The 57,541-nt window shown below is 64.1% G+C and carries 53 protein-coding genes and 1 tRNA gene (2 of these 54 only partly in view); 32 read left to right on the forward strand and 22 right to left on the reverse strand.

The features are described from left to right. Window positions 1-767: the 5' portion of an AraC family transcriptional regulator gene (locus EN869_RS12065; protein WP_127229807.1), read on the reverse strand. The gene continues 118 nt to the left of window position 1, outside the view; only the first 767 of its 885 coding nucleotides appear in the window; the start codon lies at window positions 765-767; its stop codon lies off the left edge, out of view. Between the two features lie 44 nt (window positions 768-811). Between EN869_RS12065 and EN869_RS12070 the strand changes: the two genes are divergently transcribed. The 5 genes from EN869_RS12070 (at window position 812) to EN869_RS12090 (ending at window position 4,984) form a co-directional block, all read left to right on the forward strand. Continuing rightward, complete coding sequence (locus EN869_RS12070) at window positions 812-1,222, forward strand: DUF2000 family protein (RefSeq protein WP_127229716.1); 411 nt, start codon at window positions 812-814, stop codon at window positions 1,220-1,222. Window positions 1,223-1,415: 193 nt separating this feature from the next. Beyond that, entirely contained in the window at window positions 1,416-2,300 is an 885-nt protein-coding gene (locus tag EN869_RS12075) for a DMT family transporter (RefSeq protein ID WP_127229808.1), read from the forward strand. A 191-nt stretch (window positions 2,301-2,491) separates the two neighbouring features. Continuing rightward, window positions 2,492-3,514 carry a LacI family DNA-binding transcriptional regulator gene (locus tag EN869_RS12080; RefSeq protein ID WP_127229717.1) on the forward strand — a complete coding sequence of 341 codons (1,023 nt, stop codon included), beginning with the start codon at window positions 2,492-2,494 and terminating at the stop codon, window positions 3,512-3,514. Beyond that, a complete protein-coding gene (locus tag EN869_RS12085; protein ID WP_127229718.1) occupies window positions 3,511-4,494 on the forward strand; it encodes a 2-hydroxyacid dehydrogenase in 984 nt (327 codons plus the stop codon). The genes EN869_RS12080 and EN869_RS12085 overlap by 4 nt, the downstream gene beginning before the upstream one ends. 97 nt (window positions 4,495-4,591) lie before the next feature. Next, entirely contained in the window at window positions 4,592-4,984 is a 393-nt protein-coding gene (locus EN869_RS12090; RefSeq protein ID WP_127229719.1) for a hypothetical protein, read from the forward strand. A gap of 13 nt (window positions 4,985-4,997) precedes the next feature. Here the strand turns inward: EN869_RS12090 and EN869_RS12095 are convergent, their stop codons facing one another. Further along, entirely contained in the window at window positions 4,998-5,771 is a 774-nt protein-coding gene (locus EN869_RS12095) for a gamma-glutamyl-gamma-aminobutyrate hydrolase family protein (RefSeq protein WP_127229720.1), read from the reverse strand. Window positions 5,772-6,012: 241 nt separating this feature from the next. On the opposite strand from EN869_RS12095, the gene EN869_RS12100 reads away from it, so the two are divergent. Continuing rightward, on the forward strand, window positions 6,013-7,122 hold the full coding sequence (locus EN869_RS12100; protein ID WP_127229721.1) for a TRAP transporter substrate-binding protein: 1,110 nt from the start codon (window positions 6,013-6,015) through the stop codon (window positions 7,120-7,122). Window positions 7,123-7,374: 252 nt separating this feature from the next. Here EN869_RS12100 and EN869_RS12105 read toward each other — a convergent pair whose 3' ends face one another. The 4 genes from EN869_RS12105 to EN869_RS12120 all read right to left on the reverse strand — a co-directional run bounded on the left by EN869_RS12105 (window position 7,375) and on the right by EN869_RS12120 (window position 11,968). Next, window positions 7,375-8,403, reverse strand: a complete 1,029-nt coding sequence (locus EN869_RS12105) for a zinc-dependent alcohol dehydrogenase family protein (RefSeq protein WP_127229722.1) — start codon at window positions 8,401-8,403, stop codon at window positions 7,375-7,377. A 103-nt stretch (window positions 8,404-8,506) separates the two neighbouring features. Next, window positions 8,507-10,297, reverse strand: a complete 1,791-nt coding sequence (locus EN869_RS12110) for a TRAP transporter large permease subunit (protein ID WP_189341275.1) — start codon at window positions 10,295-10,297, stop codon at window positions 8,507-8,509. After that, a complete protein-coding gene (locus EN869_RS12115) occupies window positions 10,294-10,899 on the reverse strand; it encodes a TRAP transporter small permease subunit (RefSeq protein WP_127229723.1) in 606 nt (201 codons plus the stop codon). The genes EN869_RS12110 and EN869_RS12115 overlap by 4 nt, the downstream gene beginning before the upstream one ends. Before the next feature lie 163 nt (window positions 10,900-11,062). Next, complete coding sequence (locus EN869_RS12120) at window positions 11,063-11,968, reverse strand: branched-chain amino acid ABC transporter permease (protein WP_127229724.1); 906 nt, start codon at window positions 11,966-11,968, stop codon at window positions 11,063-11,065. Between the two features lie 193 nt (window positions 11,969-12,161). Here EN869_RS12120 and EN869_RS12125 point away from each other — a divergent pair, with 193 nt between their 5' ends. The 6 genes from EN869_RS12125 to EN869_RS12150 all read left to right on the forward strand — a co-directional run bounded on the left by EN869_RS12125 (window position 12,162) and on the right by EN869_RS12150 (window position 20,874). Next, entirely contained in the window at window positions 12,162-12,770 is a 609-nt protein-coding gene (locus tag EN869_RS12125; protein ID WP_127229725.1) for a CGNR zinc finger domain-containing protein, read from the forward strand. Further along, a complete protein-coding gene (locus EN869_RS12130; RefSeq protein WP_127229726.1) occupies window positions 12,763-13,293 on the forward strand; it encodes a hypothetical protein in 531 nt (176 codons plus the stop codon). Before EN869_RS12125 ends, EN869_RS12130 begins: the two co-directional genes overlap by 8 nt. A 166-nt stretch (window positions 13,294-13,459) precedes the next feature. After that, window positions 13,460-16,975 (forward strand): indolepyruvate ferredoxin oxidoreductase family protein, encoded by a 3,516-nt coding sequence (locus EN869_RS12135; protein ID WP_348630874.1) that lies wholly within the window; start codon window positions 13,460-13,462, stop codon window positions 16,973-16,975. A gap of 150 nt (window positions 16,976-17,125) precedes the next feature. After that, a complete protein-coding gene (locus EN869_RS12140; protein WP_127229728.1) occupies window positions 17,126-19,426 on the forward strand; it encodes an EAL domain-containing protein in 2,301 nt (766 codons plus the stop codon). A gap of 387 nt (window positions 19,427-19,813) precedes the next feature. Next, window positions 19,814-20,575 carry a hypothetical protein gene (locus EN869_RS12145; protein ID WP_127229729.1) on the forward strand — a complete coding sequence of 254 codons (762 nt, stop codon included), beginning with the start codon at window positions 19,814-19,816 and terminating at the stop codon, window positions 20,573-20,575. A 149-nt stretch (window positions 20,576-20,724) separates the two neighbouring features. Further along, a complete protein-coding gene (locus EN869_RS12150) occupies window positions 20,725-20,874 on the forward strand; it encodes a DUF3096 domain-containing protein (RefSeq protein ID WP_073989262.1) in 150 nt (49 codons plus the stop codon). Window positions 20,875-20,883: 9 nt separating this feature from the next. Here the strand turns inward: EN869_RS12150 and EN869_RS12155 are convergent, their stop codons facing one another. After that, complete coding sequence (locus EN869_RS12155) at window positions 20,884-21,699, reverse strand: alpha/beta hydrolase (RefSeq protein ID WP_127229730.1); 816 nt, start codon at window positions 21,697-21,699, stop codon at window positions 20,884-20,886. A 236-nt stretch (window positions 21,700-21,935) separates the two neighbouring features. Here EN869_RS12155 and EN869_RS12160 point away from each other — a divergent pair, with 236 nt between their 5' ends. The 4 genes from EN869_RS12160 (at window position 21,936) to EN869_RS12175 (ending at window position 25,345) form a co-directional block, all read left to right on the forward strand. After that, a complete protein-coding gene (locus EN869_RS12160) occupies window positions 21,936-22,160 on the forward strand; it encodes an aa3-type cytochrome c oxidase subunit IV (protein ID WP_127229731.1) in 225 nt (74 codons plus the stop codon). 86 nt (window positions 22,161-22,246) lie between these two features. Continuing rightward, window positions 22,247-23,527, forward strand: a complete 1,281-nt coding sequence (locus EN869_RS12165; RefSeq protein WP_127229732.1) for a Re/Si-specific NAD(P)(+) transhydrogenase subunit alpha — start codon at window positions 22,247-22,249, stop codon at window positions 23,525-23,527. Beyond that, complete coding sequence (locus EN869_RS12170; protein WP_127229733.1) at window positions 23,527-23,946, forward strand: NAD(P) transhydrogenase subunit alpha; 420 nt, start codon at window positions 23,527-23,529, stop codon at window positions 23,944-23,946. Before EN869_RS12165 ends, EN869_RS12170 begins: the two co-directional genes overlap by 1 nt. Window position 23,947: 1 nt before the next feature. Continuing rightward, on the forward strand, window positions 23,948-25,345 hold the full coding sequence (locus EN869_RS12175) for an NAD(P)(+) transhydrogenase (Re/Si-specific) subunit beta (RefSeq protein WP_127229734.1): 1,398 nt from the start codon (window positions 23,948-23,950) through the stop codon (window positions 25,343-25,345). A gap of 73 nt (window positions 25,346-25,418) precedes the next feature. Here EN869_RS12175 and gyrB read toward each other — a convergent pair whose 3' ends face one another. After that, window positions 25,419-27,890 (reverse strand): DNA topoisomerase (ATP-hydrolyzing) subunit B, encoded by a 2,472-nt coding sequence (gyrB, locus tag EN869_RS12180; RefSeq protein WP_127229735.1) that lies wholly within the window; start codon window positions 27,888-27,890, stop codon window positions 25,419-25,421. A 253-nt stretch (window positions 27,891-28,143) separates the two neighbouring features. Beyond that, a complete protein-coding gene (locus EN869_RS12185; protein ID WP_127229736.1) occupies window positions 28,144-28,716 on the reverse strand; it encodes an NADPH-dependent FMN reductase in 573 nt (190 codons plus the stop codon). Between the two features lie 183 nt (window positions 28,717-28,899). Here EN869_RS12185 and EN869_RS12190 point away from each other — a divergent pair, with 183 nt between their 5' ends. Beyond that, entirely contained in the window at window positions 28,900-30,270 is a 1,371-nt protein-coding gene (locus EN869_RS12190; protein WP_127229737.1) for a cytochrome P450, read from the forward strand. Between the two features lie 12 nt (window positions 30,271-30,282). On the opposite strand, the gene EN869_RS12195 is transcribed toward EN869_RS12190, so the two are convergent. The 6 genes from EN869_RS12195 to EN869_RS12220 all read right to left on the reverse strand — a co-directional run bounded on the left by EN869_RS12195 (window position 30,283) and on the right by EN869_RS12220 (window position 36,120). Next, complete coding sequence (locus EN869_RS12195) at window positions 30,283-31,266, reverse strand: complex I NDUFA9 subunit family protein (protein WP_127229738.1); 984 nt, start codon at window positions 31,264-31,266, stop codon at window positions 30,283-30,285. Window positions 31,267-31,647: 381 nt separating this feature from the next. Then, the gene (locus EN869_RS12200; RefSeq protein ID WP_127229739.1) at window positions 31,648-32,649 is read right to left on the reverse strand and encodes an Ldh family oxidoreductase; all 1,002 of its coding nucleotides are present in this window, start codon (window positions 32,647-32,649) and stop codon (window positions 31,648-31,650) included. Between the two features lie 132 nt (window positions 32,650-32,781). Next, window positions 32,782-33,588, reverse strand: a complete 807-nt coding sequence (locus EN869_RS12205; protein WP_245489630.1) for an ABC transporter permease — start codon at window positions 33,586-33,588, stop codon at window positions 32,782-32,784. After that, entirely contained in the window at window positions 33,588-34,253 is a 666-nt protein-coding gene (locus EN869_RS12210; RefSeq protein WP_167507025.1) for an ABC transporter permease, read from the reverse strand. The genes EN869_RS12205 and EN869_RS12210 overlap by 1 nt, the downstream gene beginning before the upstream one ends. A 195-nt stretch (window positions 34,254-34,448) precedes the next feature. After that, complete coding sequence (locus EN869_RS12215; protein WP_127229741.1) at window positions 34,449-35,246, reverse strand: transporter substrate-binding domain-containing protein; 798 nt, start codon at window positions 35,244-35,246, stop codon at window positions 34,449-34,451. A 58-nt stretch (window positions 35,247-35,304) separates the two neighbouring features. After that, entirely contained in the window at window positions 35,305-36,120 is an 816-nt protein-coding gene (locus tag EN869_RS12220) for an ABC transporter ATP-binding protein (RefSeq protein ID WP_127229742.1), read from the reverse strand. A gap of 210 nt (window positions 36,121-36,330) precedes the next feature. Between EN869_RS12220 and EN869_RS12225 the strand changes: the two genes are divergently transcribed. The 5 genes from EN869_RS12225 to EN869_RS12245 all read left to right on the forward strand — a co-directional run bounded on the left by EN869_RS12225 (window position 36,331) and on the right by EN869_RS12245 (window position 41,379). Then, window positions 36,331-37,203: a dimethylarginine dimethylaminohydrolase family protein gene (locus EN869_RS12225; protein WP_127229743.1), complete on the forward strand. Its 873-nt coding sequence runs from the start codon at window positions 36,331-36,333 to the stop codon at window positions 37,201-37,203. Beyond that, complete coding sequence (locus EN869_RS12230; RefSeq protein ID WP_127229744.1) at window positions 37,173-37,844, forward strand: TetR family transcriptional regulator C-terminal domain-containing protein; 672 nt, start codon at window positions 37,173-37,175, stop codon at window positions 37,842-37,844. The genes EN869_RS12225 and EN869_RS12230 overlap by 31 nt, the downstream gene beginning before the upstream one ends. A 119-nt stretch (window positions 37,845-37,963) precedes the next feature. Continuing rightward, a complete protein-coding gene (locus EN869_RS12235) occupies window positions 37,964-39,544 on the forward strand; it encodes a 5-guanidino-2-oxopentanoate decarboxylase (protein WP_127229745.1) in 1,581 nt (526 codons plus the stop codon). 5 nt (window positions 39,545-39,549) lie between these two features. Then, on the forward strand, window positions 39,550-40,503 hold the full coding sequence (locus tag EN869_RS12240) for a capsular polysaccharide synthesis protein (RefSeq protein WP_127229746.1): 954 nt from the start codon (window positions 39,550-39,552) through the stop codon (window positions 40,501-40,503). A 168-nt stretch (window positions 40,504-40,671) separates the two neighbouring features. Continuing rightward, a complete protein-coding gene (locus EN869_RS12245; protein ID WP_127229747.1) occupies window positions 40,672-41,379 on the forward strand; it encodes an SDR family NAD(P)-dependent oxidoreductase in 708 nt (235 codons plus the stop codon). 84 nt (window positions 41,380-41,463) lie between these two features. Here EN869_RS12245 and rpsA read toward each other — a convergent pair whose 3' ends face one another. The 3 genes from rpsA to aroA all read right to left on the reverse strand — a co-directional run bounded on the left by rpsA (window position 41,464) and on the right by aroA (window position 45,514). Continuing rightward, window positions 41,464-43,161 carry a 30S ribosomal protein S1 gene (gene rpsA / locus EN869_RS12250; RefSeq protein WP_095817620.1) on the reverse strand — a complete coding sequence of 566 codons (1,698 nt, stop codon included), beginning with the start codon at window positions 43,159-43,161 and terminating at the stop codon, window positions 41,464-41,466. A 198-nt stretch (window positions 43,162-43,359) separates the two neighbouring features. Next, the gene (gene cmk / locus EN869_RS12255; protein WP_127229748.1) at window positions 43,360-44,010 is read right to left on the reverse strand and encodes a (d)CMP kinase; all 651 of its coding nucleotides are present in this window, start codon (window positions 44,008-44,010) and stop codon (window positions 43,360-43,362) included. Between the two features lie 145 nt (window positions 44,011-44,155). Continuing rightward, on the reverse strand, window positions 44,156-45,514 hold the full coding sequence (gene aroA, locus EN869_RS12260) for a 3-phosphoshikimate 1-carboxyvinyltransferase (protein WP_127229749.1): 1,359 nt from the start codon (window positions 45,512-45,514) through the stop codon (window positions 44,156-44,158). A 194-nt stretch (window positions 45,515-45,708) separates the two neighbouring features. Here aroA and EN869_RS12265 point away from each other — a divergent pair, with 194 nt between their 5' ends. Both EN869_RS12265 and EN869_RS12270 read left to right on the forward strand, forming a co-directional pair. Then, window positions 45,709-46,107 carry a TIGR02300 family protein gene (locus EN869_RS12265; protein WP_127229750.1) on the forward strand — a complete coding sequence of 133 codons (399 nt, stop codon included), beginning with the start codon at window positions 45,709-45,711 and terminating at the stop codon, window positions 46,105-46,107. 163 nt (window positions 46,108-46,270) lie between these two features. Continuing rightward, window positions 46,271-46,346: transfer RNA gene (locus tag EN869_RS12270), tRNA-Ala, on the forward strand. Window positions 46,347-46,520: 174 nt separating this feature from the next. Here the strand turns inward: EN869_RS12270 and EN869_RS12275 are convergent. Beyond that, on the reverse strand, window positions 46,521-47,021 hold the full coding sequence (locus EN869_RS12275; RefSeq protein ID WP_127229751.1) for a DUF6496 domain-containing protein: 501 nt from the start codon (window positions 47,019-47,021) through the stop codon (window positions 46,521-46,523). A 62-nt stretch (window positions 47,022-47,083) separates the two neighbouring features. After that, on the reverse strand, window positions 47,084-47,542 hold the full coding sequence (locus tag EN869_RS12280; RefSeq protein WP_127229752.1) for a YbhB/YbcL family Raf kinase inhibitor-like protein: 459 nt from the start codon (window positions 47,540-47,542) through the stop codon (window positions 47,084-47,086). Window positions 47,543-48,083: 541 nt separating this feature from the next. Between EN869_RS12280 and EN869_RS12285 the strand changes: the two genes are divergently transcribed. The 4 genes from EN869_RS12285 to EN869_RS12300 all read left to right on the forward strand — a co-directional run bounded on the left by EN869_RS12285 (window position 48,084) and on the right by EN869_RS12300 (window position 51,675). After that, complete coding sequence (locus tag EN869_RS12285; protein ID WP_245489631.1) at window positions 48,084-48,440, forward strand: hypothetical protein; 357 nt, start codon at window positions 48,084-48,086, stop codon at window positions 48,438-48,440. Window positions 48,441-48,820: 380 nt separating this feature from the next. Continuing rightward, entirely contained in the window at window positions 48,821-49,372 is a 552-nt protein-coding gene (locus EN869_RS12290; protein WP_127229753.1) for a MaoC family dehydratase, read from the forward strand. 3 nt (window positions 49,373-49,375) lie between these two features. Further along, the gene (locus EN869_RS12295; protein ID WP_127229754.1) at window positions 49,376-50,536 is read left to right on the forward strand and encodes a CaiB/BaiF CoA-transferase family protein; all 1,161 of its coding nucleotides are present in this window, start codon (window positions 49,376-49,378) and stop codon (window positions 50,534-50,536) included. Between the two features lie 14 nt (window positions 50,537-50,550). After that, on the forward strand, window positions 50,551-51,675 hold the full coding sequence (locus EN869_RS12300) for an extracellular solute-binding protein (protein ID WP_127229812.1): 1,125 nt from the start codon (window positions 50,551-50,553) through the stop codon (window positions 51,673-51,675). Window positions 51,676-51,692: 17 nt separating this feature from the next. Here EN869_RS12300 and EN869_RS12305 read toward each other — a convergent pair whose 3' ends face one another. Both EN869_RS12305 and EN869_RS12310 read right to left on the reverse strand, forming a co-directional pair. Beyond that, window positions 51,693-52,532 (reverse strand): amidohydrolase, encoded by an 840-nt coding sequence (locus tag EN869_RS12305; protein WP_127229755.1) that lies wholly within the window; start codon window positions 52,530-52,532, stop codon window positions 51,693-51,695. 65 nt (window positions 52,533-52,597) lie between these two features. Continuing rightward, complete coding sequence (locus EN869_RS12310; protein WP_127229756.1) at window positions 52,598-53,386, reverse strand: IclR family transcriptional regulator; 789 nt, start codon at window positions 53,384-53,386, stop codon at window positions 52,598-52,600. A 165-nt stretch (window positions 53,387-53,551) separates the two neighbouring features. Between EN869_RS12310 and EN869_RS12315 the strand changes: the two genes are divergently transcribed. The 4 genes from EN869_RS12315 to ugpC all read left to right on the forward strand — a co-directional run. Beyond that, the gene (locus EN869_RS12315; protein WP_127229757.1) at window positions 53,552-54,868 is read left to right on the forward strand and encodes a sugar ABC transporter substrate-binding protein; all 1,317 of its coding nucleotides are present in this window, start codon (window positions 53,552-53,554) and stop codon (window positions 54,866-54,868) included. Between the two features lie 120 nt (window positions 54,869-54,988). Next, window positions 54,989-55,885 (forward strand): sugar ABC transporter permease, encoded by an 897-nt coding sequence (locus EN869_RS12320; RefSeq protein ID WP_127229758.1) that lies wholly within the window; start codon window positions 54,989-54,991, stop codon window positions 55,883-55,885. 2 nt (window positions 55,886-55,887) lie between these two features. Further along, window positions 55,888-56,754, forward strand: coding sequence for a carbohydrate ABC transporter permease (locus tag EN869_RS12325; protein WP_127229759.1), 867 nt, complete (start codon window positions 55,888-55,890; stop codon window positions 56,752-56,754). Between the two features lie 5 nt (window positions 56,755-56,759). Further along, window positions 56,760-57,541, forward strand: the 5' portion of a protein-coding gene (gene ugpC / locus EN869_RS12330) for a sn-glycerol-3-phosphate ABC transporter ATP-binding protein UgpC (protein WP_127229760.1). It continues 316 nt past the right edge of the window; only the first 782 of its 1,098 coding nucleotides appear in the window; the start codon lies at window positions 56,760-56,762; the stop codon falls past the right edge of the window.

Raw genomic sequence — 57,541 nt, forward strand, 5'->3', positions numbered from 1 at the left:
CCGGCGCCGGCGGCGATCTCCGCCAATGACTGCCCTTCGGCGATCATGCGCCGTGCCCTTTGCAGCCGGCGCATCAACAGGAAGCGGTGCGGACTGGTCGAGTAGGTCGCGCGGAAATGCCGCGACAGCGCATAACGATCGAGGCCGGTGACAGCTTCCAACTCATCCGAGCGCACCGGCCGCTCGGCATTCTCTTCCAGATAGTCGCGGGCGAGCGCTGCGGCGCGCCATGCGGTCTTGCCCGCTGATTTTGCCGGATGTCCGGCGTGGCGCCTCAATTGTTGCGCCAGCTGCGCAACGAAATCCGCCACGAACAGATCGCCGAGCTCTTCGTTCAGCGGCGTCAGCGCCGAGAGCAGCGTGTCGCGCAAGCCAGCGTCGCTGACCACGGCGTCGCGGACGAAAGGCAGCGGCTCGCCGCCGAGGCAATCGAGCAGCAGGGACGGCTCCAGGTAAAGGATCCTGTAGCGCAGCCCATCCTCGGTGCCGGCGCCGCCATCGTGCAATTCGTCTGGATGCAGCACGATCACCTGGCCGGGCAGGCTGTGTTGCAGCGCGCCGCGATAATGGAAGCGCTGCACGCCGTTGAGCGTCACGCCGATGGCGTAGGTGTCGTGCCGGTGCAGGTCGAAGGCGTTGCCATGGAAATGCGCTTCGATGCGCTCCAGGCCAAGGCCGCCCGGCGCCGCAACGATGCGGTCCCCGCCCCCATCCGCGCACGAACGTTCAAGACCTTCCAGCGTTTCGCCGCTTAGACCCAGCGCCATCGCCTCATCCATGCCCGTCACGGGCCATCCCTGGAGTCTCCATCTTGGTATTCGATTCGAAAATTGCAATTGTTCTGCGCGACGATCTGCCTGTGTGGCAGAAGCTCAACGTCACGGCGTTCCTGACCAGCGGTATCGTGGCACAGTTCCCCGAGATCATCGGCGAGGCCTATCGCGACCGCGCCGGAAACACCTACAACCCCATGTCGATCCAGCCGGTCATCGTCCTGTCGGCCGATGGGGCGACGCTGGGCGCGATCCATCGCCGGTCATTGGAGCGGGGCGCCACGACATCCGCTTATATCGAGGAGATGTTCGCGACCGGCCACGACATCGCCAACCGCGCCGTCTTCGCCGAATTCGCTCCGGACGACGCCAAGATCGTCGGCATCGCGCTGCGCGCCGAAAAGAAGCTGGTCGACAAGATCACCAAGGGCGCCCGCATGCATGGCTGAACCAGGTCGAGCCTGTCGGCCCCCGACGGCAGCGGACTAAGCCTGCAGCGGTCGCTTATTGGGCCAGTCGCTTTTGGCTTGCCGGCCAGCGACGATTGCCGCAGAAGGGTGACGGTATCTTCCCTCCGGCCCGACCTTGACCATTTCCAAAACCAGCGATGACAGCGCAACGCCGCCCGCGGCGATGCTTTTGATGCTTTGCGTCTATGTCTGCTTCACCTTTCTCGATACCTCGAGTAAATATCTGGTGCTGGCCGGCGTCTCGGCGCTGATCGTCGCCTGGGCTCGTTTCACCGTCCACGTCTTGCTCGTCGGCGTCTTCCTGCGCGGCTGGCGCGAGCCGGTGCGCTTTCGCGCCAAGAACCTGCCGGCGCATATCTTGCGCGGCTGCCTGCTCTTCGGCTCGACCATGTTCAACATCCTGGCGCTGAAGACGCTGCAGCTGGCCGAGACCACCTCAATCTATTTCTTCGGCCCGATGGTGATCACCGCGCTTGCCGGTCCGCTGCTCGGCGAATGGGCCGGCTGGCGGCGCTGGCTGGCGATCCTCACCGGCTTTATCGGCGTGCTCGTCATCACCCGGCCCGGCGTGGGCGTGTTCGGCATCGGCCATCTCTTCGCGCTGGGCTCGATGCTGTCGAACAGTTTTTATGTCATCATGACCCGGCGCATGTCGTCGACCGAGACGTCCGAGAGCCTGATTCTGTTCTCGGCCTTGGCGCCGGCGGTGCTGCTCTTGCCCACACTGCCCTTCTCGCATGCGCTGCCGCAGGACCGCTGGCACTGGATCATTCTTTTGATGCTGGGCGTTTTCGGCGCCGGTGGCCACTATCTGCTGGTGCAGGCGTATCGCCTCGCCACCACGACGGCACTTGCGCCTTACCCCTATTCGCAAATGGTGTGGATGATCATTTCCGGCTGGGTGATCTTCCACCAGTTCCCGGATCGCTGGACGCTGCTGGGCGCGGCCATCATCGTTGCCAGCGGTCTTTACATCATCCACCGCGAGCACCGGCTGCGCCTGCGCAACCTCGCGACTGTGGATACAGAAGCCGAGACTCTGGCGAAAAAACTTTGAATTGCTCCTGATCGATGGCATAAGGCCGCATTTAAAAAATTTAAAGACGTGGTTGCGAAGACCCTAGAGTCGGATGATTTCAGGTCTAACCTGAAATCTGAATCCGACTCTAGAATCAAAAAGATAGAGCATGATGTCGTCCGAAAACCGCTGAACACTTTTCGGCATCATGCTCTGGGGAGCGAAGGGCACTGGCACAGAAGATCAAGCTTTCGACGATCGCGGATGCGCTCGGCGTTTCCACGGCAACGGTGTCCCTGGCGCTGCGCGACAGCCCGCTGGTGGCGGGCGCAACGCGCGAGCGCATCAAGGAACACGCCCGCGCCATCGGCTATATCTACAACCGCCGCGCCGCCTCGCTGCGCACCTCGCGCTCCGGCATCGTCGGCGTCGTCGTGCACGACATCATGAACCCGTTCTTCGCCGAGATCCTGCGCTCGATCGAAAGCGAGCTCGACCGCAGCCGCCAGACCTTCATTCTCTCCAACCACTACGATCAGCTCGAAAAGCAGCGCACCTTCATCGACACGCTGCTGCAGCTCGGCGCAGACGGCGTGATCATGTCGCCGGCCATCGGCACGCCGGCCGAGGACATCATCATGGCCGAGGAAAACGGCCTGCCGGCGGTGCTGATCGCGCGCACCGTCGCCGGCGCCGACGTGCCGGTGTTCCGCGGCGACGACGCCTATGGCACCGCGCTTGCCACCAATCACCTGATCTCGCTCGGCCACAAGCGCATCGCCATGATCGGCGGCACCGACCAGACCTCGACCGGCCGCGACCGTTACCAGGGCTATGTCAACGCCATGGAAGCGGCCGGGCTGGAAGTCAGGCCGTCCTGGCGCATTCCCGGGCCACGCACCAAGCAGGCGGGCTTCGAGGCCGCGGGACAGTTTCTGGCGCTGAAGGACAAGCCGACCGCGGCCTGCTGCTGGAATGATCTGGTCGCGATCGGGCTGATGAACGGCATCGCGCGCGCCGGCCTCGTGCCGGGCGTCGATATTTCGGTCACCGGCTATGACGATCTCGAGGAAGCGGCGATCGCGACGCCGGCGCTGACCACAGTATGGAACGGCCAGCGCGAGGTCGGCCGCCGCGCTGCCAGCGCCCTGCTCGACAAATTGAACGGGCAGGCGGTGCGGCCCTCGCAGGAATTGATCAAGCCGGAACTGCATGTGCGGCAGTCGACCGGCAAGCCGGTGGAGCGTGCATGACCAAGGCTGGGGAAGCGTTGCCGGTCGCCATTCTGGTGCCGGGCAATTTCAACGACCATGCCATCGGCAGGATCGACAAGGCATTCAGGCGTGTACGGATCGAGCGCGCCGATCCTGCGCTGGTAACGGACGAGATGCGCAAGACCGTGCGCGGCATCGCTTCCTTCGGGGGCATCGACGCCGCGATGATCGACGCCCTGCCCAATCTCGAAATCATCGCCAATTTCGGCGTCGGCTATGATTCGGTCGATGCCCGCCACGCAGCGACGCGCGGCGTCATGGTCACCAACACGCCCGACGTGCTGACCGAAGAGGTCGCCGACACCACGATCGGCCTGCTGATCAACACCGTGCGGGAGCTCTATGCCGCCGAGAAATATCTGCGCGACGGCGACTGGGTAAAGCACGGCAACTATCGTTTGAGCCGGCTTACCTTGCGCGGCCGCCATGTCGGCATTTTCGGCATGGGCCGCATCGGTCTTGCGGTCGCCCGTCGCGTTGAAGCCTTCGGCCTGCCGATCGCCTACCACAACCGTCGCAAGGTCGAAGGCTTGACCTACGAATATCATGCGACGTTGAAAGGCCTTGCCGAAGCTGTCGATACGCTGATCTGCATTGCTCCCGGCGGCGCCGCCACCGAGAAGGCGATCAGCGCGGAGGTCCTGTCGGCGCTGGGCTCGAATGGCGTCCTGGTCAACATCGGCCGTGGCTCGACAGTGGACGAGGCAGCATTGGCGTTTGCCCTCAAGAACGGCACCATCGCCGCCGCCGGGCTCGACGTCTTTGCCGACGAGCCGAACGTGCCGGAGGCGCTGCTTGAAGCTTCCAACACTTCGCTTCTGCCGCATGTTGGCTCCGCCTCGCAGCACACCCGCCGCGCCATGGCGGATCTCTGCGTCGACAACCTCGTCACCTGGTTCACCGAGCGCCGGCCGCTGACGCCGGTTCCGGAGACTGTCAACGTCAAGGCGCGGACTTAGCATCTTCGCCGCATTCATTAATGCTTTTGCCGTGCTTTAACGCCCGCTTAACCCTTCGAAATCATTTTCCACAATTGCGTAAGTATGGAGAAGCAGGGTGAAACTTGTAGCGGGTTTGGTTGCCTCGGTCGCGCTGTTCGGAGGCACGCATTTCCTGCACGGCGGCCACGATGGAAGCGCGGCACCTCAGACGGCTCCGTCAAGCGACTATCAGCTGACCGCCAATGGTGACGAAGCTGGGTGCGCCGTCCATCGCGGCGCCGAGATATCCAACGGCCTGTCCCTGCTCAACGTTGCCCCGAACTGCCGCAAGCTGATGCCAGGCATCGAGCGCGTGAAATTCTGGCGTGAGCAGGCGGACGGCTCGGTCGCTTTCAGCGAGAACGGCGTCGATCCGATCGTTACCTTCGGCGTTGCCGATGGCGACGGCTACGAATCCTACGCGCCGGCCGCGCCGCTTCTGGCGCTGAACAACGACAGCAACAACTGAGCTTAAGTGAGGGTTATTCCGCCGCGGCGCGGGCGCCGGCCTTCGCCGCCGCGTGCAGGCGCACGGCATCGCCGAAAGCCTTGAAAATCTTGGCGGAATTGCTGTCCGATTTCACCCAGTATTCGGGGTGCCATTGCACGCCGACAGCGAAGGCGCGCGCGTCCTTGACCGAGACCGCCTCGATCGTGCCATCGGTGGCCAAAGCCTCGACCTGCAGTTTCGGACCGAGCCGATCGATCCCCTGCCGGTGCAGCGAGTTGACCTTGATCTCGCCAGCGCCGAACACGCCGGCAAGGCAGGTGCCCGGCTTGATCGAGATCGTCTGGTGGATGGCGAAGCGTTCGTCCTGATTTTCGCTCACCGGCGCGCGGTGGTCGAGCGAGCCTTCACGCTCCTGGATCTCGGTGCCGAGCGAGCCGCCCAGCGCCACGTTCAGTTCCTGGATGCCGCGGCAGATGGCAAGCAGCGGCACGCCGCGCTCGAGCGCCTTGCGGATCAGCGGCAGCGTGGTCGAATCGCGCGCCTGATCGTAGGGACCGTTGGCCTCGCTTGGGTCGCCATCATAAAGTGAGGGATGCACGTTGGATTTCGAACCCGTCAGCATGACGCCGTCGACAGACGACAGCAATTCGTCGAGGTCGAGCCGGTCGCCGAAGGACGGCACCAGCAGCGGGAACACGCCAGCGCCGGTGACCGCCGCTTCCAGATATTGCTGGGGGGCTGCATGCCAGGTGTAGTTGTCGAACTGGCGGACGTCGGTTGCGACTGCGACGAGCGGCTGCTGCATTTTGGGTTTGGATTCCTTTTGAGAGCTAAGGAGTTAATCTGCCTACAAAATAGGCGATCTGAAGGCGGTTTGCCATGGCAAGTTTCGCCGCCTCGCATGGGCCAGGGCGGATAGCGTTAGACTATAGTTGCACATTGCCCGCGATGCTGGACTCGACATCTTGCCGGTGTATTGTTTCGCGCAACCGGCCAACGCAGCGAGGCCATAGGTCGGTCAACTGATCCGCAAGGGAGGAAACTGCATGGATCGTCGTTCATTCATCCGCAAGGCCGGTGCGTCCGGCGTCGGTGCTGCGGCAGCGGCCGCTGCACTTGCCACGCCGGCGATAGCCCAGTCCAATCCGAAGGTGACCTGGCGGCTGGCATCGTCCTTCCCGAAATCGCTCGACACGATCTATGGCGGCGCCGAAGTCTTCTCCAAGATGCTGTCGGAGGCGACCGACGGCAATTTCCAGGTCCAGGTCTTCGCCTCGGGCGAACTCGTGCCCGGCCTGCAGGCCGCCGACGCCACCACGGCCGGCACCGTCGAGGCCTGCCATACGGTGGCATATTATTACTGGGGCAAGGACCCCACCTGGGCGCTGGGCGCCGCCGTGCCCTTCTCGCTCAACGCGCGCGGCATGAATGCCTGGCATTACCATGGCGGCGGTATCGATCTCTTCAACGAATTCCTTGCCACGCAAGGGCTGTTCGGTCTGCCCGGCGGCAACACCGGCGTCCAGATGGGCGGCTGGTTCCGCAAGCAGATCAACACCGTCGCCGATCTGTCGGGCCTGAAGATGCGCATCGGCGGTTTTGCCGGCAAAGTGGTGCAGAAGCTCGGGGTGGTGCCGCAGCAGATCGCCGGCGGCGACATCTACCCGGCGCTGGAGAAGGGCACGATCGACGCCGCCGAATGGGTTGGCCCCTATGACGACGAGAAGCTCGGCTTCTACAAGGTCGCTCCCTATTACTATTACCCCGGCTGGTGGGAAGGCGGCCCGACCGTCCATTTGATGTTCAACAAGGCCAAGTACGAGGAATTGCCGCCGGCCTATAAGTCGCTGGTGCACACGGCCGCGCAGGCTGCCGACGCCAACATGCTGCAGAAATATGACTACCTGAACCCGGCTGCCGTGAGACGGCTGGTTGCCGGCGGCGCCAAACTGGCCCCGTTCAGCCAGGAGATCATGGCGGCCTGTTTCGAGAAGGCCAACGAGGTCTATGCCGAGATGGAATCCAACAACGCGCCGTTCAAGAAGATCTGGGAATCGATCAAGGGCTTCCGCAAGGAGCACTATCTCTGGGCCCAGGTCGCCGAATACAATTACGACACTTTCATGATGGTGCAGCAGCGCAACGGTAAGCTATAGGAGGCGATTAGCCCCTTCTCCCGTCTCTATACGGGGAGAAGGTCCCGGCAGGGGGATGAGGGGCGGCGCCCACCTCGGCCATTGAGTCGCCCTGGGCTTAAGTGCAGGGCCGAAGCGCCAACCTCAAACCTTACCCATCCAGCATTGCGCCGCCCCTCACCTGCCTGCCGGCATCCTCTCCCCGTATAGTGACGGGGAGAGGGGAGCTGTCGCCGGCGGTTTCGCCAGGCGCCAACGTCGCAAGACTGAACTTCAGCTTCGGCCCGGCACCACCAATACCTTAACCTCGCCCGGCGCCGGCGGATTGGCGATCACCTCCGGCGCCTCTTCCAGGCTGACCTCTCTCGAGATCAGCCTGTCGACCTCAATTGCGCCCAACGCAATCAACTGCGCGGCCCGCCCATGCGTGAAGGGATTGAGGAAGGAGCCCAGCACCTTCAACTCCCTGAACAAAAGATCGAACGGCTCGATCTCCACCTTCAAGCCTTGCGGCACGACGCCGACGATGACGACGGTACCGCCGGCCCGAGCCACGCGCATCGATTGCTCGACCGTATCGCGCACGCCGGCGCATTCCAGCACGACGTCGACGCCACCGGGCACCAGACCATTCGGCCCGGCGATGGCCGCGATAGGATCGCCGGCGCCTGGATCGATCGTCGCGGTCGCGCCGAGCTTCTCAGCCAACGCCCGGCGCGAGGCCTGCCTGGTCGACAGGATGATGGTTGTCGCCCCCGCGAGCTTCGCCAGTTGCACGACGAGCAGGCCGATGACGCCGCCGCCGAGCACAACGACCGACGCGCCCGGCCGGATCGCCGCGAGGTCGACGCCGTGCAGGCAGCAGGCCAGCGGCTCGCAGAAGGCGCCATGCGTCGGTTTTAGATTCGGGGGCAGTCGGAAGGCCTGCCTGTACGGCATCAGCACATAGTCGGCGAAACCGCCGTCACGATGGATGCCGATGGCGCACAAATTGCTGCAGAGGTTGACGCGGCCGGCATGGCAGTGAGCGCAGCGCCGGCAGGCGATGTTGGGATCGCCGGTGACGCGGTCGCCGACCGCGATGCCGGACACCGCCTCGCCGACGGCTTCGACGATGCCGGAGAACTCGTGGCCGAGCGTCACAGGCGGCGTGCAGGGGAACTCGCCATGGAAAAGGTGCCGGTCGGTGCCGCATACGCCGCAGGCCTCGATGCGCACGAGAACATCTTCGGGCCCGGGAACGGGTTTTGGGACCTCTCGCGCCGCGATCTTGCCTACCGCTTCCAGTCGCACGGCTTTCATGGCGATCACCTCAGAGCAATTTCAGGAAAGGCGGTTCCGTCCGAAATTGCGTCAAAACAAAGAGATAGGGCATTTCGCCGTTTCTGTGAAACGGTGAAATGCCTCAGTTGAACTTGGGCGGTTGCGAGAGGTCCGGCGCCGGCGTGGCCGGCTTAGCCGGCGCATCGCCGAAATTCGGCGGCTGCGACAGGTCCGGCGTGGCGGGTGCCGCCGGCGCGCTGCCATTGGCGGGAGCCGCGCCATTGTTCGCCGGCGGTGTGCCGAGCGGCGAAAGGGACGGCATGTCGGGCAGCTTGAGGTCGATGGTGCTGGGTTCGACCGCTTGCCCCTTGTAGCGCATCACCATTTGCGGGAAGGCGATGGTGAGGCCGATCATGATCACCTGGATGCAGACGAACGGCACGGCGCCCCAATAGATCTGCCCGGTGGTGACCGGCGCGATCTTCTTGCCGGTGATCCGGTCGAGGTATGGCACGCGGGCCGCGACCGAGCGCAGGTAGAACAGCGCGAAGCCGAAGGGCGGATGCATGAAGGACGTCTGCATGTTGACGCCGAGCAGCACGCCGAACCAGATCAGGTCGATGCCGAGCTTGTCGGCGGCGGGCGCCAGCAGCGGCACGATGATGAAGGCGAGCTCGAAGAAATCGAGGAAGAAGGCGAGCACGAAGACCAGGATGTTGACGCCGATCAGGAAGCCGACCTCGCCGCCGGGCAGCGAGGTCAACAGATGCTCCACCCAGATATGGCCATTGACGCCGTAGAAAGTGAGCGAGAATACGCGCGCGCCGATCAGGATGAACAGCACGAAGGACGAGAGCCGCGTCGTCGAGGCCAGCGCCTGCTTGATGACGTCGAACGACAGCCGCCCCTTTGCCGCGGCCATAATCAACGCGCCAACCGAACCCATCGCGCCCCCCTCGGTCGGCGTGGCGATGCCGAGGAAGATGGTGCCGAGCACGAGGAAGATCAGCGCCAGCGGCGGGATGAGCACAATCACCACCTGCTGCGCCAGCTTCGACATCATGTTGATGTGCAGCCGCTGGTCGGCAATCGCCACAATGTAGATGACGATCACGCCGACGGCGGCGCCCAGGATGTCCGCGTTGTCGCCATGCGCCGGCGCGAGGTACCGATAGGCCGCATAGGAGATCGCGCCTGCGACCAGCAGCGCCACGATCAGCGAGATCACGCCGTGGCCGAGCGTGCGGGCTTCGAGCGGCAATGCCGGCATTGAATTCGGCCGGACGATCGACATGATCAGGATGTAGAGCATGTAGATGCCGGTGAGCACGAGGCCGGGGATCAGCGCGCCGGCATACATGTCGCCGACCGAGCGTCCGAGCTGGTCGGCCAGCACGATCAGCACCAGCGAGGGCGGAATGATCTGGGCAAGCGTCCCGGAGGCGGCGATGACGCCGGAGGCGAGCCTCCGGTCATAGCCGTAACGCAGCATGATAGGCAGCGAGATCAGGCCCATGGCGATGACGGAGGCTGCGACCACGCCGGTCGTGGCGGCAAGCAGCGCGCCGACGAAGATAACCGCATAGGCAAGACCGCCGCGGATCGGGCCGAACAGCTGGCCGACGGTGTCGAGCAGGTCCTCGGCCATGCCGGATCGCTCGAGAACAATGCCCATGAAGGTGAAGAAGGGAATTGCCAGCAGCGTGTCGTTGGACATCACCCTGGTGCCGTAGAAATTGTCGGGCAACGCGTGCAGCAGCGGCCAGGCGAGGTTGATCGATCCGCCGGAGTAGGGCGACAAAAGCACGCCGAAGAAGAAGAACAGCAAGCCGTTGGCGGCGAGCGAGAAGGCTACGGGGTAGCCGATCAACAGGAAGATGATCAGCGAGGCGAACATGATCGGCGCCACGTTCTGCGCGATGAATTCGATCACGAGCGCACCTCACCGGCGATCGCCTTGGCTTCCTCGGCCAGCGCCTCGGCCTCGAGCTTGGCCTGGTCATGCGCCGAGATGAAGGGATTGGGATCCTCCATGTCGCCGCGCATGATAGCGATTTTCTTGATGATCTCGGACACGCCTTGCAGGGCGAGCAGGAAGAAGCCGACCAGCAGGATCGCCTTCGCCGGCCATACGATCAGGCCGCCGGCATTGGTGGACATCTCGCCGCTGCGGAAGGAGAGCGACACATAGGGCACGAAATAGATCACCATCAGCACCACGAAGGGCATTAGGAAGAGGAGGTGGCCGAGCAGATCGATCCAGTGCTGCAGGCGCCGCGAGAACATGCCGTAGACGATGTCGATGCGGATATGGTCGTTCTGCTTCAGCGTGTAGGCGGCGGCCAGCATGAAGGCGGCGCCGAACAGATACCATTGCAGCTCCAACCAGGCATTGGAGGAGATGTCGAACACCTTGCGGATGACGGCATTGCCGGCGCTCACCAGGATCGCAAGCAGGATCAGCCAGGAGATCCAGCGGCCGATGAATTCATTGATGCGGTCGATCGTCCTGGAAAGAGCGAGAAGCCCTGCCATGCATATCCTCCCTGATCATGCAGCGCGCCCGATTCCCCCCCCGGTGTCGCGCCGCTTGGCCCAACGATATGCAGTGCGTGGTCCGGCAGGTCAACACGACAAGCATCGACAAACGATGACAACGGCGAAAAGCCGCCGGTTCACCAACCAAAGTCTGATGGGGTCAGGCGATCTTGGCCTGGTCGCGCCCGGCGCCGATCAGCACCAGCATGACGACGAGGAACAGGTATATCCAGGCGTCGCGCCATTCGAGCGGGAAGTAGCCGGCCCAGAGCGATTCCGCCATGCCGAAGGCTGCGGCGCCAAGGGCCGCCTTGAGCGGCGACAGATAGCCGCCGACCGCCGTCACGAACAGGATCTTGAGGCCGTAGACCAGCCCGGTGCCGAAGCTGACATTGCCGTAATAGAGACCGGCAAGCACGCCGGCCAGGGCAGCGCAGAAGCCGCCAAACAGCACGGCGCGGCGGAACACGGCGGTGACGTCGACGCCGCACATCGCCGCCGCCTTCGGATCGTCGGAGACGGCCCGCCAGGCACGGCCGAAGCTCGAGTGGGAAAACAGCCAGGCCGCCAGCGCCACCAGTGTGACGACCCCCGCGCAGTCCAGCAACTGGATGACGGTGAGCGTGACCTTGAAGCCATCGGCCTCGGCGAAAATGACCGGGGTGGCGAGCATCGGCGGCAGCCACAGGTCGTGCGTGTCGGCGGCGATGCGGCTGGCCTCCGACAGGAAGATCAAGATGCCGAGTGTCGTCACCACGATCGCGTTGGGCGAACGGTCGGCGAGCCGTTCGAAGACGCTGCGCGACAGCACATGGCTGATCAGCGCGGCGTAAAGCACGGCGGCGGCCGCGCCGAGCGCCACCGCGGCGGCGAGCGTCAGCCACAGCGCCTGGTAGCCGAAGGCGGCGGTCAGGATCATCGTCTGGCCGCAGAAGGCGAACAGCGCACCATGGGCCAGGTTGGTGCGGTGCAGGATGCCGTTGGTCAGCACATAGCCGAAGGCGAGCAGCGCATAGAGCGCGCCCGAATGCAGCCCGTTCAGTACCTGCTGGAAGAAATAGAGCATGCGGCATCCCCTACAGCGCCGCGCGCCCTTCCGGCGCGCAAAGGACGCTGTAGCACTTTGATTTTGCGCACGACCCTTTCCAAAAATCGTTCGATTTTCGGGGTCGTGTGCAGGCGGCATGATCCGACCCGCTCGAAAACTTGCACTCGGAATCTAACTTGTCAAATGCGTTTTATCGGTTAGATTTCAGGTCATGACAGTCTCCTGGACGCCGCATCGCTTCACCGGCGGTATCCTTGCGCTCGACACAGCGAACACCGTGGTGCTGCGCAACGATCCGCAAAGGACCTTCGACCGGTTCGACGATCCGGCCGAGATCGCCCGGTTTGCCGAGGCGGCAAGCGGCTTTCGCGCCACCGAGCTCGGCGGTCGGCCGCTGAAGGCCCCGGAGCCTGGTGAGATAAAGCCAACTGTCATCTCGATTCGCGAGGCGACCGATCGCCTGTTTCGCCACGCCGTGTCGAACTGCGCGGTCGCGACCGACCACCTGCCGGAATTCCTGACGGCCTGCGCCGACGGGCTTTCCGGCAGCGCGACCGAGATCGGGACGCCGGGCCAGCCTTTCGGCGATCCGCGAACGCCGATTGCCTTCGAGGCGGCCTTGGCCGTCTCGGCGCTGTCGCTGTTGCGCGACGAAACGGTGGCGAGGCTCAGGATCTGTCCCAATTGCAGCTGGCTGTTCGTCGACCGCAGCCGCAACGCCAGCCGCCTCTGGTGCGACATGGCCGTCTGCGGCAACCGCCAGAAGGCAAACCGCTATTACCGCCGCCGTACGGCGGCAAGGGAGGTCAGCAATGTTTAGAAAATTATCGCGCTCGGCGCTGGTCGGCGCCGCCTTGATCGCCGCAGTCGCGCTTGGCGCCTGCCGCGACACCGGCAAGGACCAGCTTTTCGTCATTTCCGGCAAGCTGTTCGAGTTCAACTACCGGCTCGCCATCGCCACCTATGTCATTACGCTGAAACCGCTGCGGCCGATGGTCGACGGCCAGGTCGCGGTCGTCAGCTTCCAGAACCCTGCCGGCGGCGACCCGCTCGTCGTCAACCAGAAGATCTGGCCGAAGCTGCCCCACATCACGCTGACCAGCCCGCCGCTCACCTGCGTGGTCAAGGACAAGCCCTATTCCGTCTCGATCCGCATCCAGGATTCCAACGGCACGCTGCTGCAAAGCATCGACACCACCATGACCTCGTCCGAGGACCAGACGATGCTGCCGGACCGGCCGCTGGTCATCGGCCCGAAATACGAGCTCAATCCGGACCTTGCCGGCCATCCCGACGGCAAGCTGCCCGGCGAGCAGAAGCCGGATTGCTCGAAGGCCACCTGAGGCCAGTGTGCCGACGCGAAATTTTTGTTCTTCACGAAGCGGTTAGCATGATCTTGCATGCGCGGCCGGCCACTCGCCAGACCGTTTGTTGCGTGTTATCTGGCCCCTGCGATTTTGTTTGACCTCACCGCCAAGGGAAGAAAGACTGCGGCGTCCCACTCCGACGTTGGCCGCTTTTTCGAAAGCGCCGCCGCAGAGGAATTGCCTGATGACGCTGCACGACGTCGCGCTCGACGACAAGTTCGACCTTGGCAAGGAGCGCGTCTTCCTTTCCGGCGCGCAGGCTGTCGTGCGCATGCTTTTGATGCAGCGCGAGCGCGACCGCCGCGCCGGCCTCAACACCGCGGGCTTCGTTTCCGGCTATCGCGGCTCGCCGCTGGGCGGCCTCGACATGCAGCTGTGGCGGGCGAAAAAGCAGCTCGCGCAGGCCGACATCGTCTTCCAGCCTGGCCTCAACGAGGAACTCGCCGCCACTGCCTGCTGGGGCTCGCAGCAGACAGAATTGCTGGGCGAGGGCACGCATGACGGAGTCTTTTCGGTCTGGTACGGCAAGGGACCCGGCGTCGACCGTTCCGGCGACGTCTTCCGTCACGCCAATCTGGCAGGCTCCTCGAAGCATGGCGGTGTGCTGGCCCTGATGGGCGACGACCACATGGCCGAATCTTCGACCAATGCGCACGCCACCGAATTCCTGTTCGTCGATACCATGGTGCCGATCCTCAATCCGGCCGGCGTCCAGGAGATCATCGACTATGGCCTTTACGGTTTTGCCATGTCGCGTTTCGCCGGCACCTGGGCGGCGATCAAATGCGTCAAGGACAACATCGAATCGACGGCTTCGGTCGACGCCTCGATCGAGCGGCTCGGCATCGTCATTCCCGAATTCGACATGCCGCCGGGCGGCCTCAACATCCGCCATGAGATCGACATGCTCGGCCAGGAAGAGCGGCTGCATGAGCATAAGCGCGCCGCCGCTTCCGCCTTCATCCACGCCAACGGGCTGAACCGCATCGTCTATTCCGGCGGCCGCAATCCCAAGCTCGGCGTCATCACCATCGGCAAGAGCTATCTCGACGTCCGCCAGGCGCTGGAGGATATCGGCATCGACGAAGCTGCCGCCAACCGCATCGGCATCCGCCTGTTCAAGGTCGGCTGCCCGTGGCCACTGGATTTCCAGCATATCGCCGAGTTCGCGCGCGGCCTCGACACCATTGTCGTCGTCGAGGAGAAGCGCTCTCTGATCGAGGTCCAGTTGCGCGAGAGCCTCTACGGCACGGCCACGCAGCCGGTGATCGTCGGCAAGAAGGACGAGCGCGGCGACTGGCTGTTTCCGGCCAAGGGCGCGCTCGATCCGAACGAGATCGCCATCGCCCTCGGCGAACGGATCCTGCGCACCATCGGCCCCTCGGAAGAGATCGCCGCGCGGGTGGCGAAGCTGCGCCAGTTCCAGGCGATGCTCGCCGACACGCTCGATATCGGTTCGCGCACGCCCTTCTTCTGCTCCGGCTGCCCGCATAATTCCTCGACCAAGGTGCCGGACGGCTCGCTCGCCGCCGCCGGCATCGGCTGCCATTTCATGGCGCTGTGGATGGACAGGAACACCGTCGGTTTCACCGCCATGGGCGGCGAGGGCGCGCAATGGGTCGGCCAGGCCCCGTTCTCCAAGCGCGAGCATATCTTCCAGAATCTCGGCGACGGCACCTATAACCACTCCGGCGTGCTGGCGATCCGCTTCGCGCTGTCGAGCGAAGCCAACATCACCTACAAGATCCTTTACAACGATGCGGTGGCAATGACCGGCGGCCAGCCGCATGAGGGTGGTTTGACGGTCGACATGATCACCAGACAAGTGCGCGCCGAGGGCGTCAACCGCATCGCCGTCGTTACCGACGAGCCGGACAAATATGCCGGCAAGGCCGATTTCCCGGCCGGCATCACCATCCATCACCGCGACGATCTCGACCTCGTCCAGCGCGAATTGCGGGAGGTGAAGGGCGTTTCCGTTCTCATCTATGACCAGACTTGCGCCGCCGAAAAGCGCCGGCGCCGCAAGCGCGGCACCTTCCCCGATCCCGACAAGCGCGTCTTCATCAACGAGCTGGTCTGTGAAGGCTGCGGCGATTGCGGCGTGCAGTCGAACTGCGTTTCTATCCAGCCGGTCGAGACGGAATTCGGCCGCAAGCGCCGCATCGACCAGTCGAGCTGCAACAAGGATTTTTCCTGCCTCAACGGCTTCTGCCCGTCTTTTGTCACCGTGCATGGCGGCAAGATCAGGAAGGCCGAAGGCATCGCCGGCAAGGCCGATCCGCTGGACGGCGTGCCCGCGCCGTCCGAATTCCGCCTGGGCGGGCACGGCTGGGCGGCGATCATCGACGGCGTCGGCGGCACCGGCGTCGTCACCGTCGGCGCGGTGCTCGGCATGGCCGCGCATCTGGAAGGCAAGGGCTGCGGCATGATCGACATGGCGGGCCTTGCCCAGAAGGGCGGCTCGGTCTTCACCCATGTCCGCATCGCCCCGACGCCCGAGGACATCCACGCCATTCGCGTTTCGGCCGGCAAGGCCGACCTCGTGCTGGGCTGCGACCTCGTCGTCTCCGGCGCCAAGAAGGTGCTGGGCGCGGTGCGCGAGGGCCACACGATCTTCCTCGCCAACACAGCCGAGATCATGCCTGGCGAATTCACCCGCTCCGCGGACTTCTCGCTGCCGGTCGAGCGGCTGAAGAAGGCGATCCGGGCTGCGGCTGGCGATGACAAGGCTCACTTCTTCGACGCCACCCGCACGGCGACCGCGCTGTTCGGCAATTCGCTCGGCGCCAACATGTTCATGCTCGGCTTCGCCTTCCAGCATGGCGGCCTGCCGCTTTCGGCCGAAGCCGTTGAAAAGGCGATAGAATTGAACGGCGAAGCGGTGGCAATGAATGTCGCGGCCTTCCGCTGGGGCCGCCGCGCCGCGCACCAGCCCGATTTCGTGCGTGGCCTGGTCGCCCAAACCGGCAAGCCGGCGTCGAAACCGGCCGAAACGCTGGACGAGGTCATCGCCCGCCGCGTCGCTTTCCTCACCGCCTATCAGAATGCCCCTTACGCCAGGCGCTACGCCGACCGCGTGGCGGCGTTGCGTGCCGCTGAAACCAGGGCCGTGCCTGGCTCTACGCCGGTGACCGAAGCGGTCGTGAAAAACCTCTTCAAGCTGATGGCGATCAAGGACGAGTATGAGGTGGCGCGGCTCTACACCGACGGCTCTTTCGCCGCTGACCTCGCCAAGCAATTCCAGAGCTACGAGAAGCTCGAATTCCATCTTGCGCCGCCGATCCTCGGCCGGCGCGGCAAGGACGGTAGCCCAAGGAAATCGAGTTTCGGACCGTGGATGATGAAGGGCTTTCGGCTGCTGGCGGCGTTGAAGGGCCTGCGCGGCACCGCGTTCGATCTCTTCGGCTACACGGCCGAGCGGCGCATGGAGCGGCAGCTGCTCAAACAATACGAGGCCGATCTCGACCTTATTGCCGGCGCGCTGGCGCCGGGAAGGGTCGAGGCGGCGACCGCTCTGGCCTCCGTGCCGGCGCTCATCCGTGGCTACGGCCATGTCCGGCAGGCCAGCGCCGGGAAAGCCGCGGGCGAGCGCGCGCGCTTGATCGAGCGTCTGGCTCAGGCTCCGGCACAGCCGGCGCTTCGCGCGGCGGAGTGATCGCGCCGGGCGCGCCCGGTGGCGCGCCAAATTGCCGAATTTCCCAGTCTGGCCCGCCGGTCTCAACCCTCTGCAACCGGAGTCAAGTGCTGTTCTAAGCCTTTCTTAAGGCCGGTATGGCATGACAAGGCGCAGTGTTGGGCCAACGGCATGGGTAGAACAAAGACCGAAAACATCCCCGCGGATGTTTACATCCAGTTTGTGCGGTCGTTGTTCGACAACGCCCACATGCTGGTGATCGGTGGCGTTTGCTACTGGATCCTGGGCTTCATGATCTATTGGCGGACGGACAATCCGCTGTTCCTGGCCTTTTCTTTCGGGCTGCTCTCCATCAGTCTTTTCCGTTACTTGGGCATACGCGGCTTCCTGAAAGCAGGTGGTTCCATCGCCAATGTCGAAGAGGCGAGGCGGTGGGAGCGCAACTATATCCTCAAGGGCAGCCTGCAGGGTCTTGGGCTCGGTTCGCTGTGCTTCATATCGATCTACATCTATCCCGATCCGTTCGCCGAACTGGCCGCGACGTCGCTGACCATCGCGACCCTGGTCACGGTCGTCGGCCGCAACTACGGCTCGCCGCAGATGGTGCGGATTTTCTCCGTGACCTTCATCGGTCCGGCGGCGCTGGGACTCCTGCTTCGCATGGATTTCCCCTCGGTCCTGCTTGGCCTGATGATCATCCCGCTGACCTTCATCACCATCAACAGCGCCGACCACGTCCGCAACGTGCTGTTCTCAGCCGTCATCGGCCATAAGCAGGCCGGGAACCTGACGCGCCGGTTCGATCGCGCGCTCAACACCATGTCGCACGGCCTGGTCATGCTGGGCCCTGACGGCCGCGTCGCTGTGGCCAATGCCGAGGCTGCCCGCCTGATGTCGCTGAAATCGGGCGATGCCTTGCTTGGACGCTCGATCCACGGCCTTTTGATGCGCGGCGTCGCCGGCGGCATGCTGGCGCCGAAAGACTGCCGCTACATCGAAGCACAGCTGACCCGCGCGCTTCGCGAAGGCCGGGACCGCAAGGTGCTGGTCTCGCTCGCCAACGGCCAGCACTACGAATTCTCCGCCCGCGAAGGCAGCCAGGAGCTCGGCGTCATCACCTTCGAGGACGTGACGGCCCGCGTCGAGGCGGAGGAGAAGATCCGCTTCATGGCGCGCTATGACAATCTGACCGGCCTGCCGAACCGCGCCTATTTCCATGAGCTGGTCGGCGAGGCCATGGCCTCCGGCGACCAGGAGCGGCTCTGCGGCCTCGCGGTACTCGATCTCGACGACTTCAAGAGCGTCAACGACACGCTCGGCCATCCGGTCGGCGACGGACTGATCTACGCCGTGGCCGAACGTCTCGCCGCGATCGCCGGACCGGGCATCACCGTCAGCCGCTTCGGCGGCGACGAGTTCATGGTCTTCTTCGACCGGGTCGAGGATGAGAGCCATCTCAGCACCCTGCTCGACGAGATCTTCGCGGACCTGCAGGGCGAGGTGGACGTCGCCGGCCACGGGTTGCGCATCCAGACCAGCGGCGGCGCGGTGCTGTCCAAGGTCAAGGACACCGACGCGGACGCCATGATCGTCAAGGCCGACCTTGCCCTCTACAAGGCCAAGGAGCTCGGCAAGAACAGCTGGCGGCTGTTCGAGGCCGCCATGGACGCCGCCTTCCGCAATCGCCAGCTGATGAAGGCCGATCTGCGCAATGCCGTGCAGGCAAGGGAACTGCGCGTCGTCTATCAGCCGATCGTGGCCGTCGACAACATGCGCATCGCCAGTTGCGAGGCGCTCTGCCGTTGGGACCACCCCGATCTCGGCCCGGTCTCGCCCAGCGTCTTCATCCCGCTCGCCGAGGAGATGGGCATCGTTTCCGACATCAGCACTTTTGTGCTGGAGGCCGCCTGCGCCGAATGCGCCAAATGGCCGGCGCAGACCAGCGTGTCGGTCAACCTGTCGGCCAAGGATTTCCGCAGCCGCGACATCGTCCAGAAGGTCAGGGACGCCCTGGCCAAGTCGGGCCTGGCGGCGCACCGGCTCGAAATCGAGGTTACCGAGACCGCCTTGCTCGACGACAAGTCGCTGACGCGCGAGTCGATCGAGGAATTGAAGGCGCTTGGCGTGCGCATCGCACTCGACGATTTCGGCACCGGCTACTCCAGCCTGAGCTACCTTCACAAGCTGCCGCTCGACAAGATCAAGATCGACCGCTCCTTCCTGGTCGACGTCAACCAGAACCGCCAGTCGCTCGATCTTTTGAAGGGCATCGTCAGCCTGTCCCGGACGCTGGGTCTTTCCGTGACCATCGAAGGCGTCGAGACCTTCGAACAGCTGAAGACCCTGGTCCATTCGGTCAAGCCGGATTTCGTGCAAGGCTTTCTCTTCGGCGCCGCGCTCAGCGCGTCGGGCATCGAGACGATGTCGAGCGTCACATGGCCGTTTGCGGCGGACCTGCGCATCGCAGGGTAAACGGCTAGCCAGCTAAGAAAATTGCAAAGCGGCTCTCCATCAGGAAATTGCGTCGGAAAGCAGCGATTTCCGGATAGCTTGAATGCGCATCTTCGACGGCAGAGAGAGCGGTCCGGCATTCTCAAGAAACGCCACGCTACGGTGTAGTCTAAACCCGTTACGGTTGGGCGCTTTCAAGTTCTGATTTCAAAATGACCTTGCCAGGCCGTCGTCTGGTTGGGTCGGGCGACGGCCCGTGGTGGTATTTGCTTTTCCCCGCGCACGATATGCCAATGGCACGCCTATTAAGGTTAACAACCGGTAAATCAGCGACCGCGAATTTTCAGCTTGTGTCTCATTTCAACTCGAATAGCCTTATTCACAGGCGGAATTCGAGGACGGACAATCATGGAAGCTGCGGCGAAGGGTGCGTCGGCTGGCGCCAGCTCAAAGGCTGACTCCCTGCTCAACCGAACCATGATGCAGCTTCTGGAGCATGTCGAATATCGCCTCATTACCGGGGGCGAGGATCTCGAAGCGATCTACCGGCTCCGCTATCAATCCTACGTCAAATCCGGCATGTGCGGCCCGATCGCCAGCGGTATGTTCGAGGATCGCTGGGACAATCTGCCCAATTCCTACCGGTTCGGCGTCTATTGCTATGGCGAATTGGTCAGCACATTGCGCTTTCATTATATTTCCAGCGAGCAGCCATACTCGCCTTCGATCGACGCCTATCCTGAAGTCTTGCTGCCACGGCTCGCCCGCGGCGAAACCTTTATCGACGGAACCCGCTTCGCGACCGATCCCGACGCCGCGCCAGCGCCTGGCGTGCTGCCTTTCCTGACGCTTCGGATCGCCATGGTGGCCTCCAACTATTTCGGCCAGGACTCGGTGCTGACGCCGGTCAAGGTCGAGCATTCTCATTTCTACGCCCGGTTCTTCAATGCCGTGCAGAGGAGCGAGGCCAAGCAGTTCCCAGGCGTTCTCGCCCCGATCGCGCTGTTCGAGATCCCGGCCGGCGAGAATATGCGCCGCACGCTCGAACGGTTCCCCTTCTACCATTCGACGCTGACGGAGCAGCGGCTGATGTTCGGCAATCCAGCGATCAACCGGCTGACGCCCCTCTCCATCGTGCCGACGGCGAAATATTATCGCGCCGCTGCCTGAAGCGAGGCCATGAACCTTTCGCCGGCTGCGGCGTTAGCAAGCAATTCCAGGAAAAGTGTGAGCGGTTTTCCGGCCGGAATTGCGTCAAAACAAGCTTCGCAGCTTTGCCCGGCAGGCAAATAGCCCCTGTCGCTGGAAAGGAGCCGTCCATGACCATCCATTCGTTCGCGCTGACGCCACTGATCTCGCTGATCGCCGGCGTGCTGATCCTGGTGATGCCGCGGCTCCTCAACTACATCGTCGCGCTCTACCTGATCGTCGTCGGCCTGCTTGGCCTGTTCCCGCATCTCGCCAGCTGAATGAACCGCTCAGCCGGCGAAGAAACGCAGGGCTGCGGCGACAATCGCTTCGGGCGCGTCTTCCTGCATGAGGTGCCCTGAGCCCGGGATGAGCGTCAAGCTGCAGTCCGGCAGCGTGGCCGCGAGCTTCGCGCCGCTCTGCGGCGGGATCCAGCGGTCCTCCTCACCCCACAGCAAGGCCACCGGGCAGCGGAACGTACCATAGAGCGGTTCGACTTCGTCGGTGAAACGCTGATCCATCTGCGCGATCTGCCGATAGAAGGCGGGCTGGCCGACCGGTCCGGTCCATGGTGTGATATAGGGCTGCAGGTGAGCCTCCGACAAAGGCTTGGCCGCAGCGCCGGTAATATACGCCTTCAGGATCGCCGCTTGGATGTAGTCCGGCACGCTGGCGAAAGCCGGTTCGTGGCGCAAGACATGCTGGACGAAGGGTGAGCCCCAGGGCCGAACCGCCACCGGATCGACCAACAATAACCTTTCATAATTGCAGCCGTCGATCAGATGCGCGCGCAAGGCGGTGGCGCCGCCGAAATCATGGGCGATGACGTTCGGCCGGTCGAGCTTCCAGAACTCCAGCATCGCCGCCAGGGCTTTGTTCTGGATGCCCAGCGAGACGTCCTGGCCTTCCCGTTTCTCGGACTGGCCATATCCCGGCAGATCGTAAAAGTAGAGCGTGTGGTCACGCGCGAGTTCAGGGGCAACGCGGTGCCAGACATGCGAGGAAAAAGGCGTTCCATGGACGAGCACAATCGCGGGGCCGGAGCCGACCGCGCCCCAGGCGATCATGGTGCCGTTCCAGTCAAATCTCTGCGTCGGCAAAATCATGGCGGTTCCTCCGGGCGGCAACGATAGTCTCCTCCCGTCGCGCGGGAAAACGCGAAATGGTCAAAGCATATTGAGAAAGGCTGACCGGCTCGCCAGGCGCTGGCCGCTGTCCGCAGCGAAAAGCGGTTTCAACTTTCATTTGAGGCTGTTGTCGCGGCCCGTGCGGCAATAGCGCCATTGCTCTTGGTTCGGCTTTTCGCTATGTGCCTCGAAGGCTTTTTCGAAGGGGTACTTTCATGGCTGATCACTCGCCGACCGGTCCTGTCGAGCTAGGCGCCCAGATGGACTATGCCGAGCACGACCGTACCTACAAGGCCTTCCTTGGCCTTGCCAAATACGGCTCGCTGGTCTGCGCCGCCATCCTCATCGCGATGGCCTTCGGATTCTTCGTCGGCGGCTTCTTCTCGGGCCTCATCGTGTTCATCCTGATCATGGCCGTCGGCGCTCTCATTCTGCGGTAGATTTCCCAAGCCCATTGCTCTCGACGTCACCGGACGTCCCGGCCGACGCCTTGCGCAATCAAGGTTCCAGCCGAAAGGATCATCCGGTGGGACAAGTCGTATTCATCCCTCGTGAGATTGACCCGAACGAGCCGCGCGTCGCGGCCTCGCCGGAGACGGTCAAGCGCCTGGCCGGTCTCGGCTTCGATGTCATCGTCGAAAAGGGCGCCGGCCTCGGCTCCCGCATCCCTGATCAGGATTTCGCTGCCGTCGGCGCCATGATCGGAACGGCGTCTGATGCCAAGAAAGCCGATGTCGTGCTGAAGGTGCGCCGGCCAACGGATGCGGAACTGAAGGGCTACAAGTCGGGCGCTGCCGTCATCGCCATCATGGATCCCTACGGCAACGATGCCGCCGTGGCCGCAATGGCCAAGGCTGGCATCACCGCCTTCTCCATGGAATTCATGCCGCGCATCACCCGCGCGCAGGTGATGGACGTGCTGTCCTCGCAGGCCAATCTTGCCGGCTACCAGGCGGTGATCGACGCGGCCGCCGAATATGACCGCGCGCTGCCGATGATGATGACGGCGGCGGGCACGGTGCCGGCGGCAAAAACCTTCATCATGGGCGTCGGTGTCGCCGGCCTGCAGGCGATCGCCACGGCGCGCCGCCTTGGCGCCGTCGTCACCGCCACCGACGTGCGCCCTGCGGTCAAGGAGCAGGTGCAGTCGCTCGGCGCCAAGTTCCTGGCGGTCGAGGACGAGGAGTTCAAGGCGGCCGAGACCGCCGGCGGCTACGCCAAGGAAATGTCGAAGGAATATCAGGCCAAGCAGGCGGCGTTGACGGCCGAGCACATCGCCAAGCAGGACATCGTCATCACCACCGCGCTGATCCCCGGCCGTCCGGCGCCAAAGCTGGTCTCGGCCGCCATGGTTGCCTCGATGAAGCCGGGTTCGGTGATCGTCGATCTCGCCGTCGAGCGCGGCGGCAATGTCGAGGGCGCGGTGCCGGGCAAAGTCATGACGACCGAGAACGGCGTCAAGATCGTCGGCCATCTCAACGTGCCGGGCCGCGTCGCGGCATCGGCCTCGCTGCTCTATGCCAAGAACGTTTACGCCTTCCTCGAGACGATGGTCGACAAGGCGACGAAGCAGCTTGCCATCAAGCGCGACGACGAGCTGGTCAAGGCGACGATGCTGACCGACGGCGGCAATGTCGTGCATCCGGCCTTCGCCAAGGCGGCGCAAGAGCCGCGTACCGAGCCGGCGGCCATTCCGGCGACGACCATGGTTGCCGATGCCTCGGTCAAGCCTGCCGCCAAGAAAGCCGCGACGAGGAAACCCGCCACGGCCAAGTCGCCCTCGTCCAAGCCAGAAGGGACCGCGTGATGGACGCCTTGCAGAAAGCCCTCGACCAGCTCGACCAGGCGACCGCCGCCGTTCGCCTCGCGGTGCAGGATCTTGCCAACGCGCCCGCTGGCGAGGCGGCCGGCAATGCCGCGCATGCGCTTTCGGGTGGCGCCATCGATCCCTTCGTCTTCCGCTTCGCTATCTTCGTGCTGGCGATCTTCGTCGGCTATTATGTCGTGTGGTCGGTGACCCCGGCGCTGCACACGCCGCTGATGGCCGTCACCAACGCCATTTCCTCGGTCATCGTCGTCGGCGCGCTGCTTGCCGTCGGCATTGCCGCTTCCGGCCTTGCGGCGGGCTTCGGCTTCGTCGCCCTGGTGCTGGTCTCGGTCAACATCTTCGGCGGCTTCCTCGTCACTCAGCGCATGCTGGCCATGTACAAGAAGAAGGAAAAGTGACGTGAACGCCAACTTCGCTTCCTTCCTCTATCTGGTCTCCGGCATTCTGTTCATCCTGGCGCTGCGCGGCCTGTCGCATCCGACCACGAGCCGCCAGGGCAATCTCTACGGCATGATCGGCATGGGTATTGCCATCGCCACTACACTGGCGCTGGCGACCCCTTCCGTCGGCCGTTTCGGCCTGATCGTGCTGGGTCTCGCCGTCGGCGGCGGTGTCGGCGCCTATGTGGCCCGCCGCATCGCCATGACCTCGATGCCGCAGCTCGTCGCCGCGTTCCACTCGCTCGTTGGCTTCGCCGCCGTCATGGTGGCCGCAGCCGCCATCTACGCGCCGGAAAGCTTCGGCATCGGCACCGCCGGCGACATCCACGCCCAGGCGCTGGTCGAGATGAGCCTAGGCGTTGCCATCGGCGCCATCACTTTCACGGGCTCCGTCATCGCCTTCCTGAAGCTCGACGGCCGCATGTCCGGCAAGCCGATCATGATCGGCGGCCGCCACCTGATCAACATCGCGCTCGGCGTGGCACTTGTGGTGCTGATCGTTCTCCTGGTCACCACCGAGTCCAAGCTCGTCTTCTGGCTGATCGTCGCCGCCTCGCTGGTGCTCGGCGTGCTGCTGATCATTCCGATCGGCGGCGCCGACATGCCGGTCGTGGTGTCCATGCTGAACTCCTATTCCGGCTGGGCGGCAGCTGCACTTGGCTTCACCCTCGGCAACCTGGCGCTGATCATCACCGGCGCGTTGGTCGGCTCCTCCGGCGCGATCCTGTCCTACATCATGTGCAAGGGCATGAACCGGTCTTTCATCTCGGTCATCCTCGGCGGCTTCGGCGGCGAGACGGCCGTGGCGGCGGACGACGGCATCGAGCGCACGGTCAAGCAGGGCTCGGCCGACGATGCCGCCTATCTGATGATGAACGCGCAGAAGGTCATCATCGTGCCGGGCTACGGCATGGCCGTCGCCCAGGCGCAGCACGCGCTGCGCGAGATGGCCGACAAGCTCAAGGCCAATGGCGTCGAGGTCAAATACGCCATACATCCGGTGGCGGGCCGCATGCCCGGGCACATGAATGTGCTGCTTGCAGAGGCCAATGTGCCCTATGACGAGGTGTTCGAGCTCGAGGACATCAACTCCGAATTCGCGCAGGCCGACGTCGCCTATGTCATCGGCGCCAACGACGTCACCAACCCGTCAGCGCGCGACGACAAGTCCTCGCCCATCTACGGCATGCCGATCCTCGACGTCGACAAGGCCCGCACCTGCCTGTTCGTCAAGCGCTCGCTGGGCTCAGGCTATGCCGGCATCGACAACACGCTGTTCTACAAGGACGGCACCATGATGCTGCTCGGCGACGCCAAGAAGATGACCGAGGAAATCGTCAAGGCCATGGATCACTGAGCCTTATAGCAGGCTTCAAAAAGAAAGGCCCGGCAGAGACGCCGGGCCTTTCTTTTTGAGTGTGTAGGTGCGCTCAGATATCCAGATTCGCCACCGACAGCGCGTTGTCCTGGATGAACTCGCGCCGCGGCTCCACCTCGTCGCCCATCAGGCGCGAGAACAGCGAGTCGGCGTCGGTCGCGTCGTTGACCTTGACCTGCAGCAGCGAGCGCACATTCGGGTCGAGCGTGGTTTCCCAAAGCTGCTCGGCATTCATCTCGCCGAGGCCCTTGTAGCGCTGCATGGTGAGGCCCTTGCGGCCGGACGCGAACACCGCGTTGAGCAGCGCCAGCGGCCCCGAAAGCAGCTCCGAGGTTTCCTTGCGGCGCAACGTGGGCTGCTCGCCATAGACTTCCGACAGCCGCGCCGCGTAGCGGTCGAGCTGGCGCGCGTCGGCCGAGTTGATCAGCCCGGCGTCGAGCTGCACCACATCCTTCACGCCGCGCACCGTGCGTTCGAAGACATAGCCGCCGGAGCCGTCATTGGAGGTCGACAGCCGGCCGGTCCAGCCGCGCTCTGTTTCCTCGGCGATCATGTCCAGCCGCTTGGCGACGCGCTCGGCCATGGCGTTGGCGCGGCCGAGATCGGCAAGCACGTCGGCATTGAGCGCGCCCGCGATCGCCGCCTGCTCGACGACGCTGCGGTTGTAGCGCGTGTGCAACCCGTTGATCAGCTGGCGCACCGCAAGCGCGTCGTCGACGGAGCTCCGCAAATCCTGTCCGGTGCGGACCTCGCCGGAGGCGAGCACCAGCGACGCCTCGTCCAGCCCGGACTCGATCAGATACTCCTCATAGGCGCTTTCGTCCTTGAGATATTGCGAGCTCTTGCCCCGCGTCACTTTGTAGAGCGGCGGCTGGGCGATGTAGAGATGGCCGCGCTCGATCAGCTCCGGCATCTGCCGGAAGAAGAAGGTGAGCAACAGCGTGCGGATGTGGGCGCCGTCGACGTCGGCGTCCGTCATCAGGATGATCTTGTGATAGCGCAGCTTGTCGGCGTTGAACTCGTCCTTGCCGATCGAGGTGCCGAGCGCGGTGATCAGCGTGCCGATCATGTCGGAGGAGAGCATGCGGTCGAAGCGCGCCCGCTCGACATTGAGGATCTTGCCGCGCAGCGGCAGAATCGCCTGGTTCTGGCGCGAGCGCCCGCCCTTGGCCGAGCCGCCGGCGGAGTCACCCTCGACGATGAAGATTTCCGACTTCGCCGGATCGCGCTCCTGGCAGTCGGCAAGCTTGCCGGGCAGCGAGGTGACGCCGAGCGTGCTCTTGCGGGTGATGTCGCGCGCCTTGCGCGCGGCTTCGCGCGCCGCGGCCGCCTGGATCACCTTCTCGACCACGACCCGGCCTTCGCTCGGATGCTCTTCCAGCCAGGTGCCGAGCGCCTCGTTGACCAGGCTCTCCACCACCGGGCGGACCTCGGACGAGACCAGCTTGTCCTTGGTCTGCGAGGAGAATTTCGGGTCCGGCACCTTGACCGAGAGAACCGCGGTCAGGCCTTCGCGGCAGTCGTCGCCGGTCAGCGAAACCTTTTCCTTCTTGGTCTGGCCGGAAGATTCGCCATAGCCGGTGATCTGCCGGGTCAGCGCGGCGCGGAAGCCGGCCAGATGCGTGCCGCCGTCGCGCTGCGGGATGTTGTTTGTGAAGGCCAGCACATTCTCGTGGTAGCTGTCGTTCCACCACATCGCGACTTCGACGGTGATGCCGTCGCGCTCGGCACGGATGGCGATCGGCGCCTCGATCAACGGCTTCTTCACCCGGTCGAGATATTTGACGAACTCTTCCAGCCCGCCGTCATAATGCAGTTCGTGGCGCACCAGATCGGCATGGCGCGCATCGGTCAGCACGATGCGCACGCCGGAATTGAGGAAGGCGAGCTCGCGCAGCCGGTGCTCCAGCGTGTTGTAGTCGAACTCGACCATGGTGAAGGTCTCGGCCGACGGGAAGAAGGTGATCTCCGAGCCGCTGCGGCCTTCATAGGTGCCGGGCTGCTTGTTTTGCTCGTACGTGCCGGTCACCTTCAACGGCGCGTCGGCATTGCCATGCGTGAAGCTCATCTCGAAGATCTCGCCATTGCGGCGGATCTTGAGCTTCAGCCAAGCGGAAAGCGCGTTGACCACCGAGACGCCGACGCCGTGCAGGCCGCCGGACACCTTATAGGAGTTCTGGTCGAATTTGCCGCCGGCATGCAGCTGCGTCATGATCACTTCGGCCGCCGACACGCCCTCCGAGGGGTGGATATCGGTAGGAATCCCGCGCCCATTGTCGATGACGGTGACGGAACCGTCGGGGTTGAGCGTCACCGAAACGAGGTCGGCGTGGCCGGCCAGCGCCTCGTCGATGGCGTTGTCCACCACCTCATAGACCATGTGATGCAGGCCCGAGCCGTCATCGGTGTCGCCGATATACATGCCCGGCCGCTTGCGCACGGCATCCAACCCCTTCAAAACCTTGATGGAATCGGCGCCGTACTCGGCTTCCGCGCCATTGGCGCTTTCGGTCTGATCGCTCATGAAAACCTGTTTGATTGATGCTGCTGATACAGCGCGGAAAAATGGTCCCGAATCGCGCCGTTTTGATGTCCTAGATATAGGCGCAAATGCCCGATTTTCCAAGGTTTGCGGGCATTTTGCCGGCTTGAGGTCAAGGCCTTCCACGCCCGGCGCGAATGCGGTCCGCCAGCATCCCACCCAGAAGGGTCGATGAGACGCATAGGCCGCGCCTAAGCGCAGCCTGATAGGTGCCTTCGGAAGGGGGATCTCGAGCCTATTCGACGGCACGCAGCTCTTTCAGCGCCGCGCTCCAGCGGAACAGCTCGTCCAGCATCGTCTTTGCGCCTCCCAGCACCTGCTCGCTGGGATGGTAGGCCCGCTTCTCATCAAGCAGGCTCGCATAGGCCGGCAGCGCCACCCCTTCCGGGATCGGCATGACGCCGACCGAGGTGAGCAGCGGCTTCAGCGATTGCGCGGCGCGCAACCCGCCGGAAACGCCGCCATAGCTGAAGATCGCCGCCGGCTTGTAGCGCCATTCATGCAACAGATAGTCGATGGCGTTCACAATCGCCGGCGCCACGAAGTAATTATACTCGGGCGCCACGAACACGAAGGCGTCGGCGGTGTCGATCGCCTTCGACCACGCCTTGGTGTGGTCGTTCTCATATTTGCGCAGGCGCGGATGATGCGGCTCATCGAGCATCGGCAGGTCGAACGCAGCGATGTCGGTCAGCACCGGCTCGAACTTGCCGTGCTCGCGCGCAAAGCCTGCGAGCCATTCGCCGAAAATCGGCCCGGCGCGCCCCGGCCGGGTGCTGCCGATGATGATGTCCAGACGGTGCTTCACTGTGCGGCTCCTTGCTTAGCGGTATCCGTTGGTGACTAACGTAAGCGGCCGCCTGCAACAAGCATGCTTTTGCAGGTGTAAGTCACATTCCGGCGAGACGGAGTGGCTGCGATATGCCGCTCGGTCACATGGACGGCCGCTCCGTCCGGCACTACATTTGCCGCAGTCAGCGGAGCATGCCTCATGGACACCAAGCCCGCCCCCTTCGTGCCGCCGGCGCCGAAGCCGCGCACTGAGCCGCCTTCGACGCTGGAGATGATGCGCATCGTCTATCGCAACCCGCTCGAATTGTGGGGCGAGCACACCTATAACCAGCCATGGATTGCGGCGAACGGGGTCGGTGGACATCTGATCGTCGCCAACGATCCCGGTCTCATCCGCCATGTGCTGATCGACAATGCCAGGAACTACAAGATGGCGACGGTGCGCCAGCTGATCCTGCGCCCGATCCTGCGTGACGGGCTGCTCACCGCCGAGGGCGAGGTCTGGAAGCGTTCGCGTAAGGCCATGGCGCCGGTTTTTACGCCGCGCCACATCTTCGGCTTCGCCGCGCCGATGCTGAAGCGCACGCTGGAATTCGTCACCCGCTACGAGGCGGGCGGCATGTCCGACATCGCCCACGACATGACGCTGCTCACCTATGACATCCTGGCCGAGACGTTGTTTTCGGGCGAGATTGCGGGTGAGTCGGGCAGCTTCGCCAAGGAGATCGACCGCCTGTTCGAGACAATGGGCCGCGTCGATCCGCTCGACCTGCTGCGTGCGCCGGAATGGCTGCCGCGTCTGACCCGCATTCGCGGCCGCAGGACCATGGCCTATTTCCGCAACATCGTCGCCAACACTGTGAAGATGCGCGAGGAGCGGATGAAGCGCGACCCCGATGGCGTGCCGCAGGACTTTCTCACGCTTCTTCTCAGGGCCGAGGGGCCGGACGGGCTGACGCGCGCGGAAGTCGAGGACAACATCATCACCTTCATCGGTGCCGGCCATGAGACGACCGCGCGGGCGCTGGGCTGGACGATCTATTGCCTGGCCGAGGCGCCTTGGGAACGCGACAAGGTCGAGCAGGAGATCGACGTGGTGCTGGCGCGCGAGCCCGATCCGACCAAATGGCTGGACGCCATGCCGTTCACCCGCGCCGTTTTCGAGGAGGCGCTCAGGCTCTATCCGCCGGCGCCCTCGATCAACCGCGAGCCGATCGAGCCGGAGACCTGGAACGGTCTCTATATCCCGAAATACGCCGCCGTGCTGGTGATGCCCTGGGTCGTGCACCGCCACAGAAAACTCTGGGACAGGCCGAACGCCTTCATGCCGGAGCGTTTCCATCCGGAAAACCGCGACAAGATCGACCGCTTTCAGTATCTGCCTTTCGGCGCAGGGCCGCGCGTCTGCATTGGGGCCAGTTTCGCCATGCAGGAGGCGATCATCGCTTTGGCGATCCTGCTGTCGCGCTTCCGCTTCGACGCGACATCTGAAACGCGGCCATGGCCGGTGCAGAAGCTGACCACGCAGCCGCAGGGCGGCCTGCCGATGCAGGTTTCGCGTCGCGGCTGAGGATTGGTTAGACTAGCGATCGGCGATCGGCCGGCGCTGCTGGAACTGGCCCGCGGCGCGGAAGCGCCAGAGATAGCTGGGCAGGATCGTTGCGATCGCCTGCGGCTGGATGCCGAGGCCAGTGATCGTCCTGCTGTCCTTTTCGGCGGCTTCGGAGACGACGTTGTGCGCGCGCAGCTGCAGCACCTGGTCCTTGGTCAGCAACGGATTGGGCAGCAACTGAAGGATCGATGCCTGCAGGTTCGCCACCCACCAAGGCACAGGCACCAGAAGCCGCCTGCGGTCGATCACCGCAAGCATCTCCTCCATGCATTCCCTGAATGTCAGCACCTGTGGACCCCCGAGCTCATAGATCTGGCCGCCCTTGACCTTGCCGTCGACCGAGCGCGCGATCGCCTCGGCGACGTCGCCGACATAGACCGGCTGGAATTTTGTCTGCCCGCCGCCAATCAGCGGCAGCACAGGCGAGATGCGCGCCATGCCGGCGAAGCGGTTAAAGAAGCTGTCCTCCGGCCCGAAATTGATCGACGGCCGAAAGATCACCGCATCCCCGATCGTCTCGAATACCGCTTTCTCGCCGAGTGCCTTGGTGCGGGCATAGCCTGAAGCAGAGTGCAAATCGGCGCCGAGCGCCGAAATGTGGGTGAGACCGGCGCCGACCGAACGCGCGGCTTCGGCGACGGCGCGCGCGCCGAAATCATGCACGGCGCCGAATTTCTGGCGGCCGGTCTCATGCAGGATGGCGACGAGGTTGACGACATGGTCGGCGCCTTGCACGGCGCGGTCGATCGACCAGCGCACACGCACATTGGCCTGCACCGGCTGGATCTGGCCGACATTGCCGAGCGGCTGCACATGGCCGGCAAGGTCGGGCCGCCGGCAGGCGACCCGGATGCGGTAGCCGCGCTTGGCCAGCGCCCGCACGACATGGCGACCGACGAAGCCCGAGCCGCCGAAGACGACGACGAGCTTGGGGGTCTGCAGGATTTCGGTCATGACTGGCTCCGCGCGCGAATGCTTGGCTGAAGCCGTTTCTTAATCCGTTTCTCGCCAAAGGCAAAGAGCGACCGGAAGTCGCCGTCGGCTTGTTTTTGAACTTGCCCGAAATGCCGCTCCGCCGCGTTTTTGGAGAAACAGAAAACCCCGCCGAAGCGGGGTTTTCCGGGCAGTGTCCACGCCGAAACAGGGTCCAACGAGGCGGCCTGACCTGAGACGGTAACAAGGTGGCGTGAAGCAAGCACGCCCCGCCCCCGCCCTGAAGGCCCGGCGCGGCGCCGCCAACCGCGAGCCGGACGAAGCCAACCAAGCGGCTCGCGGCATGGGGTGCCGCGGATGGGTCGCTGCAAGGCGGAAAAAGGTTCAACCGCGCCGGAAAGATCAGGCCGAATAACGCTCGGCGAATTCCGAAATGCGCTGCACCACCGCCTTGGACGTGGTGATGCCGCGTGCCTTTGCCTTCTCGGCGGCCTCGGCGCGGGAACGGCCGGGGATATGCACGCCATAGCGCCGTCGCAGCCGGTCGAGCTGGTCCTTCATGCGCTTCTCGAAATCCGGATCGAGCAGCCTGGGCTCGATGGCCAGAACAAAAAGGCCGGTGCCGGGGCTGTCCGGTCCGCCGGTGAACCAGGGCGCATCAAGCGACCAGTTGGCGCCGGAAATGCCGGCGGCCAGCACCTCGACCATCAGCGCGATGTTGGCGCCGCGCTGGCCGCCGAAGGCGAGCATCGCCCCCTTCATTGCCGCCGCCGGATCGGTGGTCGGATTGCCGCTGGCATCCAGCGCCCAGCCCTCGGGGATTTTCTTGCCGTCCTCGGCCGCCTTGCGGATGTTGACGAAGGCGGTGGCGCTCGACGACTGGTCGATGATGAGCGGCGGTCCGTCGGCGGCGGGCGAGGCGAAGGACATCGGGTTGGTGCAATAGACCGGCTTGACCGAGCCAGAGCCTGCCAGCACCGCCGGCCCGTTGGTGGCGGCGAAGGAGACCAGACCCTGTTCGGCCAGCCGTCCGGTGAAATAGCCGAGCGCGCCGCAGGTGTAGGCGTTCTTCTGCGAGAAGATCGAGACGCCGAACAGTTTTGCTGCCTTGACCAGGTCGTCGATGGTGCGGTCGAAACCGGTATGGGCAAGTCCGCCGCGCGCATCGGAAAGATAGACGGCGAGCGCCGGCCTTGTGATCACCGGATCGGCATTGCCGTCGATGCGGCCGGCTTCGAGCGCTTCAAGATAGTCGATGAAATGCGACAGCCCCACCGTCGACAGGCCTTCGGCCTCGGCCGCGACGATCGAGGCGGTAAGCGACTGCGCCGCTTCTTCGTTAGCGCCGGCGCCAAGCGCCGCCATCCGGCATAGGCCTGTTGCCTGGTCGAGAGTGAGTTGCATGGTGGCTGTCCTAAGGGGGTAGGGGAATAGGGAAGTAGGGGGAAATTGTGGAGCGAATAGCGAATGGGGATGGAAATGTGAATGCGCATCGCGCTGAACACTCCCCTACTCCCCTACTCCCCTACTCCCCTACTATCCGATCTTCACCGGAATCCGAGCCTCGATCCGGCTGAAGACGAAAACCAGGATGCCGGTGATCGTCATATAGATCAGCGCCAGAAGCAGCAAAGGCTCATAGGTCAGATAGGTGTCCTGGCGCACCTTGGAGGAGACGGCGAAGATGTCGATGACGCTGATCGTCGCCACCAGCGGCGTCGACTTCAACTGCAGCACGGTCTCGCCGGTCAAGGTCGGCAGGGCGCGGTAGAAGGCTTGCGGCAGCCAGATGCGGCGGAAGATCTTCCAGCGGCTCATGCCGAAGGCGCGGGCAGCTTCGAGCTGGCCTCTAGGCACGCCGGCGAAGGCGCCGCGCATCACCTCGCCCTCATAGCCGGCGAAGGAGAAGGTCAGCGCCACCACGCCATATGGCCAGGCCTGCCTGAGATACGGCCAAAGCCACGATTCACGGATCCACGGATATTGCGGGAAGATCGAACCCAGCCCGTAATAGAGCAGCCAGAGCTGCAGGAGCAGGGGCGTTCCCCGGATGATGGTGCAGAAGACCTTTGCCGGCGCCGAGAACCAGATCGGTCCGCCGGCCTGCGCGAGCCCCAGCGGCACTGCAAGCGCAAAGCCCAGCGCGCAGGTGACGGCGAGGATCCAAAGCGCCCGCCAGATGCCCATCAGGCCCATTGCCCAATATTGCGGCAGCCAGTCCCAGCGCATAAAGAAGATCGCGCAGAGCGCCAGCCCCAAAGCTATCAGGATCAGCACGATGCGATGCGGCTTGAGCCAGAGCGAGGCGCGCGCCGCCACATTGATCGCGGTTGCCTCGGACATCAGCGCGCCTCCTTGACGGAAGGCATGCCGCGCCGCGACCGCGCCTCGACCCGGCCGATGACCAGGTTGGAGAAGAGCGTCACCGCCAGGTAAAGCACGCCGGCCGCGAGATAGAAGATCAGATAGGCTTTGGTGACGCCTGCCGCCTGGCGCGTCGCCAGCGTCAGTTCGAAGAAGCCGACGACGGCGAGCAGCGCGGTATCCTTGGTGGCGATCAGCCACAGATTGGCAAGGCCAGGAATGGCGAAGGGCAGCATCGCCGGCAGGGTTATGCGCCTGAGCATCAGGCCGGGCGGCATGCCATAGGCGCGGGCGGCCTCGATCTGGCCCTGCGGGATGGCGAGGATCGCGCCGCGGATGACCTCGGTCGAATAGGCGCCCTGGACGAAACCCAGCACGAAAATGCCGGCCGCCAGTCCGCTGATGTCGACACGGCTGTAGCCCATCGCCGCCAGCACCTGGTTGATGAGATCGGTGCCTGCGTAGTAGAGCAGCAGGATCAGCACCAGTTCCGGCACCGCGCGCACCACTGTGGTGTAGACGGCAAGCAGATCGCGCGTCACCGGCCCGCCGTAGAGCTTGCCGAAGGCGCCGGCGGTGCCGATCAGGAGGCCGAGGCAGGTGGCGCCGATGGCGATCTCGAGCGAATGCAGCAACCCGACCAGAAGCGTGCCGCCCCAGCCGGGCGCCACGGGTGACAAGAGTTCGAAAATGCCGGCCGCGGCGGCCGGAAGAAAGGCGTCGATCAGCTTCGCCCCCGGAGTGCTGGCAAGCCACTGAAGCCAAGGTCAGCAGCAGGCGTGCGTGGCAAGGATCGGGCATGGCGCGGACGCCATGCCTTCACTCATTTGCGAGACGGTTCAGTTCGACTGCGGAGCGCCGCCATAGATGTCGAAGTCGAAATACTTCTTCGAGATCTCGTCATATTTGCCGTTGGCGCGGATCGCCTTGATGCCGGCATTGATCTTTTCCTTGAGCGCGGTGTCTTCCTTGCGCACGCCGGCGCCGACGCCCGGTCCCAGCACCTCGTCGTCCGGGGCCACCATGCCCTTGAGATCGCAGCAGGCCTTGCCCTGGTCCGACTTCAGGAATTCGCCGAGCGCGATGGAATCGGCCTGCACGGCATCGAGACGGCCGGCCGCGAGATCGTTGTTGGCTTCGTCCTGCGTCTGGTATTCTTTGATCTCCTGCGCGCCGGTGAAATGCTTCTTGGCGTAGACGGCATGCACCGTCGACACCTGCACGCCGATCACCTTGCCCTTGAGGTCGCCGGGCGTTGCGCCGAATTTCTGGTCCTTCGGCCCGATGATGGCGGTTGGCGTGTTATAGTACTTGTCCGAGAAGTCGATCGTCTTCTCGCGCTCGGCGGTGATCGACATCGAAGAGACGATAAGGTCGATCTTCTTGGTGGTCAGCGCCGGAATGATACCGTCCCAGGCGACCGGGGTGATGACGCAGTCGAGCTTCTCTTCGGCGCAGACGGCGTCGATGAAGTCGATTTCCCAGCCAACCCATTTGCCGCTGGCGTCGGGCGAGGTGAAGGGCGGGTAAGGCTCGGCGGCGACGCCGATCTTGACTTGCTCGGCCTTGGCCACGCCACCCATCGCCGCGACGCCGAGAAGCAGCGCGGCGGCGAAGGTCTTGAGAACAGTCTTCATGTCAGGACTCCCAGTTTGTTGTTGTTCCCGGTTTTTCGCTCCGCTTGATGCCAGCCTGCTAGCCGACATTGCGGAGGAATTGTTTGAGCCTTTCGGATTTGGGCGCGCCGAACAGCTGTTCGGGCGGACCTTCCTCTTCGACCAGCCCGTTGTAGAGGTAGACGACATGCGTCGCGACCTCGCGGGCGAACTTCATTTCATGCGTCACCAGCACCATGGTGCGCCCCTCGCGCGCCAGGTCGCCGATCACTTTCAACACCTCGCCGACCAACTCCGGATCGAGCGCCGAAGTCGGCTCGTCGAACAACATGACGCGCGGATTGATCGCCAGCGCCCGGGCGATCGCGGCGCGCTGCTGCTGCCCGCCGGAGAGGAAAGCAGGATAGACGTCGCGCTTCTCCGCCAGCCCGACGCGGGCGAGCAGCTTCTCGGCCTGGGCGATCGCCTGATCGCGCTTGACGCCGAGCACATGCACCGGAACCTCGATGACGTTCTCGATCAGCGTCATGTGGCTCCACAGATTGAAATTCTGGAACACCATGCCGAGTCGGGAGCGGATGCGCTCGATCTGCTTGCGGTCGGCCGGAACGGTGTGGCCGTGGCTGTCGGCCTTGAGCTTGATCTCCTCGCCATTGACCCGGATGATGCCGCTGGTCGGGTTTTCAAGGCAGTTTATGCAGCGCAGTAGCGTCGACTTGCCGGAGCCGGAACCGCCGATGATGGCGACCACCTCGCCGTCGCGCGCCGACAGCGAAACGCCTTTCAGCACGTGCAACTGGCCGAACTTCTTGTGCAGGTTTTCGACATGGATGGCTTCGGCGGCGCTGCTTTGCGCCTCGCCGGATCGGGCTGCGGCAGCACCCGCCACGCTCACCGGGCGACCTCTTTATGGTCGAAGGCAGTTCGTCGAACGTCCATCCGGCTAATCAACATACGCTGCACTGCCCACTCCAGACCTCAGCATGGACCCGACAGCGCGAGCCCGTCAATCCCGCGCATTACGGCACTTGCGGCGTTGTTGTGCAAGTGTATAAATAGCCCTTCATGAAATTTTTTCGCTTTTTTTCATCTTAGAAGGGCATCGATGAGCGCTTTCGGATCACAGTCCATGGCGGCACCGCTACGGCGCGTGCTGATGCGTTCGGCGGCCAACGCCATGCGCGATGCCGACAGGGGTGCCTGGCACTATGGCCCGGGGTTCAACCCGGCGAAAGCGGCCTCGCAGCACGCTGCCCTCGCCGGGTTGGTGGCCGCGTCCGGCGCCGAGATCGAATGGATCGAAGACGGTGCCGATGGTCTCGCGGATTCGGTGTTCACGCACGACCCGTCGCTGATGACCGACCGCGGCGCGCTGATCCTGTCCATGGGCAAGCCGTTGCGCGCCAAGGAGCCCTCGCTGCATGAGGAAACCTACAAAAGACTGAGCATTCCGATCCTTGGCCGCGTCGAGGCGCCTGGCCAGGTCGAGGGCGGCGACTGCGTCTGGGTGGATGCCCGCACGCTGGCCATCGGGCGCGGTGTTCGCACCAACCAGGAAGGCATCCAGCAGGTTGCCAACCTGCTGACGCCGCTCGGCATCTCCGTCTACGGCTTCGACCTGCCGCTGTGGCAGGGCGAAGAGGCGTGCCTGCATCTGATGTCGGTGATCAGCCCACTGGCCGATGACCTTGCGCTGGTCTATTCGCCGCTTTTGCCGGCCCCGTTCTATCAGATGCTGAAGGCGCGCGGCATCCGTCTGGTCGAAGGCGACGCCGGAGAGTTCGCCGCTTCCAACGGCCTGAGCCTGAACGTGCTGCCGACCAGCCCACACAAGGTTATTGCCGTTGCCGGCTTTCCCAACACCAAAGCCGCAATGGAAGCCGCAGGCTGCACGGTCGAGATATTCGAGGCGGATGCGCTCTGCATCGCCTGTGAAGGCGGGCCGACATGTCTGACGCGGCCGATCCTGCGCCAATGAATGCGCGCCGCAAGTTTCGTCGCGAGGGCGAGGAGCGGCGGCGGCAGGACCTGATCGATGCGACCCTGGACAGCGTGGCCGAACATGGCCTGCAGGGCGCCACCGTGCGCACCATCGCCTTGCGCGCCGGCGTTACCGCCGGGCTGATCCGGCACTATTTCCCCGGCAAGGAAGATCTCCTGCACGAAGCCTATGCGGCACTCATGGGCCGCATGACCGAGCAGGCGAAGGCGGCCTTGCTCATGGAAGATGCCTCGCCGCGCCAGCGGCTTGCCGCTTTCGTCACCGCCAACCTCAACGCGCCTATCATCGACCAGCGGGTGTTCTCGCTCTGGGCAACCTTCATCGGCCGCGCCGGCGCGGATCCGACGCTCGCCCGCGCCCACCGCGAAGGCTATCTCGGCTTTCGCAACGAGGTGGAAGCGGTCGTCGCAGAAGTGCTAACCGCCGAACGGCGCAAGCCGGACGCGGCTGAGCTGCGCCGCCACGCCATCGCGATCAACGCCATCATCGACGGGCTTTGGATCGAAGGCTGCCTGGCCGGCGAGATGTTCTCGCCTGGCGAATTGGCGACGATCGGCATCAAAGCCATAGAGGCCGAGCTCGGCCTTGCGCCGGAAAAGCAATTCCAGGAAAAGTGAGAAGCGGTCAGGTTCGGCCACTTCGCCGTAACTTTCCGTCCGGAATTGCGTAAGAAACAACAGATAGAGCGGGCCGCTGCTTCCATGAAACAGCGACCCGCTCTAACGGGAGAAGACCAATGACCACCATCGGCGAAGCGCTGATCACCTTGCTCGAAGCGCATGGCGTCGACACCGTCTTCGGCATTCCGGGCGTGCATACGGTCGAGCTCTATCGCGGCCTGGCGCGTTCGAAGATCCGCCATGTCACGCCGCGCCACGAGCAGGGCGCCGGCTTCATGGCCGATGGCTATGCGCGCGCCGGCGGCCGGCCGGGCGTCGCCTTCGTCATCACCGGACCGGGGCTGACCAACACCATCACCGCCATGGGCCAGGCGCGCGCCGATTCGGTGCCGATGCTGGTCATCTCCGGCGTCAACGCCACCGATACGCTGGGCAAGGGGCTGGGCTTCCTGCATGAGCTGCCCGACCAGCGCGGCATGATGGAGAAGGTGGCGCTGTCTTCCGAGCGCGTCACCGAGGCCGGACAATTGCCGGGTGCACTCGCCCGCGCCTTCGCGCTGTTCTCGTCGGCGCGGCCGGGACCGATCCATATCGAGATCCCCACCGACGTCATGGTCAAGCCAGCGGACGGCATCGCGGCGGCGCTGAGCAATGCCGCGCCGCCCGCGCCGGATGCGGTGGCGATTGCCGAAGCGGCGAAGTTGATCAAGGCCGCCCGCCGCCCGTTGCTCCTCTCAGGCGGCGGCGCCAGGAAGGCCAGCGCGGCGTTGCGGCGCCTGGCCGAGGCGCTTGGCGCTCCGGTCGTCGAAACCGCAAATGCCCGCGGCCTGTTGCATGGCCATCCGCTTTGCGTGCCGGCCAGCCCCAGCCTCAAGGCGGTGCGCGCACTGATGGCGGACGCCGATCTGGTGATCGCGGCCGGCACCGAATTCGGCCCGACCGACTATGACGGCTATGGCGACGGCGGCTTCGTGCTGCCGAAAAACCTGATCCGCATCGACATCGGCGCCGACCAGATCGCGCGCCGTCCGGTGACGGTCGGCATCCAGGCCGATTGCGCCGAGGGGATCGAGGCCTTGCTCGTGGCAATCGGTCCCGGTCATCCTGCGGTGAAGGACGGCGAAATCCGCGCGGCGGCGGGGCGAGAGGCGGCTCTGGCCGAGTTGAAGCCGGAACATCTGGCGCAGGTGCGCGCGGTGGAAATGATCCGCGACGCGCTGCCCGGCGCCATCATAGTCGGCGATTCGACCCAGCCGATCTATGCCGCCAACCTCTATTACGACCACGATCGCCCCGGCGGCTGGTTCAATGCCGCGACCGGCTTCGGCGCGCTGGGCTACGGCCCGCCGGCGGCGATCGGCGCGGCACTTGCCGTTCCGCAAGTGCCCGTGGTGTGCCTCACCGGCGACGGCGGCTTCCAGTTCACCTTGCCGGAGATCGGCGCAGCGCTCGATGCGGGGACGCCGGTGATCTTCGTCGTCTGGAACAATCGCGGCTATCGCGAGATCGAGACTTCGATGCTCGATGTCGGCGTCGAGCCGGTCGGCGTCTCGCCGGCGCCGCCGGATTTCTGCAAGCTGGCCGAGGCCTATGGCATCGCGGCCGAGCGGTTGACCGGGACCGCTGATCTGGCCGGGGCGCTGAAGCGCGCGCGGGCGGCCGGCAAGCCGCGCGTTATCGAGATTTCGGTGGATTGACCTTCATGGCACCATCGGGGGACGACGGCCCGGATAGCGCCTTTTTCACAGAACCGCCATTCGACGATCTGCTCAGGCGCGGTCACCTGGCCCCCTTGCGCTGGGCGGCGTCTTCGCCTGCCTTGCCCTGGCCGTTGCGCAAGCGCGCCGCCAAAACCCACATGAACCTGGCTCGGCGCCAGGACTGGCGCGCCCGGAACGCCGCTGTCGATCACTCGCGATGGTGCTCGACCAGCACGCCGGAAGGCGGGTTGGGGCCGATCTGGCAATATTGGGCGCAAGGCCTCGCCAACGCGCCGCCCTTGGTGAAGGCCTGCATGCGCTCGGTGCAACGCCACAAGGGCGACCGCGATCTCATCGTCCTCGATGACACCACCGTGACAAACTATGTCGATCTGCCGGGTCATATCTGGGACAAGCGCCGGCGTCAGCTGATGAACAGCCAGCACTTCTCCAATTTCATCCGCCTCGGCCTGCTGTTGCAGCACGGCGGCACTTGGCTCGACGCCACCATTCTGCTCAGGCAACCGGTTCCTCGCCAGATCGAAAGCGAGGATTTTTACATCCTGCGCGAAACCAACCGCACGCCGCGGCTTGTGGAGACCTGGTTCATCCATGCGCGCAAGGGACACCCGCTGGTCGAGACGGTGATTCATGGCCTTGCCGACTACTGGGTCAAATACGATCGGCTTCTCGAGTATTTCATGTTTCCGCATCACATTGAGGCTTCTCTGTTGCTGCACCGGAAGTTGAGGCAGGGCTTCCTGAACATGCCGCAGGTTGGCGCCGACAGGCCGCATGAGTTGCAATGGCAGCTCTTGAAGCCTTTCGACGAAGTAAAGCATCGCGCCATGTATGACGGCTTCTGGCTGCACAAGCTCAGCCACAAGTCCCAGCGTCCGCAGACGGACGAGCGTCTGCTTTGGGATGCCATCCTGGACGGCTGGCCGCTGGTCTGAGGTGCCGGGTTGACGCATCGATTGCCCGGAGCGCAGGACACATGCAAAGACGCTGCGCCAGCCATGTCGATATTTCAATTGAGTGACAACACGAAAGGCGCCACGTTCGAGCCTGGGGCGGCATAACCCAAGATATAACTATAAAAATATGACAGGAGCAGTCACAGTATGACGGAAACGCTGAATGGCAGGCATATCGTGGTGACGGGCGGCACTGGGGCGCTCGGCGGCGCGGTTGTCGGCAGGTTGCTCGAGCAGGGCGCGATCTGCCACGTGCCAAATGCCCACGCGGCAGCCCCGCCGCATTTCCCCTATGCAGCCCATGCCAGCGTGCATCTGGCGCACAATGTCGACCTGTCGGATTCCGCCAAGGTCGAGGCCTTCTACCACCAGGTGCCCGAGCTCTGGGCCTCGATCCACCTTGCCGGCGGCTTCACTATGGCGCCGGTCGAAAAGATCGAGTCCGCTTCCTTCGCCGAAATGATGGACACCAATGCCCGCACCGCCTTCCTGTGCAGCCGTGCCGCGGTGCGCTCGATGCTGGCGTCCAATACCGCCGGCCGCATCGTCAACGTCAGCGCGCGGGCGGCGCTGGAACCGCGCAAGGGTTCGGGCATGGTCGCCTATACGGCGAGCAAGGCGGCGGTCGCGGCCATGACGGTGGCGATGGCCGAGGAGTTGAAGCACAAGGGCATCCTGGTCAATGCCGTGGCCCCCTCGACGCTCGACACGCAGGCCAATCGCGAAGCCATGCCGGACGCCGATTTCAGCAAATGGGTCAGCCTTGAGGCCGCGGCCGAAGCGATCGCCTATCTCGCCTCGCCCGCCAACCAGGCGATGAGCGGCACGCTGGTCCCGCTCTACGGCCGCGCCTGAACTCCGTAAAATCATTCGCAAAGAAAAACCCCGCCGGATCGCTCCGGCGGGGTTTTTGTTGTTCGTCAGTTGAAGAGGCTTGGCTTAGTTGCCCTGCTTCTTCAGCGCAGCGCCCAGGATATCGCCCAGCGAGGCGCCGGAGTCGGTCGAGCCGTACTGGGCGACCGCTTCCTTTTCCTCGGCGATTTCCAGCGCCTTGATCGAGACCTGCAGCTTGCGGGTCTTCTTGTCGAAGGCGATGACGCGGGCATCGACCTTCTGGCCGACGGTGAAGCGCTCGGGGCGCTGCTCGTCGCGGTCGCGCGAAAGGTCGGAACGCTTGATGAAGGTCTCGATGCCGCTGTCGACCAGCCGCACGTCCAGACCGCCATCCTTCACGCCGATGACCTCGCAGGTGACGACGGCGTTCTTGCGCAGTTCGCCGCTGCTGGCCGCTTCGCCGACCGTGTCACGAGCCAGCTGCTTGATGCCGAGCGAGATGCGCTCCTTCTCGATGTCGACGTCGAGCACCTGCGCCTTGACCATGTCGCCGCGATTGTACTCTTCGATGACCTGCTCGCCCGGACGGGTCCAGTCGAGGTCGGACAGATGCACCATGCCGTCCACGTCGCCTTCGAGGCCGATGAACAGGCCGAACTCGGTCTTGTTCTTGACCTCGCCCTCGACCTGGCTGCCGACCGGATGGTTGCGCGCGAAGGCTTCCCACGGATTCTCCAGCGTCTGCTTGAGACCGAGCGAGATGCGGCGCTTGGCCGGATCAACCTCGAGCACGACCACGTCGACTTCCTGGGTCGTCGACAGGATCTTGCCGGGGTGGACGTTCTTCTTCGTCCACGACATTTCCGAAACGTGGATGAGGCCCTCGATGCCCGGCTCCAGCTCGACGAACGCGCCGTAGTCGGTGATGTTGGTGACGGTGCCCTTGATCTTCTTGCCGATCGGGAACTTGGTGCCGATATCCGACCACGGATCCGACTCGAGCTGCTTCATGCCGAGCGAGATGCGGTGGGTTTCCTGGTTGATGCGGATGATCTGCACCTTGACGGTCTGGCCGATGTTGAGGATCTCGGTCGGATGGTTGACGCGGCGCCAGGCCATGTCGGTGACATGCAGCAGGCCGTCGATGCCGCCGAGGTCGACGAACGCACCGTAATCGGTGATGTTCTTGACCACGCCTTCGACCACCTGGCCTTCCTCGAGGTTCTGCACGATTTCCGAACGCTGTTCGGCGCGGCTCTCTTCGAGCACGGTGCGGCGCGACACCACGATGTTGCCGCGGCGGCGATCCATCTTGAGGATCTCGAAGGGCTGCGGGTTGTGCATCAGCGGGGTGACGTCGCGGATCGGGCGGATATCGACCTGGCTGCGCGGCAGGAACGCCACGGCGCCGTCGAGGTCGACGGTGAAGCCGCCCTTGACCTGGTTGAAGATGACGCCTTCGACGCGCTCACCCTTGGTGAACTTCTCTTCGAGACGGACCCAGCTCTCTTCGCGGCGAGCCTTCTCGCGCGACAGCATGGCTTCGCCAAGCGCGTTCTCGATGCGCTCGACATAGACTTCGACGGTATCGCCGACCTTGAGGGAGGAGTCCTTGCCCTTGGCGCCGAATTCCTTCAGCGGCACGCGGCCTTCGACCTTCAGGCCGACATCGATGATGGCCATGTCCTTTTCGATCGCGGTGATCGTGCCCCGGACAACCTGGCCCTCGCCGGAATGGCCGGCGGTGAATGATTCTTCGAGCATGCTCGCGAAATCGTCGCGAGACGGATTAGCTACTGACATTGTTTCTCCTGGAATACCCCGCATTTCGAGCGGAGCGGGCGCCGTGGGTTAGCGTTGCGTTGAGCCTGCCGGCGTTCCGGGCTGAAGAGCCCTTGGCCGCTTCTCGAGCGGCAAGTCCGGCGCATGAAGAATGCTGGCAGGCTGGTTCTTGCCCGATATGGGTATTTTCGCCGCCGACGGCAATCGAAAAACGCTTAGTCAGGCCTTGTTTCTTTTGGTGAGGGCCTCGTCAACGATCGCCATCACCGCCAGAAACGCGGCCTCTATAGCCATTTCGCTCGTATCAAGCAAGTGCGCGTCTACCGCCGGCTTCAGCGGCGAGTCGGCTCTGCCCATGTCGCGCTCGTCGCGGCGCTCGATATCGGCGAGGATGGTGGCGAAATCGGCGCTGCCGCCCATGCTCTCGATCTCGGCCAGCCGGCGCCTAGCCCGCACCTCAGCGCTCGCCGTGACATAGAGCTTGATGTCGGCGTCGGGACACACGACGGTGCCGATGTCACGGCCATCGAGTACCGCGCCCGGTGGCGCCTTGGCGAAAGCGCGCTGCTTCTCGACCAGGATGCGCCGGACTGTCGGGATGACGGCGACCTTCGAGGCCGCTTCGCCCACCGCATGCGCCGAAAGCACCGTCCGGTCGAGGTTGGAGAGATCGACCTGCCGCGCCGCGGTTTCGGCCGCCGAGACATTGTCGAGCGGCAGGCCAAGCTCGAGCAGTTTGTGGGCAACGGCGCGATAGGTGAGGCCGGTGTCCAACAGGTTCAGGCGGTAGTGATCGGCGAGCCGGCGAGCCAGCGTGCCCTTGCCCGCGCCTGCGGGACCGTCGATGGCGATGGTGAAGGTGCGGGTCATTGGCGGACCGATGTGATCGAAGGTCGCGATGAATATGACGAGCGCCGCGTTCCTTCACACCCCCCTCTGTCCTGCCGGACTGTCCGGCAGGACAGAGGAGGGTGCTGTCCCGCCAGCGTCTCAGTTCGGCCCCAACCCATCGCCGTCACTCGATCTCCGCGCCCAGTCCCTTCATCAGTCCCATGAATTCCGGAAAGCTCGTCGCGATCATGTTGGCGTCGTCGATGGTCACTGGCTTCTCTGTCGCTAGCCCCATGACGAGGAAACTCATGGCGATGCGGTGGTCGAGATGCGTCTTCACCACTGTGTCCTGGCCGTTCGGATGAGCGCCCAGTCCCTTGCCGCCCGGCCTGCCGCGCACCGCAAGCGATGCCTCGCCCTCGGTGCAGTCGGCGCCGTTGAGCTTCAGCCCGTTGGCGACCGCCGCCAGCCGGTCGGATTCCTTGACGCGCAATTCCTCCAGTCCCTGCATCAGCGTTTCGCCCTCGGCGAAGCTCGCCGCGACCGCCAGCACCGGATATTCGTCGATCATCGACGGCGCGCGCTCCGGCGGCACCACCACGCCTTTCAGCTCGGAGAAGCACACGCGCAGGTCCGCCACATCCTCGCCGCCGGCAGTGCGCGGATTGAGGATGTCGATCTTGCCGCCCATTTCCTGCAGCGTCAGCAGCAGGCCGGTGCGGGTCGGGTTCATCAGCACGTTTTCGATCACGATATCCGAGCCCGGCACGATGAGCGCGGCGACCAACGGGAAGCCGGCGGAAGAGGGGTCGCCGGGCACGGCGATCGTCTGTCCGGTGAGCTTGCCCTGGCCTTCGATGAAGATGTGGCGCACGCCGCGCTCATCGGTCTCGACGGTCAGGTTGGCGCCAAAACCCTTCAGCATCTTCTCGGTATGGTCACGCGTCATCACCGGCTCGATCACGGTGGTGATGCCGGGCGTGTTGAGGCCGGCAAGCAGCACCGCCGACTTCACCTGGGCCGACGCCATCGGCACGCGATAGGTGATGGGCGCGGCATGCTTCGGCCCGCGCAGCGTGATCGGCATGCGATCGCCCGGCGCCGCCTTCAGCACCTGCACGCCCATCTGCCGCAGCGGGTCGAGCACGCGGCCCATCGGCCGGCCGGAAAGCGAGGCGTCGCCGATAAAGGTGGTCTCCATGTCATAGGTGCCGACCAACCCCATTGTCAGCCGAGAACCGGTGCCGGCATTGCCGAAATCGAGCGGGCCTTCCGGCTGCAGCAATGCGCCGTTGCCGGTGCCGCGGATCACCCATTCGGCGCCGTTCTTTTCGATATGCGCGCCCATCGCCTTCATGGCGGCGCCCGTGCGCATCACGTCCTCACCCTCGAGCAGGCCGGTGATGCGGGTTTCGCCGGAAGCGAGACCGCCGAACATGAAGGAGCGGTGCGAGATCGATTTGTCGCCCGGCACGCGCGCGGTGCCGGCAAGGGCAGGGGATTTGCGGGCCGTGGCTGGTTTAGCGGCGGCGGAATGAGACATTTTGTCTTCCAAATGAAATGCCGGCTGGCCGGCCCGGTTCGTCATGATGCGGCGGTCTCGTATCACGGCGCGCGGCAATGGTCATCCCCTTGGCGCAAGCCTTTGAAAAGCGGGTTTTGCGCACATGTCTTTTGGCTTTGACAGCACGGAAAACTGCGGTTATGGGGACCATTCTTTTTTTGACGAGGCCTGACGTGGCAAAAGCTGAACTTGGCACCAAGCGTGTCGACCCCGAAACGGGTCGGAAATTCTACGACCTGAACAAAGACCCTATCGTCTCGCCCTATACCGGCAAGAGCTATCCGCGCTCTTATTTCGAGGAAGGCAAGATCTCCGCCCTCGAAGAGGATGAAGAGGTCGCCGACAAGGAGCTGGACGGCGACGAGGAAGAAGGCGCCGAAGTCGTCTCGCTGGAAGACGCGGACGAGGAGGCCAAGGGCGGCGGCGACGATCTTCCCGATCTCGGCGACGACGAGGATGACGACGTCGATCTCGGCGACGACGAGGACGATACCTTCCTTGCCGACGAAGAAGAAGAGGACGACGACGTCTCCGACATGATCGGCGTCGGCGACGACGAGGACGAGGTCTGATCGGATCGTTTGCCGGCGATTTTCGCCTGTGACGAAAAAGCGGCTTTTGCAGGCTTGATCTTGTCCGAAGGCGGCGCTAGAAGCCGCCAGCACTAAACGACGGCGCGGTTCCGACTGCGCCGGATCTCTTCGCCGGAAACGGCGCCGGCTGACTGCCGGGAGTGGGGCCATAGCTCAGTTGGGAGAGCGCTTGAATGGCATTCAAGAGGTCGTCGGTTCGATTCCGATTGGCTCCACCAAACAGTCATTCTGAGCAGATTTCTTAGCTGGCAGAATTCTCACCGCTGTTCACGCTTATCTGCGCGGCGCTCGAGCCCTTATGTGGGGCCTGGACGCCAAGGGGCATTTTGCGGCTGGTACGGGCCCGACGCAGAATCCTGTCTGCATGCCTGCTCCCCATTCTGCGGCTACGGCTAACCGTGCTCAGCGCGGGTTCTGGCTGCCTTTCGCGCAGCCGCCGATCGTCCGGCGGCGCCTTTGGTCTGCCCGGCTTTCCTGGCCGCCGCCGACCGCTCTTCGGCCGTGCGGCCGGATGCGGCGCTCTTGGCCTGCCGCGACAGGGCCTTGCGGGAGGCGGTGCTTTTCGGCTCGCCCTCGAGCACCTTCGACACCGCCTTCGAGACCTTCGGCTGGCGCTTCGGCTTCCGTTCGCCCTGGCCTGCCTCGTAAGCGTATTTGGCGCTCTTGCGCGTGCTCTCCTTGACGTCGCCTTTCTTGGGCGGCGGCAGGTCGACGCCCGCGCGGCGCGCCTCCGAAAGGCCGATGGCGATCGCCTGCTTGGTGGAGCGGGCGCCGTGCTTGCCTTTGCGGACCTTGTCGATTTCCGCGTGAACGAATTCACCGGCCTGCGTGCTTGGCGATTTGCCTTCGCGCTTGTCCTTGCGTGCCTTTTCGATGGTTTTCTTGTCCGGCATTGTTTTTCTCCTTGTTCGAGCGGGGCATGATCGAATGCCGACAGGCCGTTGCGGATCGCGCGTCAGCGGTTTTCATAGGTGCCGACAAGGTCGGCGGTGGCGATCATGTGCGGCCCCGCATGGGCCAGAAGGTCGGCGATTGCCGTTTCTCCGCCGGGTTCCAGCGTCTCCACGTCGAGCGCTGAAAGGCGGAAGTGATAGTGATGGACACCGTGCCCTTTTGGCGGCTGGGGACCGTCATAATGGGCATTGCCGAAGTCGTTCACGCCTTGGCGGAAACTTTCCGGTCCGGCGGCGCCTTCCGGCAGGCTGTCCCGGCCGGCGGGGATGTCATAGACCGCCCAATGGCGAAACATGCCGCGCGGCGCATCGGGATCCTCAACGACAAGCAGGAAGCTTCTGGTCCCGGCCGGAGCGTTCTTCCATTGCAGCGGAGGAGACAAGTTGCCTCCGTTACGGACATAGCGCTCGGGAATGGCCTGCCCGTTTTCAAAGGCTGGACTCTCAAGCGTGAAAGCCATGGCTGGAACTCCGTGCTCTTATCGCGTTCTTCGGAAGGAAATTCGCGAACGATCTCTGCTCGGATCGTTGGTGCCCGATCGCTGCTGGCTTCTTGGAAACGCGGGGCATTGGCGGGAGTTCCAGCATCACGCCCCCGCAACGAAACCCGGCGGATGCGCGCAAGCGGAGCTATCGTCCCTGGAAAAGTCGCCCCGACGGAAGCGACGCAGGTCGTGTCGCGCCAGGTACGAAGGACCGCGCCCGAGGAAATCCCTATGCCGGTCGCCGCAACTAGGCTAAGGGCTTCCTGTCAGAGGGATGCTTATGAGAATTCCGGTTTTGAGTGGGACACTGGCGCGGGGACGGGTTCGATCCGGACTGCTTGCGCGATCAAGCAGTCTCTTGCTGACGCTGGGCCTTGTGGCCACGCTTGCTGCTTGCCAGTCGACTCCGGACACGCAGCCCGTTGCTGGCTCGCAACCTGTTGCTGGTTCGCAACTTGTTGCTGACCCGCAACCCGCTCCGGCCGCCGCTCCCGCTCCGGCCTTGTCGAATTCGGCGGTGCTGGATCAGGGCATCGCGGTCGTTCCGCCCGCCAAGGGCGTCCCTGCCAGATATGCCGCGTTCTCCGGCATATGGGCGGGGCAGCTCAACGGTATGTATGACGGCAAGCTGGCCGTGCTGACGGTGTCCTCGGGCGGGCAGGTGACGGTCAGCTACGCGTGGGGCGATCTGGCCGACAACAAGCCGGGCGTCGCCGACGGCTCCGGCAGGATTTCCGGCAACACATTGAAGCTCGGGCGCCTGCCGAACGGCGCCGACATTACCGCCACGATGGTGTCGCAAGGGACGCTCAGAGTAACCTACAGCCTTGCCGGCCAGACCTATAGCGGTTCGTTCACCCGAGCCGGTCAATAAGCACCAGCATTGATTTGGCGTCGACGCGATCGCACGCACATCCGCGTCGCGATGTCGATCGCGCTGCCCGTCAACCGGCCGCTCGTCTCGTCGCACACGAGAATTCGAGAGGCGGCCGAAGGTCTGACCGGCCGAAAACAGGTGCCTTTGAGGCTGCCGAAAATTACAAGACAGGCGCTCTGCATCCATTCCGTGCCAGCGGGCTCCTTTGCGATGCAGCCGCCAAAATTTCACCGATCGTCGCTTGCAAGGGAAACCCATATGTGAAAATATTATTCACAAAAGAAAACTGACGAGAGGAAAGCGACCATGCATCTCGCCATCCGGCATCGTGCCCGGAACCGCCTCGCAGACCGTGCCGGTAGCCCCCGGAGCGAGGCATGAGCGAATTCTCGCCGACCATCGGCGTCGCCTCGACGCATCCGGCCGACATGCCTGAGGCGCATGCCGAGATCCCGGTATGGAATTCCGAAAACTGGTTCTACGAGGACTGGCAGCCCGGTCACAAAATCCGCTCGCTCCGCCGCACCATCGCCGAAGGCGAAAGCCATGTGTTCAATGCGCTGGTGCTGGATATCCATCCTTATGTGCAGGACCAGATGTTCGCCGAAAAGGATGGCATTTTCGGCAAGCGGCTGGTGGCCGGCGCCTTCGTCTTTTCGGCCGGTCTCGGCCTCGTCGCCACCAACTGCGTCAACGCCTTCTCCTATGGCTACGACAAGCTTCGCTTCATCAAGCCGGTCTTCATCGGCGACACCATCTATTCGATCCGCACCAACCTCGACAAAAAGCCGCGCTACCAGGACATGGGCCTGATCCGCGCCAGCTATGAGGTCTTCAAGGGTGAAGGAGAGCTGGTGCTCTACTGCGAGCATCTGCAGACGGTGAAGTACAAGAACCCAGCCGACTTCGTCGGCAAGACAGAGAAATGAACCGTGGCCGCTGACAACGAACTTCCGCTGACCGGCCTCGTCGTCGTCGACATGAGCCAGTTCCTGTCGGGACCTTATTGCTCTCTGCGCCTGCTCGACCTTGGCGCGCGCGTCATCAAGATCGAGCGGCCGGACGGCGGGGATCTGTCGCGCCGGCTCTATCTCAGCGACACCGAGATCGGCGGCGATTCCACCATCTTCCATGCCATCAACCGCGGCAAGGAAAGCCTCGCCGTCGATCTCAAGAACGAGGCCGATCTCGCCGCGCTGCGCGGCCTGGTTGCCAAGGCGGACGTGCTGATCCAGAATTTCCGGCCAGGCGTCATCGAACGGCTCGGCCTAGACTATGAGCATGTGCGAGCGATCAATCCCCGGCTCGTCTACGCCTCGATCAGCGGCTATGGCGAGGACGGCCCCTGGGTGAAGCGGCCCGGGCAGGATCTCCTGGCGCAGGCGCGCTCCGGCGTGATGTGGCTGAACGGCGACGAGGAGCAGGGCCCGGTGCCGCTCGGCCTGGCCATCGCCGACATGCTGGCGGGCGCGGCCAGCGCGCAAGGCATCCTGGCAAAACTGGTGCGGCGCGGCATCACCGGTGAGGGCGGCCATGTCGAGACCAGCCTGCTCGAGGCGCTGATCGACTTCCAGTTCGAGGTGCTGACCACACATCTCAACGACGGCCGCCGCCTGCCGAAGCGCTCATCCTTCCGCAGCGCGCATGCCTATCTGTCCGCGCCTTACGGGGTCTATCAGGCCAAGGACGGCTATCTGGCGATTGCCATGACGCCGATCCCGAACCTCGCTGATCTCCTCGAATTGCCCGCGCTCGATCTATTCCGCGACAAGCCGGCGACCTGGTTCACCGCCCGCGACGAGATCAAGGCGATCATCGCCAAACGCATCGCGGAAAAAACCATCGACGAATGGCTGGCCATCCTCGAACCCGCCGATGTGTGGTGCGCCAAGGTGCTGACCTGGCCGGAGCTGATGGAAAATGACGGCTTCAAGACGCTCGACATGCTGCAGACCGTAACGCGCGAGGACGATGTCTCGATCCTCACCACGCGTTCGCCGCTGCGCGTCGACGGCGCGCGGGCCAAGGGCGATCGGGCGGCGCCCCGCATCGGCGAGCACAGCGAAAAAATCCGCGCGGAGTTTGGCCTGTGATCCGGCTGAAAGGGATGACCTGGAGCCACCCGCGCGGGTACGACCCGATGGTGGCGTGTTCGGCGCTGTGGAAGGACAAGGCCGGCGTCTCGGTCGAATGGGAAAGGCGATCGCTGCAGGATTTCGAGTCCTTCCCTGTCGAGGAGCTCGCCCGCGCTTACGACCTGATAGTCATCGATCATCCGCATGTCGGCCAGATCACCGCCGAAAAATGCCTGGCGTCGCTCGATGTGCCCGGACGGGAGGCCGAACGGGAGGCGCTGGCGAGGGGAAGCGTCGGAAAGTCCTATCCGAGCTACAATTGGCAAGGCCGGCAATGGGCGTTCCCGATCGATGCGGCGACGCAGGTGCAGGCCTGGCGCCCCGACCTGATCGGGGCCGCGCCGACGATCTGGACCGAAGTGCTGGCGCTTGCCGAGCAAGGCCGCGTGCTTTTGCCACTCAGGCCGCCGCATTCGCTGATGTGCTTTTACACCCTTGCGGCCGAGCTCGGCCGGCCCTGCGCGGTCGACGGACGGCGCGATCTGGTCGACCAAGAGACCGGCGAAACCGCCTTCGAGATGCTGCGCGAGATCGCGGCGTTGATCGATCCCGCATGCCTGACGATGGATCCGATCGCCGTCTTCGAGAAAATGGCCGAACCCGACTCGCGCATCGCCTGCGCGCCGCTGATCTACGGCTATGTCCCCTATGCGGTCGCCGGCTTCCGGCCGCATCGTCTCGGCTTCGCCGACATGCCGGTCGCCGGTGGCGACAGCCCGATCGGCTCGGCGCTCGGCGGCACTGGCATTGCCGTTTCCGCCTTTTCGACCGAGCGCGAAGCGGCGATCGACTTCGCCTACTGGATCGCCCGCGGGGACGTGCAGCGCGGCCCTTACGCCGCCGCCGGCGGCCAGCCCGGCCATGCCGCGGCCTGGGAGGACGACGCCGTCAACGCCGCGACCGGCAACTTCTATCGCGACACAAGGGCAACGCTCGAAGGCGCCTGGGTGCGGCCGCGCCATGACGGCTACATGGCGTTCCAGCAGCAGGCCTCCGATCGCATTAACGAAGGCCTTGCCGGCGGGCAGGGCGCCCGCCGTGTCGTGGCCGACATCAATCGCTTGTTCAAAGAGAGTTTGGCGCCGGCTGCCGGCTAGATCCAGCGCACCAAAAGCTAATCCAACCGCCAGAGCCGGCGCGCATTGCCGGAAAGCAGACGCGTCCGCTCGGAGTTGCTTGCTCCGGCGAGCAGCGCGTGCGTGGCGGCAATCCAGGTCGTCAGCCCGCCGCCCAGCGTGCAGACCGGCCAGTCGCTGCCCCAGATCACCCGGTCCCAGCCGAAGCATCGGATCGTATGCTCGACATAAGGCTTGAGCGTCTCGACCGTCCAGGTCGCCGGATCGGTATAGGCGACGACGCCGGAGATCTTGGCTGTGACGTTGGGCCGCTTGGCGATCGCTCCCATACGCTCGCGCCACGGATGCTCGGCCTTGGCCTTGATGTCAGGCACGCCGCAATGGTCGAGCACAAACTGGACGTCGGGCGCGAGATCGGCGAGCGCGATCGCCTTCGGGATCTGGTGCGGCAACACGACGAGGTCGAATGTCAGGCCGGTGCCGGCCAGCCGCTTGATGTTCTGGCGAAACAGCGCTCCCTCCGACACATCATCGGGAATGACATGCAGCACGCGCCGGAAACCCTTGACGAACGGCTCGGCCTTGACCGTCTCCAGATAGGCTTCGAAACCGGCCTCTTCGGGACGGCAGGACGCGATCGCGCCCCTGAGCAGGCTGCCCGCCCGGCCGGCGAGCGACTTCACATAAGCGGTCTCGGCGGCGATATCGGCGGAGTCAACATCGACCTCCATATGCAGCACGCCATCAATGCCTGAGCGCCGCGCATCGGCGGCATATTCCTCGTAGGAGAAGTCGCGGTTCAGGGCCGGCACGCCGACCAGCCACGGATAGCGGAGCGCGCCCTGGTCGATGAGGTGCAGATGCGTGTCGATGATCATGGCTGCGTCTCCTCCCGTTGTGCCGGACAATATCCCGCCTAAAAATCCATTATTCAAATAAGAAATTAAGACGATTGCGCCACATCGGACCCGGCGAGCTGCGAGAGCCTTGCGGCGGCGTCCTGCAAGTGCCGAATCGTCAGCGTGATATCCGGTGCCGAAGGCGCGTTGACGAGGGTGATATAGGGAATGGTCAGCGCCGCGATGGCCCTGCCGTCGGGTCCGAGCACCGGCGTCGAGAGATTGTAGACGCCGGCGGTCTGCAGCGAGGCCATCATCTCGTAGCCGCGGTCGCGCACCTGGTCGAGGCGGGCGAAGAACTCCGGCGTCAAATTGAGCTGTTCGGTGCTCTGCAGATGCTCGGCGATCATCATCTTGCGCTCTTCGGGCGAGCGGAAGGCAAGCAGCACATGACCGGAGCCGGTGTCGAACAGGCTGATATGCGAGCCAACCCGGATCGAGATTCCCCAGTAGCGCGGCGCTTCCTGCTGCGCGATAACCACGGCGGCGCCGCGGTCGAACACCACCAATTGATTGGCCTGCCATGATGTTTCAGCTAATTCGCGCATGATCGGCGTCGCATAGGACACCAGCCGGCGCACCGGCGCGTGCAATTGGGCAAGGCCGAAAAGCTTGAGCGTCAACGAATAGCGGTCGCCGTCGATCTTAGTGACATAGCCGCGCCGCACCAGCCGGTCGAGCATGCGGTAGAACTCGTTCGGGCTGCGGTCGAGCCGCTTGGCGATCTCGGCCTGCGTCAGCCCGCCGTCGACGCTCGAAAGCAGCTCGAGGATATCCAGGCCCTTGTCGAGCGCCGGCGCGCGGTAGCGGTCCCCGTCTTCGTCTTCTGCCACGAGCCCCTCCAGTGAATTTCGATCTGCATATATGCATGAACTTCATTCCGCTGGAAGCACAATCGCCTTGACCCGGGAATAAAAATGCTATTTGCATATGAATGAAGCTTGGGCGATCGGCTGCGCATTCGGCCGGCCGTAGCCGCGAGCCGTTGGGAGGAGAACATGATGAGACTGCTTCTGGGCATTTCCGCCGGCCTGGCCGGCTTGCTGTTGGGGGGCACGGCGTTTTCGGCCGATCTGCCCGGCAAATTTCCGGGCGTGACGATCGACGCCAAGCTGATCGGCGGCCAGCAATATGAGAAGCTCTACGAGCGCATTCCCGAGTGGGAGAAGTTGACCGGCGCCAAGGTCAACATCCTGTCGAAGAAGAACCACTTCGATCTCGACAAGGAGATCAAGTCTGACATCGCCTCCAACTCGATCACCTGGTGCGTCGGCTCCAACCACACCTCGTTCGCGCCGCAATATCCGGGCATCTACACCGATCTCGCCAAGTTGCTGCCGAAGGAAGAGATCGATGCCTTCGTTCCGGCCAACATCGCCGCCGGGACGCTGGACGGCAAGCTGGTGATGCTGCCGCGCGCCCAGTTCGACGTCTCGGCGCTCTACTACCAGAAGAGCCTGTACCAGGACGAAGCCAAGAAGAAGGCCTACAAGGACAAATTCGGTGAGGAGCTCGCCCCGCCGGACACGTTCGACGAGATGGCGCAGCAGGCCGAGTTCTTCGCCAGCCCGCCGGATTTTTACGGCACCCAATATGCCGGCAAGGAAGAGGCGATCAACGGCCGCTTCTACGAGATGGTGGTCGCCGACGGCGGCGAGTATCTCGACAAGGACGGCAAGCCGGCCTTCAACTCCGAGGCCGGCGTCAAGGCGCTCGACTGGTTCGTCAAACTCTACAAGGCCAAGGCGGTTCCGGCCGGCACCACCAACTATCTGTGGGACGATCTCGGCCAGGGCTTTGCTTCGGGCACCGTGGCGATCAACCTCGACTGGCCGGGCTGGGCCGGCTTCTTCAATGACCCGAAGTCGTCCAAGGTCGCCGGCAATGTCGGCGTCAAGGTGCAGCCCAAGGGCTTGTCCGGCAAGCGCTCCGGCTGGTCCGGCGCGCATGGCTTCTCGGTCACCGAGAACTGCGCCAACAAGGAAGCCGCGGCTTCGCTGGTCTGGTGGCTGACCAACGAGGACAGCCAGAAGCTGGAAGCCGCCGCCGGCCCGCTGCCCACCCGCACCAAGGTGTGGGAATGGGACCTCGAGCAGGCGAAGTCCGATCCTTACAAGACCGAAGTGCTGCAGGCCTTCCAGGAAGCCGCCAAGAACGCCTTCCCGGTGCCGCAGACGCCGGAATGGATCGAGATCTCCAACGCCGTCTATCCCGAGCTGCAGGCCGCCATCCTCGGCGACAAGACGTCGAAGCAGGCGCTCGACGATGCCGCCGCGAAGGCAACGCAGATCCTCCAGGACGCGGGCAAGCTCTAGGCCGCCTCGCCCCGCAACCGCCTCCCTGTCAACCGGGGAGGCGGCCGCGTAGCCTCGCGGAATATGCCATCCTCGGTTTCGACCGGGGTTGGATCACTTCACCTCGCTGACAGGATCCCGATGAAGGGCTTCAAGCTATCCGCGCCGATTCTCCTGCTGCTGCCGGCCTTCGCCGTGCTAGCGGCGGTGGTGCTCGTGCCGCTGCTGCTCTCGCTCTATTCCAGCTTCACGCCCTTCCGCCTCACCCGCCCCGAGACCTTCTTCGTGCTGATCGGCTTCAGGAACTATGTCTCGATACTGAGCAATCCGGATTTCTGGTACGCCTTCGGCAGGACGGTGCTTCTGCTCACCATCGCGCTCAATCTCGAAATGCTGCTCGGCCTTGGCCTGGCCATGCTGGTCGAGAAGGCGACTCGCGGTCAGCGCATCCTGCGCACGCTGATGATGTTCCCGATGATGTTCTCGCCGATCCTGGTCGGCTTCCAGTTCAAGTTCATGTTCAATGACAATATCGGCCTGGTGAACAACGCGCTGCAGTCTCTCGGCATCACGCAGGACGCCATCCCGTGGCTGATCGAAAGCCATCTCGCCTTCACCGCCATCACCATCGCCGAGATCTGGTCGTCGACCTCGATTTTCGCCATCCTGATTCTGGCCGGCCTGCTTGCCATGCCGAAGGAGCCGATCGAGGCGGCGCGCGTCGACGGCTGCACGCCCTGGCAGACCTTCCGCTATGTGACATGGCCGTTCGTCATGCCCTTCGCCTACATCGCCATGACGATCCGCTCGCTCGACGTCGCGCGCGCCTATGACATCGTCAAGATCATGACCGATGGCGGCCCGGCCGGCCGCACCGAGCTGTTGTGGACACTGGTCGGACGCACGGCCTACAGCGATGCCCGCATGGGGCTTGCCAACGCCATGGCCTATTTCTCGATCCTGCTGTCGATCGCCTTCACCGTCTATTTCTACAACAAGCTCGCCGCGGCGCGCGCGCAGATCGGCGCGGAGTGGTGACGATGGACGAGAACGCCTCCGCCCGCCTCACCCGCCGCGCGCTGACCGTCGCGCATCGCGTCGGCCTGTTCCTGGCCATGCTCCTGATCTGCCTGCCGGGCATCTGGATCGTGCTGTCGTCGCTCAGGCCGACCGTCGAGATCATGGCCAAGCCGCCGGTCTGGATCCCGCAGCAGCTCTCCTTCGACGCCTACATCGCCATGTTCAGCGGCATCGGCAAGGGCGGCATCCCGGTGCTCGACTATTTCCGCAACTCGCTGATCATCTCGGTTTCCTCGACGCTGATCGCGGTGGCCATCGGCATGGCCGGCGGCTATGCCTTCGCGCGCTACCGCTTCCGCGGCAAGTCAGGCATGTTCCTCGGCCTGATGCTGACCCGCACCGTTCCCGGCATCGCCATGTCGCTGCCGCTCTTCTTCGTCTATGCGCGGCTCGGCATCATTGACACGCATTTCGGCATGATCCTCGCCTATGTGGCGCTGAACATCCCCTTTACCATCTGGCTGATCGACGGCTTCTTCCGCCAGGTGCCGAAGGATTTGGCCGAAGCCGCGCAAATTGACGGCTGCACGCGCTGGCAGGCCTTCTGGCAGGTCGAATTCCCGCTGGCGCGGCCCGGCATCGCCTCGGCCGCCATTTTCGCTTTCCTCACCTGCTGGAACGAGTTCGCGCTGGCCTCGCAGCTGACCCGTTCCGTCAATTCCAAAACGCTGCCCGTCGGGCTGCTCGACTACACGGCCGAGTTCACCATCGACTGGCGCGGCATGTGCGCGCTGGCCGTGGTGATGATCATCCCGGCGCTGACCCTCACCTACATCGTCCAGAAACACCTCGTCGGCGGCCTGACCTCCGGCGCGGTGAAAGGTTGAACTGCATGGCAACGGTTTCGCTGAAAAGGCTCACCAAGCGCTACGGCAATATGGAGATCGTGCACGGCATCGATCTCGAGATCGCCGACCGCGAGTTCATCGCGCTGGTCGGCCCCTCCGGCTGCGGCAAATCGACGACGTTGCGCATGATCGCGGGCCTCGAGGATATCAGCGGCGGCACCATCGATATCGGCGGCCGCGTGGTCAACGACCTGCCGCCGCGCTCGCGCAACATCTCGATGGTGTTCCAGTCCTACGCGCTCTATCCGCATATGACGGTGCGCGAGAATCTCGGCTTCTCGCTCAAGATCGCGGGCGCGGCCAAGGACGACATGGACCGGCGGGTCGCCGAGGCCTCCGCCATCCTCGGCCTCGACGAACTGCTTGAGCGCCGCCCCTCGCAGCTTTCCGGCGGCCAGCGCCAGCGCGTCGCCATGGGCCGCGCCATCGTGCGTGATCCCGATGTCTTTCTGTTCGACGAGCCGCTCTCCAACCTCGACGCCAAGCTGCGCACGCAAATGCGCACCGAGATCAAGAAGCTGCACGCCAAGGTGAAGTCGACGGTCATCTATGTCACCCACGACCAGGTCGAGGCGATGACGCTGGCCGACCGCATCGTCATCATGCGCTCCGGTTACATCGAGCAGGTCGGCACGCCGGACGAGGTGTTCAGCCGGCCCGCCACCCGCTTCGTTGCCGGCTTCATCGGCTCGCCGCCGATGAATTTGCACGAGGCGACGGTGAGCGACAGCAAGCTTGTCTTCAGCGGCGGCGACAGCCTGCCTCT

The organism is Mesorhizobium sp. M2D.F.Ca.ET.226.01.1.1, assembly GCF_004022705.2.
Lineage (GTDB): Bacteria > Pseudomonadota > Alphaproteobacteria > Rhizobiales > Rhizobiaceae > Mesorhizobium.

Coding starts and splice junctions, on each gene's coding strand:
- EN869_RS12075 (WP_127229808.1), top strand. CDS start 1,416: ATGCTTTGCGTCTATGTCTGCTTCACCTTTCTCGATACCTCGAGTAAA.
- EN869_RS12085 (WP_127229718.1), top strand. CDS start 3,511: ATGACCAAGGCTGGGGAAGCGTTGCCGGTCGCCATTCTGGTGCCGGGC.
- EN869_RS12095 (WP_127229720.1), bottom strand. CDS start 5,771: ATGCAGCAGCCGCTCGTCGCAGTCGCAACCGACGTCCGCCAGTTCGAC.
- EN869_RS12100 (WP_127229721.1), top strand. CDS start 6,013: ATGGATCGTCGTTCATTCATCCGCAAGGCCGGTGCGTCCGGCGTCGGT.
- EN869_RS12105 (WP_127229722.1), bottom strand. CDS start 8,403: ATGAAAGCCGTGCGACTGGAAGCGGTAGGCAAGATCGCGGCGCGAGAG.
- EN869_RS12115 (WP_127229723.1), bottom strand. CDS start 10,899: ATGGCAGGGCTTCTCGCTCTTTCCAGGACGATCGACCGCATCAATGAA.
- EN869_RS12120 (WP_127229724.1), bottom strand. CDS start 11,968: ATGCTCTATTTCTTCCAGCAGGTACTGAACGGGCTGCATTCGGGCGCG.
- EN869_RS12125 (WP_127229725.1), top strand. CDS start 12,162: ATGACAGTCTCCTGGACGCCGCATCGCTTCACCGGCGGTATCCTTGCG.
- EN869_RS12130 (WP_127229726.1), top strand. CDS start 12,763: ATGTTTAGAAAATTATCGCGCTCGGCGCTGGTCGGCGCCGCCTTGATC.
- EN869_RS12140 (WP_127229728.1), top strand. CDS start 17,126: ATGGGTAGAACAAAGACCGAAAACATCCCCGCGGATGTTTACATCCAG.
- EN869_RS12145 (WP_127229729.1), top strand. CDS start 19,814: ATGGAAGCTGCGGCGAAGGGTGCGTCGGCTGGCGCCAGCTCAAAGGCT.
- EN869_RS12150 (WP_073989262.1), top strand. CDS start 20,725: ATGACCATCCATTCGTTCGCGCTGACGCCACTGATCTCGCTGATCGCC.
- EN869_RS12155 (WP_127229730.1), bottom strand. CDS start 21,699: ATGATTTTGCCGACGCAGAGATTTGACTGGAACGGCACCATGATCGCC.
- EN869_RS12160 (WP_127229731.1), top strand. CDS start 21,936: ATGGCTGATCACTCGCCGACCGGTCCTGTCGAGCTAGGCGCCCAGATG.
- EN869_RS12170 (WP_127229733.1), top strand. CDS start 23,527: ATGGACGCCTTGCAGAAAGCCCTCGACCAGCTCGACCAGGCGACCGCC.
- gyrB (WP_127229735.1), bottom strand. CDS start 27,890: ATGAGCGATCAGACCGAAAGCGCCAATGGCGCGGAAGCCGAGTACGGC.
- EN869_RS12190 (WP_127229737.1), top strand. CDS start 28,900: ATGGACACCAAGCCCGCCCCCTTCGTGCCGCCGGCGCCGAAGCCGCGC.
- EN869_RS12195 (WP_127229738.1), bottom strand. CDS start 31,266: ATGACCGAAATCCTGCAGACCCCCAAGCTCGTCGTCGTCTTCGGCGGC.
- EN869_RS12200 (WP_127229739.1), bottom strand. CDS start 32,649: ATGCAACTCACTCTCGACCAGGCAACAGGCCTATGCCGGATGGCGGCG.
- EN869_RS12205 (WP_245489630.1), bottom strand. CDS start 33,588: ATGTCCGAGGCAACCGCGATCAATGTGGCGGCGCGCGCCTCGCTCTGG.
- EN869_RS12215 (WP_127229741.1), bottom strand. CDS start 35,246: ATGAAGACTGTTCTCAAGACCTTCGCCGCCGCGCTGCTTCTCGGCGTC.
- EN869_RS12225 (WP_127229743.1), top strand. CDS start 36,331: ATGAGCGCTTTCGGATCACAGTCCATGGCGGCACCGCTACGGCGCGTG.
- EN869_RS12230 (WP_127229744.1), top strand. CDS start 37,173: ATGTCTGACGCGGCCGATCCTGCGCCAATGAATGCGCGCCGCAAGTTT.
- EN869_RS12235 (WP_127229745.1), top strand. CDS start 37,964: ATGACCACCATCGGCGAAGCGCTGATCACCTTGCTCGAAGCGCATGGC.
- EN869_RS12240 (WP_127229746.1), top strand. CDS start 39,550: ATGGCACCATCGGGGGACGACGGCCCGGATAGCGCCTTTTTCACAGAA.
- EN869_RS12245 (WP_127229747.1), top strand. CDS start 40,672: ATGACGGAAACGCTGAATGGCAGGCATATCGTGGTGACGGGCGGCACT.
- rpsA (WP_095817620.1), bottom strand. CDS start 43,161: ATGTCAGTAGCTAATCCGTCTCGCGACGATTTCGCGAGCATGCTCGAA.
- cmk (WP_127229748.1), bottom strand. CDS start 44,010: ATGACCCGCACCTTCACCATCGCCATCGACGGTCCCGCAGGCGCGGGC.
- aroA (WP_127229749.1), bottom strand. CDS start 45,514: ATGTCTCATTCCGCCGCCGCTAAACCAGCCACGGCCCGCAAATCCCCT.
- EN869_RS12275 (WP_127229751.1), bottom strand. CDS start 47,021: ATGCCGGACAAGAAAACCATCGAAAAGGCACGCAAGGACAAGCGCGAA.
- EN869_RS12280 (WP_127229752.1), bottom strand. CDS start 47,542: ATGGCTTTCACGCTTGAGAGTCCAGCCTTTGAAAACGGGCAGGCCATT.
- EN869_RS12290 (WP_127229753.1), top strand. CDS start 48,821: ATGAGCGAATTCTCGCCGACCATCGGCGTCGCCTCGACGCATCCGGCC.
- EN869_RS12300 (WP_127229812.1), top strand. CDS start 50,551: ATGACCTGGAGCCACCCGCGCGGGTACGACCCGATGGTGGCGTGTTCG.
- EN869_RS12305 (WP_127229755.1), bottom strand. CDS start 52,532: ATGATCATCGACACGCATCTGCACCTCATCGACCAGGGCGCGCTCCGC.
- EN869_RS12315 (WP_127229757.1), top strand. CDS start 53,552: ATGATGAGACTGCTTCTGGGCATTTCCGCCGGCCTGGCCGGCTTGCTG.
- EN869_RS12320 (WP_127229758.1), top strand. CDS start 54,989: ATGAAGGGCTTCAAGCTATCCGCGCCGATTCTCCTGCTGCTGCCGGCC.
- EN869_RS12325 (WP_127229759.1), top strand. CDS start 55,888: ATGGACGAGAACGCCTCCGCCCGCCTCACCCGCCGCGCGCTGACCGTC.